This window comes from Nitrosomonas sp. HPC101 (assembly GCF_009833125.1).
In the GTDB taxonomy this organism is placed as follows: domain Bacteria; phylum Pseudomonadota; class Gammaproteobacteria; order Burkholderiales; family Nitrosomonadaceae; genus Nitrosomonas.
Genome location: NZ_QRCC01000010.1, coordinates 115,343 through 173,013 on the forward strand (window position 1 = coordinate 115,343; position 57,671 = coordinate 173,013).

The following is a 57,671-nucleotide window of genomic DNA, read 5'->3' on the forward strand; positions in this document are numbered from 1 at the left end:
GGATTACGAGTGTTGGATACTGGCCGTACGGCTCCAAAGGGCGTTCCAAAGCAGAGTCCTGGGGTGGAAATAATGCACCACACTTACGCAATGAAGCAGCTTCTTCACAACGTACATCAAGACTGATTAGTACGGGAAATGATGATGAGATTTTTTTTATCGAAATGGAGCGCAAAGGGCCAGATGGCTTTAAGGTATTGCGGGAGGTGATGCAGATAGGCGCAAAGACGTGGATTATATTTGATCATCTGCAGAATGAAATTCCACGTGAAGCGAATACTTTCTGGACGTTCTATCCGGATCTTACAGTAGTACCGGGGCTGGCTGCCGGGAGTTTTACTGTGTCTGCACCCTATTCCGCTCAAGCAATGTACTGCTCTTTTCAGACAGATCAGGGCAGAGATGTTGAGCAATTATTTGGAAGCTGGGAACCATTTGCAGGATGGGTCACGACCGGGCAAGTGCCGGTGCCTGCGGAGACAATCGCTGTTAATACTAATTCTGAACAAGGCTGGCAGTTAGCAGTTTTTTCTCTGCGTAGTCAGAGAAAGGATCTTGATGACCGTAGTGTTGATCTTGTAGCAACACTGACAAGTATTGATGGCCCGGATGACTGGGTCATCAATATTTCAGGCATTGATGAAAGTGACAGCATGACAATTAGCCGTAATCAAAACCATATCAACTTGTTAACAAATGGAAAAACTGTTTCCGAAAAAGAATTGAAGCTAACTAAACAGTCTACCCTTGAAAACGAAGCTGCCTTCGTTTCAGCAGCGATAGGGGTTGCCGCGGAAAATAGTACGAGACAGCTTCCACTCATTTCATATCGCTTAAAAGCAACCTATGTATTGCTGGCAATCCTGATAATGCAAGAAATTTTATTTTTTATATTACGTCGGCGCCTGCCTCGTCTGGCAACATTATTGCGCACAGTGAGCATATTTGCCTGGATTGGTGTCGGATTGGGTCTAACAGAATTTTATTTCGTCGTAAAAGCATAAAAAGACGATATAACGCTGCTTCTTTCTTTCTTTAAAGGAAGATTAAACAGATATTTTATACATTTCTAAATTCCATTCAATTTTTTACTAACGCCTCTAATGACAGTTTTCGCAGGAATTTTTACCCGTTACAAAGATAAAGCTATACCAGGCGCATTCATAAATGAGCTTCGGTCTGTAATATCACGTCATCCTGATGATCAAAATGCTGTAATAGAGTTTTCTGATGAGAGGATTTACCTTGCAAAAATTGATATTGGCGTACTGAAACAGTCTGGAAGTTTTTTTATTAAAGAATTGACGGCGTTGGTAGCAGGTGATCCTTTACTGCAAACCAGTCCAGATATGCCAGGGTCGCGTACGGAAAGTCTGCAGAACCTGGCGCTTGATCTGGCTGCCGGAAAACAGGATGTCCTGCAAGCATGTCGTGGAACCTATTGCGCAACTGTCTATGAACACACAACCGGAAAACTTCACTTAATAACAGATAAACTTGGCGTCCGGCCTGTTTACTATTGGATAACACCTGATTTCATTATTTTCTCGACTGCGCTGCGAATCCTCGAAGCATTATCTTTCCAGAAAAAATTGTTAGACCTTCAGGGTATAGCAGAAACAGCATGTTTCGGTTATCCGCTAGCCGATCGTACCCCTTATGAAAATATATTTACACTCTATGCCGGAGAAACAATCAGTTTCATGGATGAAACAATCGATCGGCGACGGTACTGGGAATGGGATAAGTTACCCACCAAAAAAACGAGTGATATGGGTACTTCTGCCAAACATCTTCATTCGATTTTCATTGATTCAGTCAGAATCCGGTTGCAAAAACAAAAAACCGTCTCGGCGTTTTTAAGCGGCGGCCTGGATTCTCGCGCTATTGTTGGCGCGCTGAGAAGTCTTGATGTGGAAGTAGTTACCTCCAATTTCGCCCGGACTGGCAGCCAGGATCAAATATTTGGGCAACTTGCTGCTGACAAGCTGGGGACTCATCACACTCATCTGCAGATGGGCAAACAAAACGAACAGGATGCATACCACAAGTTATCTGTAAATGAATGGATAAATTCAGCAACTTACACAGACAAAAAACTGCAAAAACCCCGCGTTATCTGGTCCGGTGATGGCGGTAGCGTAGGCCTTGGTCATGTGTATCTGAATCAAGATATTGTTCAGGCCTCGCGAACAAAAAATATGGAAGAAGCAAAGGAAAGATTCTTGATTTATAACAACTGGGGGATGAGTACCAAGCTTTTAAAACCCGAGACAGCCTCAACTTTAATTAATTTTCTGCATAAAGGAATTCAATCTGAACTGGATTCGCTTCATCCAGATGATTCTGGTCGTGTTTTTTACTTATTTCTGATGCTGAATGATCAACGCCGGCACATGTTTAATCACTTTGAGAATATCGACATGGGGCGAGTGGAATTCGAGCTCCCATTTTTTGATTCCGATTTTATTGCAGAAATAATCAAGCAACCCATTGATCTCTTTCTGCGCCACATCTTCTATATGGAATGGCTGAACTATTTTCCCAAAGAAACACTGGAAGTACCATGGCAGACCTATCCAGGTCACATACCCTGCCCACTCCCTCAGCCAGAAGGCCTTACATATCAGTGGAGTTCAAGCACCGAAGAAATCAGGCGGAATAAACTGCATGCGTTGAAATACGCAAAAAAGCTTTGTCAGGACTCGGCGTTTTCAAATGAATATCTGAATCTTTTTTACCTGAGGATATGGGTAATTCTGATGCGGTTCGGACAAAGTGATCGCTCATATCTTCTCCAGGCCCCGGGAACTTTATATCGCTACTGGTCTAAAACTTCGCTGCACAGAGAAATCCAAAGTTAATATGATTTCTATTTATAAGGTAGCTAATAATAACTTATGAGGGATTTATTCGTTACCGCTGTTATTTTCGGAGCATTACCATTTGCACTGAAATACCCTCATATCGGCATCTATCTTTGGTCGTGGATCAGTTATATGAATCCACACAGATTGGCCTGGGGATTTGCTTATAATTTCCCCTTTGCGGCATTTGTTGCTGTAGCTGTATTTATTTCATTAGTTTTTTCCCGAGAGAAAATAACCTATTTCTGGTCTCCCATATTAAGCTGGTTAGTTCTTTTAAACATTTGGTTTCTTATTACAACTTTTTTTTCTTTGCAACCGGATGATTCCTGGGTTCAATGGGAGAAGGTATTCAAAATACAGCTGTTTACTTTTCTGACAGTATGGATAATAAACGACAGAAGGAAACTACATTTTCTCGTATGGGTGATCGCGTTATCTGTCGGTTTTTATGGCATAAAAGGAGGAATATTTACATTAACCGGTGGCGGAAGTAGTCATGTTCTTGGCCCCTCAGGCGGATTTATTTCGGGTAATACAGAAATTGGATTGGCCATGGTAATGATATTGCCTCTAATCTGGTATTTATACCTAAACACAATCCACCTATGGGCTCGCAGAGGGCTGGTAGTCGCTATGCTGCTTATTCCTGTGGCTATTCTCGGTACACAATCACGTGGTGCATTATTAGCCATCGGAGCAATTGCTTTTTTTCTCTGGATAAAAAGTAGAAAAAAACTTGTTCCCCTTATTGTCATAATAATAATGGCTCCTCTGCTTTTTAATTTTATGCCTCAGTCGTGGCATGACCGGATGAGCACTATTACGAGTTCAGAAGAAGAAAGAGATACATCCGCGCAGGGCCGGCTGCTTGCCTGGGAATTCGCTACCAAGATGGCTGTTGCTCGCCCTTTAGGCGGCGGGTTTAGAAGTTTTACTCCGGAGAATTATGAGCGTTATGCACCAGGGCTAATCGCGCCAGGAGAAAAATACCAAGATTCCCATAGTATTTACTTTGGAGTGCTTGGTGAACATGGTTTCGTGGGCTTAGGAATTTTTCTCGTGCTTGGCTTTCTTGGATGGCGATCTGCCAATAAAATTATAAAACTCACCAGAAAATCAAAATCAGACAAATGGGCATATGATTTGGCAAGCATGCTCCAAGTTAGTCTTGTAGGATACGCTACGGGGGGAGCTTTCCTTGGACTGGCATATTTTGATTTACCCTATCACATCTTAATTATGATTGTCATAATACTAAGACTGATTGAGCAACAATCTCAACCCCAGCCCAAACTAAATTCGTAAGCTTCCATGTCAAATAGACAATTCATTGTAGAAAATTGGAGCTGTGGTTAACCGAGGCATAAATTGCGTTGATGGGGTGGTATTCCCGGATAGGTCACTACGCATCATTACAGCCGTCTGGCGGCCGTGATCGAGATGCCGCTCTTATGTGGACAACGTGTCAACAATAGCCGTCCGGATGTGCTGGTCAGAATCCAGCCCACCCTGAACCAGCCACATTTTCTGAAAGTATTCAATGAAGCGGCATTGGTCGAGCGGATATGCGTCAGGATTCTTGAATACCCGCGCTTTTGGATGTCCTGGCTTACTTTTCCGATCAGGGATGCCGCCGTTCCCATGCCGCGATATTGTGGATAGGTAAACAGATAGCCCAGAAAGACATTGCCGGGCGCTAAGCGAATATCCAGCTCTGTTGGTGAATCGACATGCACTACAGCGCTGCGATTGATATTCACCTGTGAAACGACACTGGTACCCTCAATCAATGCATAAACCCCCGTATCGCTGCTGATGAGCCTGGCGACACCTTGGCCGCTTTGCGAATCGAGCTGCTCAATCAGGGCATGCGGATACAGAGCGAGATCCTGGGCAGTTGTCAGGCCAATGAAATGGAAGGCATGCCGTTCACCAGTGTCCCGAACAGGTTTGGGCCTCAACACCTGCTGTTGAGCCAGATCGATCGAATAGAGAAAATGTACTTCCATCCGGAACAGCTTCTTGACAGCCCAGAATGCCGCGGCCTTGAATCCTCCCTTGGATTTCAGATGTGCCAGTTTTTCCTGCCAGCTACTCATTCCTTCAAGTTTGTCAGCCATGTTCTCAGTAAAATGCATCGATCTTGCGCATCAGATTGGCTAGTTTTTTTTGTGGCCAGCTCAACTGCTCCCAGTAGCGGGGATAAGACTGACGGCGCACCGTTTCAATTTTTTCAGACCAGTAACCTTTACGGTTCGCATGTTGATGCAAATCCAGATCGGCGATTTCATTGTTTTCAATAATGACAGGCCCGCGGTCGGTCAGGGCGATGTCCCAATGATGGAGATTCATACCCATGAGGTAATTAGCCGCTCGTTCACAGATATCGATTACCTGCGGCCAATCCGGCAGCGTGTAGTGATCGAAATGTTCTCCTGTATCCGGATGAATGCTCACTGGCTCGATCCGACTATTGATGTTACCTACCACCCGCGTAATTTGACCATTGGTCGTATCCACGCCTCCCAGCAAATTACCTGAGGCACCATGCTGAAAGTTATCTACCATACTCAATCCAGCGGGAATGCGCCAGACTGCACTGACAATAGTATTTTTGCCGCTTATCCGGGCGGAAGTAACACGTACTGTGCTGGCACGGGAGCCGCAAATGCGTGCGATTTCCGGGTGCGGCTTGAGCATTTCCTGGAACAGGATACCTTGTGAAAATTCCGGATTGAGCGATTCGAGCCAGTCGATCACTTTACGTTGTTGGCCATTGAGGAAGGCAATGCTGTCCGATTCCGGCTGATAATTCTTCAGGCCCACTGCACCCCAGCCGTAAGCACCGTGACTGGGTTTGGCAAACATCGGATAATGCTGAGGCGTACGCAGGTAGGCGGCAGCTTCTTCGATATTACTTAACGTGATGGAGTCCGGTATATTTCTGCCGCTGAGATCATAAACCGCATGAATTTTTGGCATGGGAAGGCCGGTTGCCATCATAAAGATTGTCATCGGTAATTTTTTACCCAGCATGAACCAATGAGGATCATTGCACACGTAATTAAGCCGAAATTTCCGGCCATTCCCTAGAAATCTGTGACGTTCTTCAGCACTCAGATCATCCAGCTCATGAAAACGGTAATCGATATATTCCTGGAATAACAGACGTTGTGAGCCGAAGCGCATGCGCAGGATTTCGGACAACGTCGAGAAAGGCGCCCTGCGGGCGCGTTTGCCAAGCAGGATTCGGAATATCTTCATGGGGAAATTTCACCTCTCGTTAGCGATTCATTGAGAAATACCGGTTCTATCGGTTTAATCGGGAGTCAAGCCGGGTAACGAAATCTTCCCAGATGGCATCTTCCGGCTGTATAGGGCCCTCCACCCAGACCGGTTCGGATGCATGCGTAGGCAGCTCCCAGTGGCCGGGACATTTAGTAATTGCCCATCCTTCGTAGTAATAACTAATTTCTGCAATGACAGGTTGACCGTTTCGCCGCAAAACATCAACGGCAAGTGACTGGGTTTGTAGTACGCTGGCAGTCCGGAAAGCGAGCAAAAGCGCATCTTGCGGGATTCTGGTGGGATCCCAATCTATGCGACCGCTGCCACTTGCCCGGAAATCACCGGGCCGGTTAAACCGCCTGAAGGCAAAGGCCCGCTTACCGATGACCGTGACGCGGATATCAAAATCATTGCCAGGCAGAAATTCCTGGAGCAATAAGTAGCCCTTATGAAATTCCTCATCCGTTGGTTTCGAGAGAAACACGCGCATTGCTTCACTGGTGCGCCTGACAAACCAGCGCCAGGGTAGATTGGCCGGTGGCAGTGCATACATGCCGGAATCGAACAGCGCATCCAAATGTCGGCGCGCTTTACGGCGCGTGTGTACTAGTTCGACATTCTTGGAAATAACACCGGAAGACAGCTTGAGCACCAGCGGGTAATTTGCTGATTCAATGAATTCTCCGGCCTGAGATTTTGACCAGAATACCCAAGTCGCGGGCGTTGGGATATCCGCCAGTTGCAGCAGATAGGATTGTGCGGCTTTATCATCAAAATGCCAGATGGTATTCAGATTAGGAAATGTCGGTATCTTGCCCAGATGCGCGAGGGATGTGATCAATCTGCGGCCCGGGCGGCTCACTGATAATGGCTGGGCGAACCACCACATGAATCCATCGCAATCCTTGAGTTGATCCAGCCAGTTGGCAGAATTGGAAAAAATATCAACATCCAGCGTTGTTACACCTTGCTGCGTGGCCAACTCATGCCAGCGTGTCGAGAAAGACTGCCAACGCTTGCTTGAAAGTTGCTGGTGGTCTCGTTGAATTGCGATGATCGGTTTATTCATGAGATGGCCTTGTAATGTATGTTGCTGGTATCCTTTAGTGGATCATTGTTTCAATTTCTCCAGCATGAATATGCTGGTCAATCAGCTTAACCGATTGCTCAATGGCATGATTGAGACTGAAGGCTTCTTCGGGAGTAAATCGCGTCAATACGATATCTTTCGCCTTGCGTTGATCTCCGGGCCGCCTGACCCCGACACGCACACGGTGGACGGCGTCAGTGCCCAGTGCTGTAATTACCGAACGAACTCCCCGGTGGCCAGCGTCGCCACCATCGTGCTTAAGTCTGACCTTGCCGAGCTCGAGATCCATATCATCATGAATGAGGGTGCAGTGGTCGGCAGTGCAGCCATTGTTTGCGAGGAATTGCCGCAGCACCGGGCCAATAACGTTCATATTCGCAGCCGGCTTAAACAACTTGACAGCATTGCCATCGATGTTGACTAGACTGATCAGACCTTCATCGATGGTTTCCCAGTGGCCACTGAAACGCTCGGCGATCCGGTCGAGTACTTGATAGCCCGCATTATGAGGCGTGGCTTCAAATTCTTTGCCGGGATTTCCCAGCCCAACCAGCACGAACGCACCTGGTACAGCCAATTGAGAAGACTTTGGTAAGGAAGTAGAAATCTCATCATTCACCGAAACAGTGGCCTGATCAGGTGTATGTTGCGTAGCATCATAAAGATATTTGCAATCATCACAAAATATCTCTAAACCACAACGGTCTCGCCAGCACTGAATAGGTTGGTTTCGGTCATGGATAAGCCGTATGAGATGATCGGCGGTATTCGATCCTTTAAGAAGCACCAGATCTCCCCTGCGCAATTCATTTTTGAGATAGATGGCCGCATCGTGGATATTTGAGAAGCCCTGGAGAGACTGATCATCCTGATCTTTTCTTGCACGAAGAGCGCGATGTGCATTAGATCCAACAAAAACGACCAGATCTGCATATTGTCTGATTTCTCTCGCAAATTGTTTATATTTTGCGGAAAGATCGCCCGAGAAATCGGATAGTGTTCCGATAACCGCAACCTTTCTGGGCGAAGCTGCTTGTTTGAGAAAATTTAACGGGGCTTGTAGTGACCAGTACGGCGCTTTCATATCGTCGCGGATAAACACAACCCCCTCGTCATCGGTGACAATTTGCATCCTGCCTTCTGCAGGCACTGCCTGCTGTAAAACAGGGATGGCCTTTTTCAGTGGGATATCAACAGCTACGGCAACACCTAAAGCTGCCAATACCGATAATGCCAGATGCGTGCCATGCAGCTGGGTTAGTATTTCGTATTCCTCGCCTTGAAACGCTATCCTCAGCTTTAAAGGCTCAGGCCAGCAGGACGTGGCAGAGAGTAGTCGAATAGTGGCACCTTCGGCAGCGCCGACCCAAATGACACGGCAGGGGGCGCGTTCCCCGATGGTTTTTACACGCGGGTCGTCGATATTCAGGATGGCGACCCCGTTATGGGGTAAACCCGTTATTAATTTTTCCTTTTCCGCGGCAATCCCCTCGATCCCTTTGAACGCTCTGAAGTGATCACGCCCAATAACTGTCAATATACCGATTTGGGGCTTGAACAATCGCATGGGGAGATCAAGCGCACGGGGTTTTCCGGCCGAAATTTCCAGCAGGCAGAAACGATGTTGCCTGTCTGTGCGTAATACGGTTTCCGCGACAGCCAAGGCGACGTTGAGGGATTTGAGCGTGCCGCTTACGGGATAAAAAGCGGAAAGCAGTAAATGACTGAAGTCTTTGGTAGTGGTTTTGCCAGCGCTGCCAGTGATTCCGATGAAGCAGACATTACCCAGACGCTGCCGATGTACCCAGGCACGAAAAAAAGTACGCGCTACCTTCGCCTTGTATCGGTAAGTTTCATATAAAGCCTTCATCTGAGTGTAGTGCATCCGCTTGTTTTCCTTCCTTATTACCCAGGTTTCAAAGTTGGACGAACTGATTTTTAGCTATTTGCTCAATTATTAGCGAGATTCTTGATAGTGATCTTATAGGAGAATATATCAGTACGATTTTTCTAGGGAGTTACTTTTTTGATTTGTTTGATAAAGGAACGCGCAGTTCTCGCAGAATATATTTAGTCCACAATTATCTCGCCAGCATTGTATGGGTTTGATTCTGTCAAGAAAGATTCGAGCGAAATGACTTGCCCTGCGTGAGCCCTTAAGGAGAACCAGATCACCTTTTTGTAATTCATTTTTTAGATAGGTAGATGCATCGTGAATATTCGAGAAAACTTGAAGGGATTGATCATTTATATTTATTCTTGAGCGAAGTGAGTGGTATGCATTTTGATCAACGAAAATAGCTATGTCCGTATATTTCTGAATTTCTCCGGCCAGTTGTTTGTATACATCGGAACTACTGCCAGAGAAATTGGTTATTGTGCCAATAACAGCAATTTTTCGCGTTGCGGAAGCTTGCTTAAGAAATTCTAAAGGCGCTTCTAATGACCAAAGTGGTGCTTTCATATCGTCACGGATAAACACGACCTCCTTGTTGTCGCGGACAATTTGCATTCTGCCTTCAGTTGGTACCGCTTTCTCCAAAACAGGGATGGTTTTTTCCAGTGGGATGCCGGCAGCTATGGCAACGCCCAAGGCTGCCATTATTGATAGTGCCAGATGTGTGCCATGCAGCTGAGTGAGCACTTCGTATTTCTCGCCTTCAAACGCGATCATCAGTTTTAAAGGTTCTGGCCAGCAGGACGTGGCAGAAAGCAGCTGAATGGTGGCACCTTCCGCTTTTCCTACCCAAATGATACGTGCCTGACAACGTTCGCCGATCGCTTTTACACGCGGGTCGTCGATGTTCAGAATGGCGATCCCGTCACGGGACAAATTAGTGATTAATTTGCTTTTTTCGGCTGCGATTCCTTCAATGCCAGCACCTTTGAATGCTTGAAAATGGTCGTTGCCTATAATTGTCAGCACGCCAATATCGGGCTTGAGCATACGCAGCGAAAGATCCATGTAGCCGGGCTGGTGACCAGCAACCTCTGCTATGCAATAGCGGTGGTGTCGTTTCGTTTCAAGAATGGTTCTGGCGATGAACAGATGTTCATTCTCAGTCTGGGGAGAGGCATGACTTTCAGAGAAGTGAGATAAAATGAGATGGCTCAGTTCTTTGGTGGTGGTTTTTCCTGCACTGCCCGTGATGCCGATAAAGCAGGTATTACGCATATTTCGGCGATGAAACCAGGCTTGCAGGTAAGTCATACCCCGATGAGCCGTCCAATAGTGCTCCTTGAGAACTCGGACGAGCCCTCGCTTACGGTATATCTGCAATTGGTGAAAAAGATGCATGAAGAGTCTACCCAGGTAATTTGAATGAATATATCTTTTCAGTTGAGGCTAAAATTAATATGGCTTGGAAAGTTCTTTTTAGAGTTAAAAGTTGCGCTACCTTTATCCGCTACCATACAGCAGTCTTAGTATATGACTTCTTTTCAGGCTAAGGCAGCAATCAATATCAATATCTATAAATACAAGATAAAATCTCCAGCTCAAGTTTGTCCGCAGGAGATCTTTATGGTTCAGTGCAGGATTTAATGATTGAGAAGGAGAGAGCTACAATCATGCCATGTGAAGCGCATAGAATACTATGGACAGGTGGGTGGGATTCAACATTTCGTATCTTGTATCTAGTGCTCCATGGGTCGCGTCAGATTCAGCCCTATTATCTGTATTTTGAAATGCGTCGTTCATCGGTGCTGGAGTTAGAGGCGATTGAGTTAATCCAGAAACTGTTTAGAGAACGTTTTCCGTGGGCTGCCAGACGAATAACCCGGCCCATTGTAATCAAAATAGATGATTTGCCTCAAAACGAGGAGCTACATCAAGCCTATGCTACGCTTCGTAATAGATATTATTTAGGGGATCAATACCTATCAATCGCTGATTTTGCTACACGGTTTGGTCTACGTTCACTGGAGCTTTGCATCCATAAAGATGATCGTGCGCATATGTTTATTAAGGATAGTATTAAACAGATTCAAGTAGATCGTGAAGTGTGCTATGAAATTAGGGAAGACGCAGAACCCGAAGTATTAAAAATTTTTGGACACTTTAGATTTTCTATCCTGCATCTTTCAAAAACCGATATGTCTACGATCGCAGATGTCAATGAATTTAAAGACCTGCTGGAACGAACCTGGTTTTGCCATTCGCCAACCCGTAATAATCAACCTTGTGGGATATGTAATCCGTGTGGATATGCTATTCAGGAAGGCATGGCATATCGGTTACCCATAAAAAGTCGATTTTTATATTATTTGAACCAGCTCAGCAACATTATGGCACGACCTATTCCCAAGCGAACTCGCCAACGTATTTTATTTTTATACTCAAAAATTACGAAGCACAGGGTATAAAAGGCGGGTAGGAGTTCGGTGTTTATTTGCTTTGCCCGTGTTATTGGGGCATTACACACTGTGCATCAGGTTGGGATAAGAAGTATTACTTGCGGATCAGGTTAATGGCTTCACGGTAGCTGCGTTTGTTGAAAAGCAGTGTAAGGCCGATATAAACCAGTGCGCCCGTGACAATCATAATTGCTAGCTTTATCCATTGATCAATGTTGTTTGCCAGTAGTGTGCCTGTTGCCCATACTGCCAAATACATTCCGATAGTAGCGCCCATTGCTGGCGTAATGGCAGAGAAAAAATCAGATAGTCGCAGTTCAATTACCCGGAGCATACGTACGGTATTGATAAAAAATACGAACGGATAAGCGATAATCCAGCTGAATGCAACGCCCTCTAACCCCCAGTTGCATCCGATCAGGAAGGCAACTGGCATAACGATTGAGGAAAGAAGTACATTTCTCATGGTGACGTCTGGCCTGCCTAGCGCGTCAACAGCAGAGGGCAGAAAATTGGCGATCATGCGTAAAGGCATCATCAGCGCCAACAATTGTAATGGCAGTATCGCGCTGTGCCATTTTTCCCCGAGAAACAGCGAGACTACTTCATCGGCGACACTGGAAATTCCCCATAGTACGGGGAAGCCTACCAGGCTGAGCACCCGGGCTGCCTTGAGTATGAAACTGCTAAATTGCTCACGGTTATCCTGGATTCTGGAAAATACAGGAAATGCAACCTGATTAATGATTGAAGAAATCCGTTGTACGGGTAATGAAGCAAGCTGCATTGCAATAGAGTAAAACCCAAGCGTTTCCTTGCCTAGCAGTTTACCGATAATGGCGGTGTCTGCCTGGGTATAAAAAAACCAGAGCAGGCGTGATAAGGTGACATTTCCACCAAATGACAGCAGATTACGTATGCCAGACAAGGAAAATTTTGGGAGAAAATTAAGTGGAGCTATTACATTTATTGCGATTACATTTAACACGCTCGCCACAAGATTTCCCAGGACAAGCGCCCATACACCAAATTGTGCAAATGCCAGTGCCAATGTCAATATGCTTCCGATAATCGTTGTCGAGAAAGCAATGAGTGACAGGCTTTTGAATTTCAGCTGGCGATACAACTGAACACCAGGAAGCGTGCCGAAAATGGTCAATAAAAACTGGAGTGATAAAACCCGCAAAATTGGTATCAGTCTTTCTTCATCAAAAAAGGCTGCAATGGAAGGGGCCAGCAGATTAAGCAGTAACAACAGGCCAATGTTTACAATAATTATGATGGCGAATACATTGCGTAAAGCAGTTTCATCGAGATCTTGTTTTTGAATCAGTGCAGGGCCGAGCCCAGCCTCGGACAACATCAACATGAAAGCGACAAATACTGACGCCATGGCCAGCAGGCCATAGTCTTCTGGTGTCAACAAACGCATCACAACAAGCGTGATTGCCCATGTAACGACCTGTGCTCCCAGTTTTCCGCCCGCCGTCCATTTAAGCCCCGTCAATACTTGCTCACGCACTGTTGTCATACGATGGTTCGTTGTTAGCGGTAGAATGATTGATGGATATTGTAATCCCGTGTGAATTTATATGTGTCGTCACAAAGTGGGACTGACTGTCACATCCCGCCAGATTATCAGGGTTTTTATGGGATAAGTGAGGATGAGAAATATACCATTCCTTCATGGCTTGTAGAGGCGTTTTACTCCTGAGCTTCTTTATTTAACCAGCTGTTCTGCTGTGCCTTAAACTTGAATCTACGAATGAATGAAGTTATACAAAACAATATTAAGTTTGAGTTTTTTTATGATGTTTATTTTTCTAAAGATATTTTTCATCCTGAAAATTCGGATCTAATTAATATAATTTCTAAAATTGATTCCAAGGAAATAAACACAGTAAGTATTTTTATTGATCAGGGAGTGATAGAAAATCATCTGGATTTGGTCGATAAGATCCTTTACTACTTTAAAATGCACCGTGCAAAACTAAAACTTCTCGGCAGTCCATTGTCCGTGCCGGGAGGGGAGGTTTGTAAGACAAATGTCAGTGTGCTTGAAGGTATCTATCAAAAGTTGCATGACGATAGGGCTGATCGACATACTTTCGTGCTGGCCATTGGCGGCGGGGCTATGCTGGATACAGTAGGATATGCGGCTGCAACCACTCATAGGGGTATTCGGTTGTTACGCATACCAACTACGGTTCTTGCCCAGAATGACGCCGGGATTGGCGTTAAGGCAGGAGTAAACCGGTTTGGGATAAAGAACTTTATCGGTTCCTTTATCATCCCGTGTGCGGTGGTTAACGATGCTCTTTTTTTGAGTACTTTGTCTGATCGCGATAAAAAATCTGGTATGGCGGAGGCAGTCAAGGCGGCGCTTATTCGTGATGATGTATTTTTTGAATGGCTCGAATCCAATGTGGAGGATCTGGTTTGTTTTAAAGAGGATGCAGTTAGGTACATGATTAAAAGATGTGCTGAGCTGCATTTATTGCAAATAACAACGGGGGGTGATCCGTTTGAGACAGGTTCAAACCGGCCACTGGATTTTGGCCATTGGGCGGCTCATAAGCTTGAAACAATGTCTGAATATGAGTTAAGGCACGGAGAGGCTGTGGCGATAGGCATGGCGATTGATACGCGATATTCCCTGGATACACGCAGGATAACAAGAATCGACTATGAAAGAATTATATCGCTCATGATGAAGTTGGACTTTAAGCTTGAACATCAGGCAATGAAGCAAAGAAATGAGAGTGGTGTGTTGGTTTTATTGGATGGGATTGATGAATTTCGTGAACATCTTGGAGGAGAATCTACTATAACGGTACTTGACTCCATAGGATCCGGTGTGGAGATTAATGATATTAGTATCAATATGATGGAGCAATCAATTAGCTCCTTGCTGCACGAGGTGCAGTAAGGTTGAAAATTTATCGTGGGGAAGAGCTGACTTATTGTACCAATATCCATCCAGGTGAGAGCTGGAGTGAAATTCGACAGAATCTGGATCGGTATGTTTTGCCTGTTAAAGTATCAGTTGCGAGCGATGAGAAATTCGGGATTGGGCTGCGATTATCTGCCAAGGCAGCTGCAGAACTTATGGTTCCAGAAAGGTTATGTGAGTTTAAATCCTGGCTTGCTGCCAACGATTGTTACGTTTTTACGATAAATGGTTTTCCGTATGGTAGTTTCCATGGCTTGCAGGTAAAAGAGAATGTATATCTCCCGGACTGGAGCAGCAGACTCCGGGTAGACTACACGGTACTGTTGAGTGAATTGCTTGCTGAGTTACTGCCAGAGAATGACGTCCGTTATGGCAGTATTTCCACTGTTCCTGTTGGTTTCAGGAGGCACATTTCTTCAGATAAAATCATTGAAAGTGCTGTCAGTAATCTGATGTCTGTAGTCAAGCACTTAATTAATCTGGAATATAGGACGGGAAAAAGAATTCTGCTGGCATTGGAGCCTGAACCTTGTTGTTTTCTTGAAACAATGAGTGAGACTGTTGATTTTTTTAATCAAAAGATATTTGCTGGTTCAGGGGTAAAGCAAATCAGTGAGAGCCTGAAAATAGACTATACGGATGCAGTTTCTGAAATTCGTAAGTATATTGGAATATGCCTTGACTTATGTCATGCCGCAGTTGAATTTGAAGATGCGGAGAACCTTGTTAAGCAGATCCGTTCATCAGGAATCCTGATTCCAAAGATGCAGATAAGTAGCGGGCTATGTATTGCTTCTGTTAATAACAAGGAAATTCAACAGCTACTAGAGTTTAATGATGGTGTTTATTTGCACCAGATTGTGGAAAAAATAGACCAGAATTTATATCGCTACGAGGATATTGAAGAGGCAGTATCCCAATATTATTCTGATTCCAGCAGGGGCCACCTTAGAGATCGAGAATGGAGAATACATTTTCATGTGCCTGTCTTTCTGGATTCTATGTCTTTATTCCATACTTCCCAGTCATTTTTGAAATCTATTTTGGCTGAACATTCTGCAAATAGTTTAACGCAACATTTGGAGGTAGAGACTTATACCTGGGGTATTCTGCCTGAGCGGTTCCGTAGTGAAAGTATAGTGAGATTGATTACACGTGAGTTGACTTGGGTGAAAGATCAACTTCAGCCATGAATGTAAAGGTAGCTTTGCATTTGGGGCGTGTTTCTAACCTGCCAACAATCTGGACTAACTGCTTGGTAGGGGCTTTGCTTTCAAATAATTTTATTTTCGATTACAGGATATTTTTTTTATTGTTATCGATGTCCCTGCTGTATGTTTCTGGGATGTTTCTCAATGATGCTTTTGATTATTTGGTAGATATAAAAGAATATCCCCATAGGCCCATACCAAGTGGACAAGTACCCCATACAACGGTATTTGCATGGGGAATATTGTTGATGCTTTTTGGTTTGCTGTGCTTTTTCTTGAGTTTGTTCACTGAAGAAACAGGTTTAAGAGGATTGAATGGGGTCATTTCGACATTAGCATTATGTATGCTGATTGTCTTTTATGATTGGAAACATAAGGAAAATCCATTTGGCCCTTTCTTGATGGGAGCATGTAGAGGAGGGGTCTATCTGACAGCTGGTCTGGTATATGTTTCTGCCCCGAGTAATGAGTTGATTCTGGCTGCGTTGATGGGCTTTTTGTGGATTGTCGGAATAACTTTTTTAGCTAAGCAGGAAACACAGAGGCGCACCCAACTGTGGCCTGTATTGTTTTTGATAGCTCCGTCTCTGGTTTACGGCATAACGAAAATATTAGTCGGGACAGGGCTTATGTTATTTCTTCTGCTGATTGTGATCGGGTATGCTGTCTTCTACTTCAAGAAGGGGGGTTATGGGGTGGCAATATCAACTCTGATTGCAGCAATTTCATTATTGGATGGATTGCTGCTGGCTTTCGGTGGGTTTGAGTGGGCTGCTCTACTGGCTTTATGTATGACTCCATTTACTCTGGTTTTGCAAAGACTTATTCCTGCAACATGAGTTTTATGTTGAATCCTGAAGCATATTCAATTTTGGAGTCCAGCATATTGCTTCAAATAAATGAAGGAGCAGGTGCCTGGATCAAGCAGGTTACCGGGAATATATTTGAGTATTCTGATCCGGTGAAACTGAGTTTCAATATTGCATCTGTGCCTAAACAGCTACGCGTTGAAAGCAATCTGATTCTCAATGAGGATGATGTAAGTAGGGCGCATAATATTTGTCGTGGGTGGCAGCCTGAAAAATGGTCTTTAATAGAAGCTGTCAGGATATTATTTAACCTAACGGTTATACATAAAACAGATAATGCAGAAGATATCTTGTTCCAGATATATCAACTGACTGAATTAAATGAACAAGCTGCTTTTTTAAAAGGAATTCCTCTGTACGGGAAAACAGAGTTTTTCCTAAACTGCTCGAGAGAGGCTGTTCGCTCTAATATTCGTCCATTATTTGAAGCAATTGCTCTATTCAATCCATTCCCTGCTGACAATTTTTCTGAAAACGAATGGAATAATATGATTCTTAAAGCTATTTCTTGGAATTATCAATTGCAAGATATTTATGGCGTAGCTACAAGAGACAATATTGAGCTGGCTGCAATGCTTTATGAGTATGCTAAAGAGCAGATAGGCTCTAAAAGGCCAGTATCTGGTAATTTATGGGACTACTTTAGCATTTATGCTAGTGAAAATGAGTTGCCGGATTTGGCTGCTTTAATGAAGCAATTAGGTGACCATTAAAATATGAAAGGAGATTTTATTTGCTGTTACATATGTATGTTCGCTAGCAGATAAATTTGTTTTTTTGAGGAATCTTTACTCAGATGAAATATTAATTAATTAGAAAGTGCTGAGTGCCGGAAATATTAAAAACATATTAAGTTCGTCCAAGGTAGAAGGTTTTATTATGAATTTTTTTGTAGACCCTCATATTCATATGTCATCCAGAACAACGGATGATTATGTTGCTATGTCACAGGCAGGCATTGCTGTGATAATTGAACCTGCATTTTGGTTGGGCCAACCAAGGACCAGTATTGGTACCTTTATTGACTATTATTCTTCATTGCTGGGCTGGGAGCGTTTTCGGGCATCTCAATATGGAATCAGGCATTTTTGTGCGATTGGACTCAATAGTAAGGAATCAAATAACCAGAAACTGGCTGAAGAAGTTATCGAAATTTTACCGAAATTTCTTATAAAAGAGGGTGTTGTCGCGGTGGGTGAAATCGGGTTTGATGAGCAGACGCAGCTGGAAGAAAGATTTTTGCAGGAGCAATTATCTTTAGCCAAGGAGTTTAATTTACCTGTAATGATCCATACTCCTCATAGAAATAAGCTGAAAGGAACCTTGCGTACGATGGATCTGATTCAGGAACATGGTATTGATGTTGATAAAGTTGTTATTGATCACAACACTGAACAGACAGTCGAAGCTGTTCTTGAGAGAGGGTATTGGGCTGCTTTTACCATTTACCCAGAAACAAAAATGGATAGCGAAAGAATGGCCCGTATTGTAGCGGAATATGGAGCAGATAGAGTGATTGTTGACTCTTCGGCAGATTGGGGTTATTCGGATCCATTGGCTGTTCCCAGAACGGCTATGCTGATGCAGAAAATGGGAATTTCACAGGAGCAGATTTATTTATCTTGTTGCAAGAATGCATTGATGGCTTATGGACTAAATACTTTGTTAAGTGAGATAGAAGTCAGTGGTGCATTGGCTGTGGATCAAAGGAATATGTATGAGAATAATTCAGTATTAAGAGGGCAGCAACCAAGAATTGAGGAAAGTAGATAGCTATCATATCCCGCCGGATTATCAGGATTTTTGAGCTATGATCAAATACGATGTATGAATTAGCCAGTTTTTATAGACAGTTCATTGCATCAGAAAAGTATTGCTGTTCGTGGTTTTCCGAGCGAAAGGTTCGCGGACAGGTCACAGTGTCAGGAGAAAAACTTAAAGCAGTGTCCGGAATGAGTTGACAACTACACAATGCCAGCCCTTTATTCAAGCACTGGCCCTTGTTGGTTATGAGTTGTGAATATCTACTTCTTTAGAGACAGGTTAGCTATTTCATTAAATACTAGAGGGTAAAGTAGCTCGCTACCTGTTTTTGTCAGATGATATCTATCAAAGTATAAGGGTACTCCCTCTTCAGTTTTGAATCTGCAGTCTGGATCGCAAAATATATCACCCACTCTTATACGAGAGAAGTTCTCTAATTTAATTTCGTCAAGAGAGTCAAAAATATAGTTGTTCTCAGACAGGTAGTCATCAAGGTATTTTTGGGGAAGAATATCAGAATTGTTACTTGAAACCATCTTCTACATTGATTTTGGTGTTCCTTGCTTCCAAACTGGGATTGGCTCTAAGTAAGCTACATGTATATTATTTGATTTTGCCTCTAAAACTAAAGAAATTAAAGTGTTGTAATCAAAAGACATTGCGGATTGGTGTACGAAAATAACAGATACATTATTTTCTAATGCTTGGCTTATATAAAATCCTGCTGATCTGCTTCCAGGATTCATTGTAGAGTTTGATACAAAGAAGAACAGTCTTAGATTTTTTTTCTTTGCCAATTCTATAAAGACGGGTTTGGCAGCGTCAGCATGGGAGTTTCCTGCTAGCATGATATTGCCTTTTGATTCCTGCTCTGATAGTCCTGTTAACTCACATACAGGTGAAGTTGGGTTGAGAATACGAAAAATCTTCCCGCAACGATAAGCGGATCTATCTTGCTCGGCATTAAAAATAAGCCTTTCATTTTTCTCTAAACTGTTAAGGTGGAGGTAATTAAAGGCAGTTGTGAAAGCAAGGGTAGTGGCACTAATTAAAACAACTGCAGATTGCCATTTATTGGAAATGAATGTTGGTAAGCGCTGAGCCTCTACAAACCTGTGTAATAAAAATGAGGCGACAGAAATAATAGCCACCAGTATTATGAGGTCAGTATCTTTGCTAACTCCATATATAGTTCCTCCAAAAGGCTGGCTATTGTATATTACAATAATAGGGAAGTGAGTTAGATAAATTGAGTAAGAATATTTACCTAAAACAACAAGTCCTTTCCCTATTTTTGATTTTTCTACTGAGGTTGGAATCCCAAAAGCCAGCACTAAAGCAGTAGATATCGCAATAACCAAGGCGAACACCCCAGGCGAACACCCCAGGATGACCTGTGACAAAAGATAATTCCTCTCCATCAACAGGGAATAATGGAATCATTAGCAAAGCCAGTAATCCCAATATTCCTAAGTAATTTTTATCACTTGTTACAAGGTTGCCGTTTTTGCTGAAAAATAATGCAACTCCATAGCCGATTAAAAACTCCCAAAGCCTGAATGGAGTAAGAAAAAACTTGTTTTAGGTGATATCGTTGTTACCCAAAAACAAAGTGCTAGTGAGGAAATTAAAAAAACTGGGAGCAACCATTTGTTTTTTCTGAAGAAAAATGCCAGCAGGGGAACAATAAGATAGAATTGAATCTCTACCCCTAAAGACCAGAGATGTAGAAGAGGGTTGAAGTTGCTATCCGAAAAATATGAGTTGTGACTCCAGAATCCAATATTTGAAGCAAATACGCTCCCATAGTAAACCTGCTCAAAAACCTGAGCTGATTCATTTCTTGTCGTATATATAACAGATAGTATAAGAGTTAAGAATAATACAACAAAGTAAGGGGGGAGTAAGCGGATAGCCCTACGTCTGAAAAATTTTGATTTTTCTTTGTGATCATAAAGAACAGCCATTAAGAAGCCACTAATTACAAAAAATACATCAACACCAAGAAATCCACTTTTAAAGAGATCAAATCCAAGGTGAAATAGAACAACAAGTAGTACAGATGCTCCTCTAAGTATCTGAATATCCGCTCTAAACTGCATTAAAAGCTCCTCTTATACATTGGTTTTCATGGAAATTATATTATTCCAATGGTTTGAAATTTCGGATTTAGTCTATAGCTGCATTGTAAGAACCTCAGAGCGGTCGAACGTTCTTCCAGTGTATCGGCAATATTTTGCCAATCACCTGGCGCCGTTAAATCATCCGCAAGCCTGACTTCAACCTGTTTCAGCTTTCGATACAAGGTGTCGGGGTTATCCACAATTTCGTATACGTTATCCAGTCCGGGAAATGGCTGTGTGACTTGGTGACCGGGCGCTGCGGATTATGTGGATGGTTGACAAAGAGCGCACCAGTTTCAATCCTCGCCCGATCTGGTGACCGGGCGCTGCTGCTCTTGGGTCAACATCCAAGCAATACATTAATGTTTCAATCCTCGCCCGATCTGGTGACCGGGCGCTGCCGCCTTCAATATCGATTTCCTGTCCATGGACTGCGTTTCAATCCTCGCCCGATCTGGTGACCGGGCGCTGCCAGCAGCAGGCTGCGCATTGCCGCAGGATCGGAGAGTTTCAATCCTCGCCCGATCTGGTGACCGGGCGCTGCATCATCTGTTCGATCTGACCCATGGAAAGCACTTGTTTCAATCCTCGCCCGATCTGGTGACCGGGCGCTGCCTGCTTACGTGCCAACGAATCCCACTGATCACCCTTCATGTTTCAATCCTCGCCCGATCTGGTGACCGGGCGCTGCAGTACGGTTATAACCGACTGATCTGTATTCAAAATTCGGGCGGTTTGCGCGAACCTGAAGTTTTTTCTGGTTGCATAAAGTAAACGGGAGGAGAAGAGATTCATTTCTCGTTCCAGATCATGCAGTTAGATGTCACGCGAACCGGATGGTATTGCGTCGCAGCTACTGGTTCGCGTTCGTCAGATGGTGAGAGGGCCTTCAAAATCAATTGCCTTGAAGTTTCCATATTCTTTTACGTGAAGTTCGATCGGTTCGGTCAAGCGGTACAGCCGTAAATTATCCTCTTGTTCATTGATTTCTGCTAATAATCTACGTTCCAGATCTTCGTATTGCATCAAACTGATGCGACATTCAAATACCGATTTTTGCACGCGCTGACCAACACTTTCACATAATTTTGCAACACGTCGCAATCGTCTGCGGCCTGCTTTGGTTTCTGTTGAAACGTCGTAAGTGACAATAATCAGCATGGTTACCGGATCAGGAAAGGCAGGTAGCCGTCCATTTCACCCCGGATGACACGCGCCATGAATCGGGCCTGTAGCTGGGGTAGCAAACCGACCGGTACCTTGGTTTCGAGCAGCGGATGGGTAATTTCTTCCTGCTTACGTTCCTGATATGCGACTACTACAGCTTTTCTGGCTTTGTCTTCCAGACGGACTGCACCGCCTTCCCGAATCTGCAGATCCCGTGCAGTGATTTGTCCGCGATTGATCAGCGTCAGTGCCAGCCGATCTGCCAGAAAGGAGCGGAATTCTTCCATCAGATCCAGTGCCAGTGCAGCTCTTCCAGGACGTACGGCATGCAGGAAGCCAATTTGCGGATCCAGCCCGACGCTCTCCAATGCGGAACGGCAATCATTCATGACCAGCGAATAAATAAACGAAAGCATGGCGTTGAAGCGGTCACGCGGTGGGCGGCGGGTGCGGCCGTCCATGGTGAAAAATTCGCGTATATCCTGGCGCACCAGTCGATGCAAAACAGAAAAATAGAGTTTGGCCGCATTGCCTTCTATTCCGCGCACCTGATCAAGCGTTTTTGATTGCGGTAAATTTCGGATTGAAAAAGCCAGTGTTTCTGCCGTGGTGCCAAGCGCTTTCTGATCAGCCTCATCATTACTTTCGCGGGCGCCGCGCAGCAATACCTGTCGTGCATTGCGTAATTTTCCAGCAATGATAGCCTGTGCGGTTGTCAAGGCAAATTGTGTGTCGCCTGCCTTGTAGTGTTGTGCCTGCCGCAGTAGCACATTGCCACTGATCGAACCTTCCAGCCTGGCCTTGAAACGACCATTGGTATCTGCCAGCACCAGGCTGATTCCATCTTCGGCACAGCGATGCATCAGTGCTGGAGAAACCAGCACGTTGCCAAAACACACGACCGACCCTAAATGATGCAACGGCACCTGCAGCTTCTTCTGTCGTTCCACATCAATGCGCAGTGTATCGTTTTCCAGATGCGCATAAGCGTTGGGAGTCAGGATATATAGGGTATTCAGAATCTGGCGCATGTTTCTTTGCTCCGGGTGATCAATCGTCAATAACGTACAACTTTGCCTGTTCTGCTTGATAAACGGATTTTCGTGACAGTACTTCCGGCTGGCAGATATCCTTTAATGAACATTCCTTGCAGCGTGCATCGTTTGCAGGGGGCGGCAATACATTGGAAGCCAGCAACAGCCGAATGGCAGCGACCGCTTCTTCTACCTGCAGTCGTAGTGCTGCTGTGATGGCCACTTCCCGTCGGCGACGGGAAGAATGGTGATAAATGGAGCCATGCGTCACCGGTTTACCGGTCATTTCTTCCAGGCATATTGCCTGGGCAGCAAGCTGTAGATCATCATGTGTTTTTATCCGTTTTTTGCCGTGTTTATATTCCACCGGATGAATACGCCCATCGGGATAAAATTCGACGACATCGCATTTACCGATCAATCCAAGCTGTTCTGACCATACCCGCAAAGAACGTTCGCTGCGTACCCCCTCGAACGTTTCAAAGCCGGGCTCATCCACTCGCTTGTGTACCGCATTGCCACGCATGGTATGGACGTTGTCATTAAACGCCTGTTCCAGATGAATCAGTGCATACTGGCGCGGACAGTAGCTCCAGTGCTGCAGCGCTGAAAGCATGATGGGGTCGTCGGGCTCAGCTGCGATCATTACGGATAATTTAACTGTTCAAACTGACCAATCGACTGGACTGACATATGTTCACTGTTATGCTTTTCTTTCCAGGGTCACGCCGGATGGCAGATCGGTTTCACTCACCTTGATCTGATAATCTTCGAAAGAGCGCGGGGCCGTCACGCCTTCTTTAAGTTCAGGCCGAATGCGCTCAAACAAACTGTAAGCTGGAGCATTGCCCAGTTCGCTATCATGCCTGAAGACATACAGGCCACGGGTTGCCATCTCACCGCGTGCGGCGGAACGATCATGCTCGAACATCTGCGCCAGCGCTTGCCAGAGCAGTTCCAGATCATCTTCTCCAAACCCGGTTTGTCCGGCCAGAAAGGACGACACAAAACCGTGTGCCATGTAAAGGCCGTAGGGAATCGTGAATTTGCGGCCCATCGTCCGGTTATCTCCCGATTGCTTTTCAGCTTCCGCTTCAGTTGCAACCGCCATACGGGTAATAGCATGTTCCAGTGCCACGATCGGATCAATCGAGCGAGCAAAAGTCAGTTGGACGGGGCCACGTACCTGGCCGCAGTTGATGTCGGTGGACATCACGGCACCAAACGCCCGTACATCATAAAAATTTCGACACATCCACTGGCGGGCTTCTTCGACCGCATCCCCACCTTTACGTTTTTTGCTATCTCCTTCAAGCAGCTCGGCCTTACCAATACCAACATAAGCCCGTTTGTTCTGATTGTTCAGCACGGCCTTTTCTTTGACATAGATTTCAAAAGGCGGCTGTTCTGCTTTTACCAGGCCAATAAAATTACGCACCTTACGTTTCAGGCTGACATCCGTTACTAATCCATGTCCGGTTTCCGCGTCCACACGCGGCAGATTGCCAGCATCCGGATCACCATTCGGATTGCCATCCTTCACATCAAATAGCAGAACGAAGTCATAGCGGTTTTTCAGTGTCATGATGATTACTCTCCCTTGTTGACAGATTCAGATTTAATGAAGAAAGCCTGGCGCTGGTGGTAATAACCAATGGCAAACCGTCCCTGATCCGCCAGATTCAGGTGTGCCGGAAAATCACTGACGCTGGATAGGATTTCACCAATCAGTTTTTCAAAATAGCGTTTGCGTCCTTCCTCAAGTTTGGCCAGGTGGTGATTTTTCAGCTTCATCAGATTGGCAAATACAGTGACCGGTGTACTGGCTGCGGCGCCATAAAAACGGTCGCGAATTGTCGCATTCAGACCCGGGCTGGATTCTTCCTGTATTTTTTCCAGCACGGCAAACAGACGGCCTGTGCGGTAGCCGGGATTGAGATTGGTTTCATCAAGAGACACGTTCAGCTCCTTTTCTTGGGAATGTGAGTAACGTCCCTGTCGGTTCAGACAGGCTTTGATCAGGGAAGCACGGGGATAAGTCACTTCCCGTTCGGCACGAATGCGGCGAACAGCAGCCGCCAGCAAGGTTTGTGGGTAAGGCAATCCTTCTAGAATGGCGCGCATGACATCCCCGGCAAGATTGGGTGGAATGTTTTCCGATTTGCCTAATGTGGCTGTGGAAACCAGTAAACGAAAAAGTGATAAATGCGGTTTCTCAAAACTGGCGTGGACGATTTTTAAATCTTCAAAATATTGTCGTATTCGCTGCGACATGCCGGCGACCGTACCGGTCAACCAGAAACGTACGCTGATGCGAGCCGCATTGGGCGCCAGTCCCAGTACATAAAAAGGGGTGTCGCCCCCCTCATCGACAAATGAACCGGTTTGAGGCGATTTGAATAAAGCTTCAATTGCACGAGTTTGCCTTGCCGGATCGTCTTTGGGAGGCTCGTCAAAGATGCTGGCGAATGAATCTTCCAGTGCAGAAGGTTTTTCTGACCAGAATACGGTAGAGGCATTACCCACTTGCATACGTTGATTGCTGCCTTTGCGCAGCAAATGATTGAGTGCTGTGGTGTAAGCGAAAGATGATTGTTTACTGATAGGGGCATTTTCTCCGCCTTTTTCACGTTTGCCGTAGGATTCGAAAGAGCGGGAATTGAAAGAAATAATATTTGCACCAGAGGTTTGCGAATTCCAAACTCCCTTTATAACTGTTTCGTTCTGGGCAATAGGAACTCCAATGGCTCCGGTTATCAGGCAATTACCTTTTACTTCGGTGTCTGAGCTAGAGCGTTTGTGTTCGTAGGTTTCTCTAACGAGTGGGCGGTGGTGGATAGGTATAGGACCATCTGGCTGCCAGCGGAAAGCCAGAATCGGGTCGCGTTGTTCAAATTCATCCGTCAGATCAAATCGATCTAACAGTAATTTGGTTTCTCCATTTCTGCGGATTGCTTGTAGAAATACTTTGAGATCAGTTAAGGCAGGATCATTCAGGGCAGCAAACCATTTATCTATTTCGGCAATAAAATAATCAGCTTTCAGGGTGCCTTTGTTTCCAAGGCCAAGCACAAATGCAGCATTGTCCCAAAGAAGGTTGGGATCCTTTCCGCTATTGGTATGTTTAAGTGCCTGTTTGCCAATGGCTGGGACAAGTTCATTACGGGCAATTCGTCTTCTTCCTTCCAATCGACCATTATCTTCAATCGAGACACAGTTTCCACCAGGAGCAAGAACTATGAAGTAATCTACAGGGCGATTAACCCAACCTTCCGGCGCAATAGTGCCACTACCTGATTCGGCAACACGCTGGTAATAACGAGACAGTTCCTGAAGAATCATCTGCACACCTCCACATTGCTCAAATCCAGCACACCATTTTTCATCTCGGCATGAAAAAAGCAGGGATTCGGATTGGTGGGGTTGGAATAATCCATGTCATACAGCATCCAGCCCAAATCACGGGTTTCGGCAATCGGGGGTGGTTCCGATGAAGGGTTTTCAATCAGTCGAAAGTGGGCAGCAAACTCACGGCATCCCAGATAAGGCTGATTGACGCACTGTCCTTTTGTGGCACGACGTTCAAACATATTCAAAAACTTGGCCGGTACATTTTCCGCGTTGGCAGCACGCTGTTCGTCCGGATCGTTGATAACTCGTTTCGACAGGTGCGGGTGATGTGATTTGTGTGGTGCAGCATCCCGCATTTCAAAATGCGCATAAATCCGATAGGCCACATCGCGCAGGAACAGTCCGGCGCGCTGCTGGCGTTCATCTTCGATATACAGGCCGAGATCGCCACTACCGTCCTTCATGGCAGTCTGCACGTTACGTAAAGAAATAATCGCGCCAACTTCATTACGCCGCAGATTGATCCAGCAAATCGGCTTCATTACTTCGATCCGGGTGATACGCCATTGAATGGCGGGTTTCCACAGAACAGCTTCAAATACGGCACGCGCTGCAGAAGGTGTGATGACATCGTAGCTGACGCGCTCGACTTTCATTTCCGGGCGGGTAAAGCAGGCAAAATCCCCCGAGACTTCCAGACAATAGGTTTTCATGTTTTTTCCCTGTTCAAATCGCCAAATTATCCGGGGTGATACCACCGTCTGTGATGACGCCGAGTGTGTCGTCATAAAGTGTGGTACTTCTCTGAGCGTAAATTCCCGGCCAGATCTGAAATACATCATTCTTCGCTTCAAGCTGCCTGAATACATGCCGCGGCAGATTGACGGCATAGCGCTGCAGTTTTCGCATCAGCCAGCGCTGCGGCCCTTCTTTTTTCAACTGTCCAAGCAGAGTTTCATTGCCGCCATAACACACCAGTATGGTCTGGTATGCGCTATCGTCAATCAGCCGAAAGCGGGCTGCTGCAGTGCGGAACTGAATGGCACCTTCTCCGGCATCTTGTGTCAGCAAGGCGTAAATATCATGCTTATCGAGTGTAGGCGCACGTGTATACAGATGCTCAAAAAATTGTCGGGCGAGATCACGTCCCAGCACATCCTTGTCTTTGCCAGATAACAAACTGATCGAGATTTGTGCTGCCTGGCGCAGCAACCCAGGCGGCGCAGGTTTTGGGGGGATAAAAACAACCACTTTTCCAAGGCCGTTTTGTTTGCCTTCCCGGTTGCAGCGTCCTGCAGCCTGTGCAATGGAGTCCAGCCCGGCCAGTGCGCGATATACCACAGGAAAATCGAAATCCACGCCGGCTTCTACCAGTTGCGTGCTGATCACACGTACAGGCTCATTACGCTCCAGCCTTGCTTTGATGTTCGCAATGATACGACTGCGATGCTCGCCACACATCAGCGCGGATAAGTGTACGGTGCCTTTTGGCATCAACCGGTACAGCTCACGTGCATCATCACGGCGGTTGACGATGCACAGTACGGTTGAGTGTTTTTTGAGTGCATCGGCAATATTTTGCCAATCAGTCGGTGTCGTTAAATCATCCGGAATCCTGACTTCAACCCGTTTCAGCTTTTGATACAAGGCATCCGGGTTATCTACAATTTCATATACGTTATCCAGTCCGCGAAATGGCTGTGCGCCAAAAGTATGGAAAGAGCTGAGTACCGGCTGGGTTGCTGTGGAAAGAAGAAATGTCACGCCATAGTGCTGGACGAGCAGATTCATGACATCGGTAATCGGTTGCAGAAATTCCGGCGGCAGCAGTTGTACTTCATCCAGCACAATGACGCTGTTGACGATGTTGTGCAGTTTGCGACAGCGGCTGGTCCGGGCCGCGAACAGGGATTCAAAAAACTGAACACTGGTGGTGACAATGATGGGTGCATCCCAGTTTTCCGTTGCCAGCCGGGAGCGGGCATCTTCCTGATCCGGATCAAGGTTTGCATGGTGTTCAACAATGTTATCGCCAAAAATACTGCGGAAAATATTGGCTGTCTGTTCGATGATGCTGGTATAGGGAATCACGTAGATAATGCGATGTTTCTGATGCAAAATCGCGTGTTCCAGTGCAAACGCCGTTCCAGACAGGGTTTTTCCGCCTCCGGTTGGCACAGAAAGTGAGAAAATGCCTGGCGTCATACGCGCTTTTTCACGGCATCGATTCAAAATATTGGAGCGAATGACGTTGACCGGGGTATCAGTTCTGGCTTTGCCTGCCATGTAATTGTTGAATGCATTCAGCAGTTTCGGCAAACTGGAATAGCCGGTGCGGGTAATTGCTTTTTTGCCATCCATGAACGCTTCGGTATCGAGAAAGTCAGCGTCCGTCAGACATGAGAACAGCATACGCAGCCACAAATGCAATCCCTCTACTCCACCTTTGGGGCGTGTGGAAGGTTGAGGCTGGTTGAGAATATCAGCCGGAATTGCCTGAAGTGGAATGCGGTCGAGCAGGTAATCCTGCTCCGGGCTTAAACGGGCAGAAAGCGCTCTGCCACCGGTTTCCGAAGCGGACCAATCTGGCAGGCCGGTATGATGGCCGGCAATCAAATAGGCGAGAATGTGGCCAATTTTTCCAAATTGGCGTATCGCATGAATGGCGCCTGCTGTGGAATGGTCCACTCGACCAGCCAGGCCTTCAATATGGGCCTCAGCAGCATAACCAGTTACATTTTTGATGTAGTGCTGAAATTCATTACCGTATTTCCCCAGATCATGCCAGAGTCCTGCCAATCTGGCCCAGTCAGCGCTGTCGAAAGTAGTGGCTGCTTCATCTGCACGGCGTCCGACTTCACGTAAGTGGGTATCCAGTGCATGCTCATGCCATATATTGCCCTGATCCTGGCGGACGTGCGCCAGCGCTGTATTGTTATTAGTATTCACATCTTTCATGCCTCTAATAGCTTATTGGAAATAAGATGCTGGATATTTTGCTGCGTTTGCAATCAATTCTGATCGACAAATAGGGAAAGAATTACCTGTTTATTATGGTGAGGGAGTTTATTTAACATCTTCCCGGATTATTTCAGCGTGCTATGCTTTTATCAGGTTGCTGAAATTTGTGCGCAGGTGATTGATGAGGGCAATGATGACTGATATATCCACAACTAGGATCCTGATTCTGGATGATGATCCATTCATACTGAAGTTATTGGCGCGTATGCTAGTCAATCTGGGATTTCCGTTGGTTGATTGTTGCGAAAATGGTGTGGATGCGCTGAAGTTGCTGGATGATGTCGCGACCCGGCCTGATCTGATTTTGCTGGACCTCAACATGCCGGGGATGGATGGCATTGAATTTGTGCGCCATCTGGTTGAGCGAAAATTTACGGGTAGTCTGATTCTTGTCAGTGGCGAAGATGAACGGATGCTCAAAACGACAGAAAAACTGGTGCAGGCACACAAAATTCCCATTTTGGGCTATCTGCAAAAACCGGTACAGCCTGAGGCACTGCGCATGCAGCTGATGAAGCTGGCCTCAGCATTATCCAAAGGTGAAGAGGGAATCGCCCGGAAAACCTACGATGCGGAAGCGATCAGAAATGCGATTGATGCCGGAGATATGGTGAATTACTATCAACCGAAAGTCCGAGTGGATACCGGAGCAATTGCAGGTGTTGAAACGCTGGTACGCTGGCATCATCCCGTGGACGGGGTGATTTATCCCAGTCAGTTTGTTGGTGCGGCGGAAAGATATGGTCTGATTGATCACCTCACCCAGGCGGTGCTCCGGCAGGCCTTTGCGCAGGCGGGAGCGTGGCAGAAGCTGGGTTGTGATCTGAAAGTGGCTGTCAATGTGTCTATGGATAATCTGGCATCCCTCGATTTTCAGGATACGGTAGTCATGTTGGCTGCTGAGGCTGGCGTTCATCCCAGCGGGATCGTGCTGGAGATTACTGAGAGCCAGCTGATGGAGGATGAACGGGTTTCGCTGGAAATTCTGACTCGCCTGCGCCTGAAACGCTTTCATTTATCCATAGATGATTTTGGCACGGGCCATTCCTCATTGGCACAGCTACGCGATATTCCGTTTGATGAACTCAAGATTGATCAGGGGTTTGTACATCGTGCTTCTGAGGATGAAACGCTGCGTGCCATTTATGATGCCAGTCTGGCGCTGGCGAAGCAGCTGAATATGGAAGCAGTTGCCGAGGGGGTGGAGAGCCGTGAAGATTGGGAATTGTTGCGCCAGACCGGTTGTGATCTGGCGCAGGGTAATTTCATCGCACGCCCGATGCTGGCCGGGGAACTGAATGAATGGGTGAAAAAATGGCGCGTCCGCATAGAGGCCGAAGCGCTCGTTGTCCGGATCGAGGGGCAGGCGCAGTAAATTTTTTGGGGGTGCGCTGAGTCAGGATTGCTTGCGGCTCAGCACCACAAAATGATATTCCATGCCACTGTCTTCCGCTACATGGTGGATTTCCCGGGAGATTTCCTGCCAATCGGCGCGATCGTATTCCGGGAAGAAAGTATCTCCTGCGAAATCCTGCTGAATTTCGGTCAGATACAGGTGCTGGCAGATCGGCAGCGTTTGTTGGTAGAGATCGGCCCCCCCAATGATAAAGATCTGTCTGTCATCCTGTGCGAAATGATCCAGTATTTCCTGGATTGAGTGTGCCGTGATGATTCCCGGCACATCAGGATGGTGCTGACGGGTGAGTACAACGTTGGTGCGACCGGGTAGCGGCTTGCCAATTGAATCATACGTGCGGCGCCCCATGACAACGATCTGACCAATGGTCAGCTGTTTGAAGTGTTTCAGATCTGCCGGCAAATGCCAGGGTAATGAATTATTCCGCCCGATAACGCGATTGGCTGCTACGGCTGCCAGAATCGCAAGTCGTGGAATAACAGGTTGCAGGCCAGTCATACAGCAACGGGCGCCTTGATGGGCGGGTGAGGGTTGTAGTTGTGCAAGGTGAAATCCTCGTATCTGAAATCAAAAACAGTCCTGATCGCTGGATTCAATTCCATGATGGGAAGTGCTCGCGGCTCGCGTTCCAGTTGCAGCCGGGTTTGTTCAAGGTGGTTCAGATATAAATGTGCATCACCAAAGGTATGAATAAATTCGCCAGGCTGCAGATCGCAACATTGTGCAACCATCAGTGTCAGCAATGCATAGGAAGCGATGTTGAACGGAACTCCCAGAAAAATATCCGCACTGCGCTGATAAAGCTGACAGGATAGTCTGCCGTCCACCACGTAAAACTGGAACAGGACATGGCAGGGCGCCAGTGCCATTTTGTCGAGATCACCCACATTCCAGGCAGAAACGATCATCCGGCGTGAGTCCGGTGTTTCCCTGATTTGCCGGATTACTTGTGTAATCTGGTCGATGGATTGCTTGTCAGAAACCGTCCAGGAGCGCCATTGGTGACCATAAATCGGCCCCAGATCTCCTTTTTCATCTGCCCATTCATTCCAGATGGAAACATCGTTTTCTTGCAGATAACCGATATTGGTATCGCCACGCAGAAACCACAATAATTCGTGGATGATCGATCTGACGTGACATTTCTTGGTGGTTACCAGTGGAAATCCCTGTTGCAGATCAAAGCGCATCTGATAACCGAAAACGGAAAGTGTGCCGGTACCGGTGCGATCGTTTTTTTTATGGCCGTATTGCAACACATGCCGCATCAGATCAAGGTATGGATGCATGAATAATCCTGAAAGCATGAATCAAGCAGATATAATACAACGTTATTCTGATAATAATGATGGCAGACTTCCTGAAGCCATCCAACTGGAAACCAATGCTCGCAACCCTTATACAAAACGACGACACTTTCGATGAGGCAACCCAGGCTTCTCACTTACTGATCATCTTCCCCAAAACGGACAAAATACCCGGGAAATACCCATTACCTGCCGAACAGGTGCTGAGTGACTTGCTGCAACGGCAGGGTGCTTCGCCAGGCCGGCTTGCGGAAACAGCGCTCTCTGTCAATCTGCAGAACGGTGCGCTTTATACCTGGGTGATGGTGGATACCGGTAAATCGATATTTGAACAACAAACCGGTATTCGCAAGGCAATGCAATTGTTGCTGAATGAGAGTCCGGCTGAAATTCATCTTGCGGTTCATGGGGATGCAGCACAAAAGCGCCATCTGGCCGAACTTGCGGTTTATATCGCCTGGATTAACGGCGCAATTCTACCGATACGCAAGCAGCGTAAGATAGATGACAAACCTCTGGAGAGAATTTATTTGCATGGCGTGACCGATTCTACCGGGTTTGCCATACAACGCGCACAGGCAGAGGGGAATTTTCTTGCCAGGGGGCTGACTATTCTGCCTCCCAATGAGTTAACCCCAAAAACGTATCGTGAACAGATAAAAAAGCTCGCGGCCAGTGAAAACTGGCAATACGAAGAATATGAGTTATCCCGGTTGTGCGAGATAAAAGCGGGTGCATTCACAGCGGTAGCGCAGGGCAGTCTGACGGACGATGCGGCGATTGTCTATTTGCGCAGAACAGCAAAAAACAGTGAAACCAACAGGACGATCGCCCTCGTAGGGAAAGGTATCTGCTTTGATACGGGCGGATATAACCTGAAATCGGCACGCCATATGTATGGCATGCATGAAGATATGAATGGTTCGGCGGTAGCGCTTGGAACGCTCCTGGCTGCAACCCGGGCTGATTTGCCTATCAATATAGACTGCTGGCTTGCCATTGCCCAAAATCACGTGAGTCCCGATGCATTCAAACAGAATGATGTGATCACAGCTTTGAATGGCATGACAGTGGAAATTGTGCATACGGATGCGGAAGGCCGGTTGGCGCTGGCGGATACGCTGACGCTTGCCGCCAGGGAAAAACCTGATCTGATCATCGACTATGCCACGCTGACAGGCAGCCTGATTACTGGACTGGGCACGCGCTACAGTGGCGCTTTCACCAATCGTGATTATCTGGCACAAAATGCGGTGGCTGTGGGCAGATCAAGTGGTGAGCGGGTATGCGTGTTTCCGGTGGATTCTGACTATGAAGCCGATCTCGAAAGCAAAATTGCCGACATCAAGCAATGCACCCTAGAAAATGAGGCGGATCATATTCTTGCTGCCTGTTTTTTGCGGCATTTTGTGAATGATATTCCCTGGCTACATATGGATCTTTCTGCTGCCCGTCATCCTGATGGGCTGGGTGCAGTCGGTACGGATGTTACCGGTTTTGGCGTGACCTGGTCGATTCATTTTCTGCAGGAAATGCTTAAGATTCTGCAGAAAAGAACAGGAAGAGCACGCTGATTATTAACCTTGTACAGGTTTTTTTCCATGAATGATGAAGTAAAGCAACGTTTGCGCGATACCGATACCTGGACCCGGGTGTTTTTTATATTGTTGTTTATTTTTGCCCAGGGAGGTGTGAAATTTCTGATTATGTTGTTGGCAGTATTCCAGACAGTATCAACCATACTGGCTGGATATACCAATAGCCGGTTGCTTAAGCTGGGACGCCAGCTGGCAATGTACGATTATCAGATCAATTTGTTTGTGACATTCAACAGTGAGCAGCGCCCCTTTCCATTTTCTGCCTGGCCTTCCGGTGATATAGAGAAGCGTACTCCGGATGAGCAACCGGGAAATACCAGCTGGTTTCAGTAGTTGTTCTGTCCTGGTTACCTCAGCTTCGCTGATATTTTCAGCACATCCCCAGGGGACCTCTGATCAATGTGACTGATTGATGCGCAGACAGGTGATTATGCTATAGCTCTTTACTCGAAGATGGTCACGAATGTATCGATCCGTTATGGGCGTGGTTTGGAAACAGATCAAGCCGGCGAGGTTTGACAAAGACCTGATCTCCTTTTACCAGTTGTAATTCACGAAAGCGTTCCTTGCTGATGGTGGCATGGATGGCGCCTTGAGTCAGATCATCTCCGTGTGTCAGTTCCAACCGTACGACCGGCCCGATTGAAAGAATATGAGCAACATATGCTGCCAGAGCGGGTTCACCATTTAGTGTCCGCTCCACTTCAATGTCATGCGGTCGTACATAGGCGATCGCGCTGAGATCTTCCGCCTCCGGGTATTCCGGAGCATCGATTTCGAGATCACCAATCCATGCGTGGCCCTGATGCACACGCCCGTGAAACAGATTGACGTGCCCGAGGAATTCATACACAAACGGATTGGCTGGTTTTTCATAGACTTCGTTGGGGGTACCGATTTGTTCGATACGACCGCGGTTCATGACAACAATCCGATCTGCCACTTCCAGGGCTTCTTCCTGATCATGTGTTACGAAGACACTGGTGATATGCATATCGTTGTGCAGTTTGCGCAGCCAGGCGCGCAGCTCCTTGCGTACCTTGGCATCCAGCGCGCCGAAAGGTTCGTCCAGTAACAAAACCCCAGGTTCGACTGCCAGCGCCCGTGCCAGTGCAATGCGCTGGCGTTGTCCTCCGGATAACTGGTGCGGATAACGGTCTGCCAGCCAGTCGAGTTGCACCAGTTGCAGCAGTTCGGTCACGCGCCGATTGATTTCCCGGGTGTTGGGGCGCTGTTTTCTGGGGCGTACACGCAAGCCGAAAGCTACGTTCTCGAAAATGGTCATATTGCGAAAAAGTGCGTAATGCTGAAAGACAAACCCGACATGCCGGTCACGAATGTGTTTGTCGGTTGAATTTTCCTGATTGAACAGCACCTGTCCGGAATCGGCTGTTTCAAGGCCGGCAATGATTCGCAGCAATGTGGTTTTGCCGGAGCCGGAGGGGCCCAGCAGTGCGAGCAGCTCCCCGGGGTTGACTTTCAGGTTGATGCTGTTCAGCGCAGTGAAAGAGCCGAACTGTTTAGAGAGGGCGCATATTTCGATACTCATGAATGATTTCCTCGGGTGGTTTGTTGTGCCACTTTTGCTTCGGCCAGCGTTTTTAGTACCAGTGTAACCAGTGCAAGTAACGCTAGCAGCGAGGCCACTGCAAAAGCAGCAACAAAGTTGTATTCGTTGTAGAGAATTTCAACATGCAGGGAAAGCGTGTTGGTCAGGCCGCGAATATGCCCGGAAACGACCGAGACGGCGCCGAACTCGCCCATTGCTCTGGCATTGCAGAGAATGGTGCCATACAGTAATCCCCATTTAATGTTGGGCAGGGTGATATGCCACAGTGTCTGCCAGCCACTCGCTCCCAGAATGATAGCGGCTTCTTCTTCCTCGCTGCCCTGTGCCTGCATCAGTGGAATCAGCTCACGTGCAATGAATGGCACGGTTACGAAAATCGTTGCCAGCACAATGCCGGGCACGGCAAAAATGATGGAAATATCGTGCTCCCGCAGCCATGGGCCTGCCCAACCCTGCAGTCCAAATATTAGTACATAGATTAATCCGGCGACTACGGGAGAGACGGAAAATGGCAGATCGATCAGGGAGGTGAGGATACTTTTGCCGCGGAACTCGAATTTGGCAATTGCCCAGGCGGCTGCGATACCGAATATCAGGTTGAGCGGTACGGCGATGGCGGCTGCTGTCAGGGTCAGGCGGATAGCGGCGAGTGCATCGGGTTCCGTGATGGCCGCGAGGTAAACTTCCCATCCTTTTCTCAATGCCTCAAAGAAAACCGCTACCAGGGGCAGTAAAAGAAAAAGCGACAGGAAGGAAAGTGCCAGCAGGATGAGTGTCCAGCGTGCCCACGGTGATTCCTGTGTAACCACCTTGTGCGGTGCCGGAGAGATTTGGGGTAATGGGATGGTGGTCATGACTTCCCTTTTATGCTTTGGTGCTGCGATGGCGAACCCACCATTGCAATAGGTTGATAATCAGCAGAAGAATGAATGAGATCACCAGCATCACGACAGCGATGGCTGTAGCGCCGGCGTAATCATATTGTTCGAGTTTGGTGATGATGAGTAACGGCGTGATTTCGGAAACCATCGGGATATTGCCGGCGATAAAAATGACGGAACCGTATTCTCCGATGGCGCGAGCAAAGGCCAGTGCAAAACCAGTGGTCAGTGCGGGCAGAACTGCCGGGAAAATAATGTACCGGAAAGTCTGCCAGCGCGTTGCGCCCAGCATGGCGGCAGCTTCTTCCAGTTCTTTTTCGATATCTTCCAGTACCGGCTGAACAGTACGAACGACGAACGGCAATCCAATGAATGTCAGAGCAACGAAAACACCCAGGGGAGTGAATGCAACCTTGATTCCCAAGGGCTCCAGATACTGGCCGAGCCAGCCATTACCTGCGTAGATTGCAGTGAGCGTAATGCCGGCAACGGAGGTGGGCAGTGCAAAGGGCAGATCGATCAGGGCATCGACCAGACGCTTGCCTGGAAACGGGTAACGTACCAGCACCCAGGCGACCAGCAATCCAAAAAATGCATTGACCGCTGCGGCTGCAAATGAGGCGCCGAATGTCAGCCGGTAGGATGCAACAACCCGGGGTGCTGTTACCGCGTTCCAGAATTCCGGCCAGGTCAGTTTCGCGCTGTAAATGAATGCTGCCGATAGGGGAATCAGGACAACCAGACTCAGGTAGAGCAGGGTGAATCCAAGCGCCAGATTGAATCCCGGTAATACGCTGTGCTGCTTGAAAGTGCTCAAAATTCAGACTCCTGTTATTCGATTGTAAAAATCCTGCTGGGCGGTTGCCGGAATCATGTCGTGAGTTACACTGCCATCCTTGAAATGCCCTGCCTGTTTTGCTGCTGTCAGCAAGCTTGTGTTTTGGTTTTCTGACAAGCAGGAGAGTGTTAATCATTGATTCACATAGATCTTGTCGAACAAGCCACCATCACTGAAGTGGATGCTCTGGGCTTTTTGCCAACCCCCAAATACTTCGTCTACAGTAAGCAGATTGATCTCTGGAAATTGATGCGTATATTTTCGGGCGATATCCGGATCGCTCGGTCGATAGAAGTTGCGTGCTGCAATGTCCTGCCCTTCTTTGCTGTACAGATATTCAAGATAGGCTTGAGCAATAGTATGTGTGCCGTGTTTGTCGGCATTTTTAGTGACGATGGTGACGGGAGGTTCGGCAAGAATACTGATCGAGGGAATGATGATTTCGAATTGCTCCGGACCGTATTCCTTGAGTGCCAGAAAAGCCTCGTTTTCCCAGGAAATCAGAACATCTCCCATACCATGCCGGATGAAGTTGATGGCTGATCCGCGTGCACCTGAATCGAGTATCGGGGCGTTTTTGTACAGTCTGGAGAGGAAATCCCGGGTTTTTGCTTCATCTCCGTTGTATTTTTTGAGTGCGAAACTCCATGCCGCCAGATAATTCCAGCGTGCGCCACCCGATGTTTTTGGATTGGGAGTCATAACGGTGATACCCGGTTTGATCAGATCGTCCCAGTCACTGATTCCCTTGGGGTTGTCTTTGCGCACCAACAGGACGATCGTTGAGACATAGGGTGAACTGTTGTTGGGCAGGCGGTCCTGCCACTCAGGCGGGACCAGTCCGGATTGTTTACTGATTGCATCGATGTCATAAGCAAGGGCAAGTGTTACTACATCTGCGGGCACCCCGTCGATGACTGCACGGGCCTGCTTGCCGGAGCCCCCGTGGGATTGCCTGACAGAAACTTTTTCTCCGGTTTTTTCCTGCCAGTAGCGAATAAATGCGCGGTTGAATTCCTGATACAGCTCGCGCGTCGGATCATAGGAAACATTGAGAAGAGTTTGGTCTGCAAGTGCCTGCCCGGAGCTTGCCAGAATAAATGTCAGTAATCCGGCGGATAGCCATAAATTGAATTTCATTTGATTTCCTTTTATAGATCAGTTGATGTTATTGGAATGCATTGACAGCGACTGCTACATAGAAAAAATCCGTGCCGGCAGTGGTTTCTCCCAGTTCCGCCAGTTGCTTGTTTTTACGAATCTGCCATTGAGAAGGTTGTTGAAACGATCGGTTTTACTGGTGAGCCAGAAACCGTTATAGCTGCGGTCGATTTGTAAATCCGGGTGTATGCTGTAGTTGTGTGCATGCTGGTAAAAGTTAGCGGGCACATCGCTTGCAATGAATTGCTGCTCGGCCTGTTGGTTTACCTGAAGGCGTGTCATTATTTTCTGTGCAGCTATGGATCCGAAATTGGTTGCTGTTGTCTGGTTGTTGCGGTTTTTTGGTGGCATTTCTTTTGTATGTGCCATGTTTGTCAGTGACGGGAACGTGATCAGATAAAACCATACATACCCACGTACGCGGTTTCATTGATGCCTCTGTTATTGTCATTGATCTTGTTTATGGCTCCCGACGCTGTTCGAGCGTGGCAAAGATAGCAGCAATCTGTTATTTGTAAAAGTAATAAATAATGATTTTCTTATATGTATATAGTATATAAGATCTGTTTTGACCGTGCAGTGGTGTAGAGGGGAGGTATCAGAGATTCCCTAAGTAAAGGTTTTTGGAGTGTTTTTGAAATTAGCACTCGTGAACCAAGAGTGCTAGGATATGTCTATTTGCTTTAAATTATTCAGGGTGAATTTTGAAAATTCAATGGAGAAAATCATGAATGAGGTGATGGCTTTACCGGTGATGGCAGGCGGTGATCTGGACAGCTATATTCATGCAGCCAACAGTTTTCCTGTTTTATCACGTGAAAAAGAAATCGCGCTGGCTAAACAAATGCAGGAAGATGGAAATATCAACGCGGCACACCAGCTGGTGCTTTCCCATTTACGCGTAGTGGTTACCGTTGCACGTGGTTATCTGGGATACGGGCTGCCACATGCTGATTTGATACAAGAAGGTAATATCGGCTTGATGAAGGCTGTCAGGCGGTTTGATCCGGAACGGGGTGTTCGCCTGATATCCTTTGCGATTCACTGGATCAAGGCGGAAATTCATGAATTCATCATGCGTAACTGGCGACTGGTCAAGATTGCTACGACCAAACCGCAACGGAAGCTTTTCTTTAACCTGCGCAGCATGAAAAAAGGGTTGGATACGATGAATCAGGCTGAGGTTGAGACCATGGCGGAGCAACTGGGTGTCAAGGTTGAAGAAGTTGTCGAGATGGAAACACGCTTCAGTGGCCGTGATATTTCACTTGAGCCGCCGACGGACAGTAATGAAGATGATTTCAGCCCGATTGCCTGGTTGACGGATGGATCGGATCCTTCCAGAGAGCTGGAGCAGGAGCAATTGGAGCGGCAGGCACATGCAAAGCTGAAAAATTCTCTGGGTAGTCTGGATGAGCGCAGCCGCCGCATTATCGAGGCTCGCTGGTTGCGGGAAGACAAGGCTGCAACACTGCATGAACTGGCTGCAGAATTGGGTATTTCTGCCGAGCGGGTGCGCCAGATTGAAGCAAAGGCCATGAAGAAAATGCGGGCCGAGATTGCTATCTGATAAGCAATATGAGCATGCCTTGGACTGATGGGGACGTTACTTGTGGCCGTTAGGGAACCTCTGAAAAACGTCACAGTCAGTTCAAGGCAAGAATCGGTAAGAACGCGGAGTTTATACGTAATAAATGAGCATTTTGAGCCGACTTTTGACACAAAAATGACAACACAGATAGTTTTTTAAAGGTTCCTTAGTGCTTCAATGCCTCAATCCATTTCTTATATGGGCGATCTGCGACTGATTGCAATGCAATAATGCGATTCTCCAGATTCGTCTGAATTGCTTCGCTACTGCTGACAGCGGGATTTTCCCGGTTATGTAACAAGGTGTCAGCATTGGCTTCACACCATGCTTTGACCATGTCGGCTGTCATTTCAATGTGACACTGCATGCCCAGATGCATACCCAGCGCAAAAGCCTGGTTGGGGCAATAGGGGCTGGATAGCAGCCGCACGGCATTTGCCGGTATGCTGAAGGTCTCACCGTGCCAGTGAAAAGCATCAAATGCCGTAAGATCACTGCCGAACCAGTCACGTGCGACGGGTGTATCTTCTACGCGTACCCGCCCCCAGCCAATTTCCTTAACCGGATTACTTGTTACGATGCCTCCCAGGGCCGTTGATAAAAACTGCCCACCCAGACAATGGCCCAGTACTGGGATGTCGCTAGCGATCGTTTGCCTGATGAGCGACAGTACCGGGCCAGTCCAGGGTAAATCGTCATGTACACTCATCGGCCCACCCATCAGTACCAGGCCACTGTATTTGTCCGGGTTTTCCGGAAGAGGCACGCCTTTATCCAGGCAGAGGAGCTGCCAGGGGATGTGATGGCGATCAAGAAATGTGGCAAAATAGCCGGGCCCTTCAATCGGGAAAAATCTGAGAATTGCGACGGGCTTCATTAATAATATCCTTTCTGGAGTAAATGAACGGATTTCACTGTTCCCTTTCGGGTATTCTGTTTTGTTCAGTAACGTACGAATTGTACGGTTTCCCAGGTTTTTGCGGGTAGAAGCCTGTATTACAATTATTCTGCGATGGTCGTTTCCTGTTTTTGTGTATAGGAAGTTTGTACTGTCTGATGATGAGGTTTCCAGGTTGTCCTCCGAGAATGTCGGGGCAATCCGGTTTTTATTTCCCCTGCTTTAATATCAAGAGTGATGGCTTTTAAAAACCATGATTTTAGTGATCTGGTTCGATTGGAGCAGCTGCGACATATTGAAACCGGTCAGGCACAGACGCTTTCCTATGCCGGTGTTGCAAATATGGAATCGTATCCTGTGGTTGGTTTCAGTTACGCGGCTTTTCTGGAAAGACTGCTGAACCGTGCTCATCATCTGATACATGACAATCACCTGGACGATATTCTCCAGCAGCCGGAGAAACTGTTTGTGCGCGCTGGCAGAGTCGTTCTGCTGCTGGCGGCAATTCTCGGTGGACTGGCTGCGATCAATGCAACAGGCGATTCTTCGACATTGAATATCTATTGGCTGCTGGTGGTGTTGCTTGGATTCAATTTTTTCTCGATGCTGCTGTGGGGCGCGGGGATCACACTGGGGATTCAGGGGTTAAGTTCGGGTGTAGCTGCGCAACTGGCGAGCTGGTTGCCTTTCCAGCTCAAGAAACGGGAAAAGGATTCCATTGGCACGCTTGCTGCGCGCGCCTGGTGGGAAACCTGTCTGTTTGGCAAGGTGGGTAAATGGCGGATCAGTATGCTGACCCACCAATTCTGGCTGGTTTATCTGTTTGCAGGGATGGGAACCCTGATTCTGCTGATGCTGGCAAAACAGTACGATTTTGTTTGGGGAACGACATTGTTGCCGGAAAACAGCCTGCCTGAACTGACCCGGATCCTGGCTGCTCCCATGCAATGGATCGGTCTGGTCGCTCCTGATAGCCAGCAGATCGCAGCCAGTCGAATCGGAGCAGGTGTACAGGACGCTTCGATCAGAAATGCCTGGGCAGAATTTCTGGTGGGTGTGCTGGTTGTCTATGGAATGTTGCCCCGGTTGGTCCTGATGCTGCTTGCTTTCTTCATGCTGAAGTTGTCCGAGTATCGCTACAAACTGGATTTATATCTGCCTTACTATGTCACGTTGCGGCAGAGTTTGATTGCAAATGAATTTGTCGCGAGCGTGATCGATCAGGATCCGGGAATTACAAAGGAGCAGCCGGTACCGATTGCTCGTGAGGGGCGCCGGCATTTACCTGAGAAAGCATTGGTGATCGGTATCGAATTGGACAATCACGTTATCTGGCCGGAAGGGATGGTTTGTCAGGGCAATGTGACTGATCAGGAAACGTTCGTGCGGACAGTGGAAATGATCAAAAAATCCAGACATTCCCTGCTCATTGGTGTGGCGGCACATCGGTTGCCTGATCGCGGAGTGCAACGCATCATAAAAAAACTGGCTGCATTGGTATCTGGTGAAATCTGGCTGATTTTGCTGCAAAACAATGCCGCCATTCCAATTACGGAATCCCGCAAACAGGCCTGGTTCCGACTGGCACAAGCCAGTGCGATTCCGGCTGAACATGTTCTTTCCTGATGATGGTCAGTTTTGATATGAAAACAGGCGGGGTGACTGGGGAACAGGGGAGGGCACTGCTGGAGATTGCCGTTGTCGGCCATACCAATACAGGAAAAACTTCACTGATCCGTACCTTGCTGCGCAGCACCCGTTTTGGTCAGGTGGATGACGCGGCAGGGACGACCCGTCATGTCGAGCGGGCGACTATCTTCGCCGGTGATGAAGCGGTACTCAATCTGCATGATACGCCCGGGATTGAAGATGTATATGCGCTGCAGGATGCGCTGCAGGCAATTGCTTCCAGGAATAAACGTTTGGCCCCCAATGAGCAGCTGGAGAAGTTTGTGACTGCTACCGCCCTTAATGACCCATTGGAACAGGAAGCCAAGGTAATTCGACAGGTATTGCGCAGTGATGTCCTGTTGTATGTGATCGATGTGCGTGAACCGGTACTGGAAAAATATCTCATTGAAATCGGAATACTTGGCAAGGCAATAAAGCCCATCATTCCGATATTCAATTTTACCGCCGCGCACCGGGCCGAGCTTGATTTATGGAGAAGGAAGCTGGCAGCATTCAATATTTATGCCTCACTTGAGCTGGATACCGTCGCATTTGCCTTTGAAGCAGAAAAGCGTCTGTACCAGAAGATACAAAGCCTGCTGGAGGTGCATTACACACGTTTGCAACGCCTGATCGATCATCGTGCAAGAATATGGAGCCAGCTTTGTATCTCTGCCGCCCGGCGGATTGCTGGTTTGATCATTACCACGGCGTGTTATCGAGAGCCCGCAGCAGATGATCAGAATGTAACTGATACCTCTTCGGCGGCAATAAGGCTGCAGGACTTTGTGCGTCAGGCAGAGCAGAATTGCCTGGTCGACCTGCTGAAGATGTTTAACTTCACAGACAGGGATGTCGCCCTGCAAAAAATACCAGTACAAAATGGATACTGGCAGCTTGATCTGTTTGCTCCCGGTATATTGAAGGCGTATGGCCTGGATGTAGGCAGCGCTGCGCTTAAAGGCGCTGCTGCCGGCGCCGGAATTGATCTGATGACCGGGGGATTGAGCCTTGGAGCCGCCAGTATACTAGGCGCAATTGCGGGCACCGGCTGGTCTACATTCAGGCGGTATGGCAAGGAAATTCAGGCAAAGTTCCAGGGAGTCCGGTGGTTATGTGCAGACGATAATACGCTACAGCTGCTGTATCTGCGCCAGCATCAGTTGCTGGACAAGCTCATGAACCGGGGCCATGCCGCCTGTCATGTTGATCAGGTGGGTCAGCCGTCGGAACGGGGTGATTTGCCTGAGGGATGGCGTGGAATTATTGATATTCTCAGGCAGAATCCTGCCTGGAATGCATCATCGGGCCTCCACGGCCATGATGACCAATACCGCTTGATTGAAAAAAGTCTGGTGGATGCGTTATTGAATTTAAAGTCATGAATCCTGTTGTTCAACAGGATAAAACAGATTTATTGCTTCGATCGGACGCTTGGTTCCTGGGGGGGCGTAAGCGCCATATTCTGACAATTCTGTCGGTGAGATATAGCCTACAACGGATTCAAGATCGGCCAGCCGCATTCCCTGTTTGACCAGATAAAGAATATAGGTCTGCCGCAGTGCTTCAGCAGAAATCTGACGAGTTGCCAGCAGATCGGCATCAATTTGCAGGCAGGTCAGCAAGGCCTCCAGATCTTCCTGATTCAACCGATTCCCGGCGGGATCGATCAGGCAATAGCCGTGTTTACTGTAGAGTGTGGCCAGGACAGGATGCAGCGGGATTGTTCTGGCAGCTATATTTCTGATCGTGAGCGAGTTGTTTTCAAGATCGACATCGTTATTTTGCAGGTTTGCAATCTCGTCAGGTGTCAGGCCACTCAGCAAAAAGATAAGTAGCTGCTTTTCCTTGGTATTTGCCGCATGAAACAGCCCGGCAATTTGCCGAGGAGTGAATTCGACTATTGCGGCGTGTTCCAATGCCTGTACAGGTTCCTGAAGCAGACTTGCGGAGGTTGATGGTGGCGGCATCATGTCAAGAGCATCGCGGGGCAGGTTATTCCCGTTATGCAGATGGATGTCAGACAGGTGAATGGCCAGTTTTTCCTGTTCCTTGTGCATCAGGAATTCAAAAATCCAGATCGCAGCCAGACCCAGCAGCAACGATGCCAGCGTCGCGATCATGGCGTTCCATAAATAATCCGGCCTGATCGGATGATGAGGTAGGAAAGCACGCTCAATGACATCGACATAAGGGTATTTCCCAGTGTGCTGTGCTTCAAGCTGCGCCAGTCTTGATTGTGAATTCCGGTAGAGCAGCTCCAGTTCTTCCAGATCAGATTTCAAGGCGTCATGTTCGACGAAACGGGCAGTGAACTCGGCTGCTTTTTGTCGATGCTGATCCAGCTGTTCTTGTATTGAGCGCGTGGCTTGCAGAGCAGCAGCATAGTTCTGCTCGGCTTCACTGATGACGACAGATTGTCCTTTATGGCGGATATGCTGAATTTCAGCGTCCAGTGCCCGCAGTTTTTCTGGAATTACCTTGAGATCGGGAGATAAAGCCATGTACTCACGCGTGTATTGCCGATCCAGCTCCTCCAGTTGCTCCCGTAATTCCTGGGCACGTTTTTCGAGCGTGCTCAGGGTACGGGTATCTTCGGTGGGTACGACAACCTGCCCGCGCTCGATCGATTTCCTGATAGTGTCGAGCCGCGCCTTTGCTTTGACTTCTTCTTCACTGGCTTTATTCAGTGAATCGGTCAAGCCTTTGAGGCGCGCCAGTGCTTCATTATCCTTGCGTTCGGTTGTAACAATTTTGTTATGTTTTCTGAATTGCTCAAGCTCAAGCCTTTTTTGTTCGATGTTCGTGGTCAGCGTGGCCAGTTCTTCCTGCATCATTTGTATGGTTGACCCTTTAGATCGGGCCACTTCTTCCGTCCGTGCATCCAGGTAGACATCAATCCAGGTGTTGACCAGCAGAGGGAGCAAAGCGGGATCGTCTCCTTCAGCCACCATTTCGACCAGATTGGTATCGGTTATCGGTCGAACATCCAGCATATCGCGAATGGCTGCAGGTGTCAGATCAATACCTGCTTCAGTGTCATTGCCCGCACGCAGACGGTTTGCCGTTTCAGTCAGGAGTTCCGGACCGAGGAGAACCTGTTTTTGGATGGTAACATGCTGAATATCCGCTTCCCTGCTCGCCTGATCAATGGCTGTTTTGGCAACTGTCAGCAAAGTGGCGTAACTCTGATAAATTGCTGGCTGCAAAAAAATGGTACCCAGCGAGAGCAACAGACAGGATAGAAAAACCGTAGTAAATATGGTCATCCTGGTGGGTCTGAGCCGGGCAAGGCGGTCTATAAAGGAGTGAGCCTCTGTTTCGATAGACATGGTGTTTTCCAGTTGAGGACGCTCTTGTCTCATTGTGCCTTCCGATAGTGACAATCAGATTCGGGGAAGAGCTGGTTGAAGGTATTGCTTTTCAAGCATGATCTCCGGTCTGTTTCCTGGTTCGCTTTAAACGAAATGCTAAGCATGAATGCAAGCAGCTTGCAGTTTAATGCTGATAGCCGGCTGACGTCCAATGTTTAGAAATCTCTGATTAAATCCTGCATGACCACACGCTGTGTTTTGCGGATGGAATGCAAGACGAGCGGGGTAGTGAACGGTTGATTCCCTTCACGACGAGCTCAACGTCGCAGTTTATCTGCAAAACCAGTGCCCCAAAGGGTTACGGAAAAATCATGCGCTCGCTATGTCGCATTCCCTGGCATCGTAGAATAGCTACGACCTTCGTCGCACTTCTTGCGATCATCATGATTTTCCTGCAATGTGGTTCATGGAGAATTTAATCAGTGGAGCTTCGAGTAAAGACTAGCCGCTGTTTCTCAGTCCGGTGGCCACACCATTGATGGTCAGGTGGATTGCACGGCGGATCGCATCATCATCATCCCCCGAGCGGTAGCGGTGCAATAATTCTACTTGCAGATGATTCAACGGATCGATATAGGGTGTACGAATCCGGATGCTGCGCGCCAGCGTGGGGTTGTCCTGTAGAAGCTCGGTATGTCCGGTGATGGCAAACAGCCATTTTATACAGCGTTCCCATTCCATCCGGATGGAGTTGAAGACATATTGGCGTAATTCAAGATCAGTTACCAGTTCCGCATAGCGCGAGGCAATACCCAGATCGCTCTTGGCCAGCACCATATCCATATTGGAAAGCAGGGTCTGGAAGAATGGCCAGGTGCGATACATCTCCTGTATCTGCGTCAATACGTCCTGTGTATTTCCAGCCTGTTGTACGAAATTCTCGATGGCAGTGCCAAATCCATACCAACCGGGGAGCATTGTGCGATTCAGGCTCCAGCTGAAAACCCAGGGAATCGTGCGTAAATCCTCAATTTTGTTGGAGGGTTTGCGTGAAGTCGGGCGACTGCCGATATGCAAACCAGCAATTTCACGAATAGGTGTGGATTCCTGAAAAAACTGTGTGAAGTTGGGTGTTTTGTAGACCAGGTCACGATAGGCCGTGCATGCGCTGGCAGACAGCTCTTCCATGATTTGATAGTATCGGGGAGTATGGCAATGGGTAACATCGCGATCAAGCAAAGTGGATTCAATGGTGGCTGCCACCAGTGTTTCGAGGTTGCGTCGCCCGATTTCAGGATCTGTGTATTTGCTGGCGATCACTTCTCCCTGCTCGGTCAGTCTGATCTGACCATTGACGCTGCCAGGAGGTTGCGCAAGTATTCCCTGATAGCTGGGACCGCCGCCACGTCCTACCGTACCGCCACGTCCGTGAAACAGTCTCAGCCGTACGTCGTGGCGGTTAAACACCTTGGTGAGTTCGATCTCGGCTTTGTGTATTTCCCAGTTGGAGGTTACAAATCCACCATCCTTGTTGCTGTCGGAATAACCGAGCATGACTTCTTGCAGGTTTCCTCTGGACTGCAGCATCTTGCGGTACTCGGGCAGGGAAAACAGTTCTTCCATGACATTGGCACAGCCGCGCAGATCATCGATTGTTTCAAATAATGGAATAATGTTTACAGTTGATCGCGCCGCCTCGCCGAATTGGACCAATCCGGCTTCTTTCAACAGCAACGCTGCTTCCAGTATGTGGATCACCCCGGTTGCCATGGAGATAATGTAGTTGGGCAGTGCGACAGAGCCGAAGCGGCGCTGGATTTCAGCAGCCATTCTCAAGATTCGCAATTCGCCTTGCGTGATATCGGAGTAATCGGACAAAGATGAAACCAGCGGATGCGAGCGCTTGAGTTCAGCCAAAAGCCACTTGGTACGCTCCGCCTGAGATAAATCAGGGTAATGCCGATTGTCCTGAACATTTTTTTCATATAACTCGGACACGACCTGCTCGTGGATTTTGCTGTGTTGACGCATATCCAGCGATGCAAGGTGAAACCCAAATACATCTGCCGCACGACGCAGGTCACGTATGGCACCCTGGGCCAGCTTATTTGATCGATGCTGTTTCAGGGAACGGATAACGATATCGAGATCATGTACGAATTCGGCGCTGTCGGCATAGGGTTCTGCTGTATTTTCCTGGTATTGCCGGCCAACGTGAGGGCTTAGGTACCGGCTGGTTGCAATCAGGCGTGCGTGCATGCCGAGGAAGACACGCCGGTAGGGTTCATCAATTCTGCTGGCAGGTAAGCCGGGTGCGGTTGAAGCCAGCCCTTCCAGTTCACTGGTTACCTTGATCAGGCGTTCGGTTAGACTCATGGTCTGGCCAATTCTTTCTACTTCATCGATGTAGTAGTCAAGGATTAATGCCGAGTGCCGTTCAGCGGCGTGCAGCATGATCTGATGGGTAACAAAAGGATTTCCGTCCCGGTCTCCTCCAATCCAGCTGCCAATTCGCAGAAACGAGGCAATACATGGCGCCGCCTTATCCATGTGACGCTCCAGGATATCTTCAATCTTGGCGTAAATATAGGGAATCTGTCTGAGAAAAGTATAGTGGTAATAGATCAGGCCGTTTTCGATTTCATCCTGCACCGTGAGCCTGACTGAACGCAGTACCCGGGTTTGCCACAACGTCAGGATCGCGGAACGCAAATCTTCCTCATTGTGGCGCAATTCATTGGGTGTAAGCTGGGTGCGATCCCGTTCTTTGAGCAGGCGCTGTATCTTCAGTTGATAATCCAGAATACTGCGTCGCTGTACCTCGGTGGGATGCGCTGTCAATACTGGAGAGATGAGTGCCCCGGCAAAGAAGTCTTCCAGTTGTTGCGTGTTGATTCCTTTTGCCACTACACGTTCCAGTGCTAACGTGACACTGCCATCCTGGGGAGGGGAACCTGCGCGCAGATGAGCGCGGCGACGGCGGTTATGATGCAAATCTTCGGCGATATTTGAGAGCAGTGAGAAATAGCTGAATGCCCGGACAACAGCGGTGGTTTCCTTGTGACTGAGGTGATTGAGGATGGTATCCAGTTCTTTTCCTGCTTCTTCGTCCTGTTCGCGACGAAAGCGTACGGCAGTCTGACGAATAGTTTCGACCAGATCAAATATCGGCTCTCCTTCCAGCTCCCGTATGGTGTCGCCCAGCATGCGCCCCAGCAAGCGAATATCTTCCCGTAGCGGATGATCTTTTTCTTGGGATGCGTTTTTTTCGGGAACGATATTTGCTAGGGTGTTCAGGCTCATTGTTGTGTGTCTCCTGTAATCATGGGCGCGAAATGTCATCGGGATGGAATGCAGCTGTTTGCCATCATCCATACCGGGATTGCCCGTGCTAGAATGGCGGCATTGCTTCAAAATCAGTTTCTTATTATGTCTAGTCCTGAAAAAATTGTTATTGCGTCGCGCGAGAGTCAGCTCGCTTTGTGGCAGGCAAATTTCATTCGAAGTCGTCTGAATGAATTATACCCGCAAACTGATATCACCATACTTGGCATGACGACCAGGGGGGATCAGATCCTGGATGTTTCCCTGTCAAAAATCGGTGGCAAGGGGCTTTTTATCAAGGAGCTTGAGCTGGCGCTGGAAGATGGCCGTGCGGATATCGCAGTGCATTCCATGAAAGATGTGCCCATGATTGTTCCACCCGGATTCAGGCTGGCCGCCATCACGGAGCGGGAAGATCCGCACGATGCGTTTGTTTCCAATGATTTCGCCAGTCTGGAAGAATTGCCTGCCGGCAGTGTAGTGGGGACTTCCAGCTTGCGGCGCGAATCCCAGTTACGTGCACGTTTTCCGCATCTGCAAGTACACCCATTGCGCGGTAATGTTCAAACGCGACTGCGGAAGTTGGATGAGGGGGAGTACAGCGCAATTATTCTGGCCGCAGCCGGATTGAAACGCCTGGAACTGGCCTATCGCATCAGCATGCTGCTGCCATCCGAGCTGAGTCTCCCGGCGGTTGGGCAGGGTGCACTGGGTATCGAATGTCGCGACAATGATCCTGATATGGTGGAATGGATGAGGCCATTACATCATGCCACGACTGCTTATTGTGTGGAGGCAGAGCGTGCCATGAGCCGTATGCTGGGGGGGAGCTGTCAGGTGCCGCTGGGTGGGTTTGCTGAAATTTTTGAAGATGTATTGACCTTGCGGGGTTTTGTGGCAACCCCTGATGGATCTAAAATAATTGCAGATAAATTATGCGGTAAGCCGGAATCAGGAGAGCGGGTGGGTGAGCAGCTGGCGCAGAATCTGAAAGCGCATGGTGCGGAAGAGATTCTTGCTTCATTGGCCTGAAATGTGATCGGAGTGGATAGTGTCTCCTGATCGGCTGGCAGGCAAAAGTATTTTGATTACCCGCCCATTGCATCAGTCAGGTAATCTGGCGGCGCGAATCAGAGAGCTGGATGGGGAGCCATGGCTGTTTCCTGTGCTGGAAATTTCCGATAGCGAAAACAGGCAGCCATTACTTGATCTGATTGCGCGACTCGATGATTTTGATCTGGCTGTTTTTGTCAGCCCAAATGCAGTGGAAAGAGTCATGCCATTAGTTCTCAAGGAGCACAGTTGGCCTGGGCATGTGCGTGTTGCAACCGTGGGCAAGGGGAGTGCCAAAGTGCTCGAGTGTTATGGCATATCCAATATTATTGTTCCGGAAGAGGGTTCTGACAGCGAAGCATTGTTGCGCATGCCGCAATTGCAGATCATACAGAACAGACGCATTGTCATTTTTCGCGGTAATGGAGGGCGAAAATTGCTGGGGGATACGCTGCGTGATCGTGGTGCCAATGTTGAATATGTTGAATGTTATCGTCGCCGTAAACCGGAAGTAGATCCCTTGCCGTTGTTGAAATGCTGGCGTGATAACGGGATTCAGGCAGTTATCGTAAGCAGTAGCGAAGGTCTGAATAATTTATTTGACATGATTGGCGAAACAGGCCAACAATTGCTTAGAGCTACCACCGTGTTTACGGCGCACGACCGGATCGAGTGTAGGGCAAGAGAGTTGGGTATCAGGAAAATATATCGTACTCCTCTCGGAGATGAAGGGACTGTGCAGGGTTTGCTGGAATATTTCGGAAAAATACAGTCACACTGATAGCGCCCGATCATATGAATAAATACACGCAGGTTTCGACTTCCGGATCAGCTCGCCGCCTGGCCGTTGTTGTCCTGATGATCCTGTTGATTGCAATGGCTTTCATGCTGTGGAAGTGGGCTGAAAAACAGGGACATATCTCCGCAATGGAGCATTCCCTGACAGCATATCTGGCAGATGCTGATGTTTTCAGCAGCCATTCACGTGAAATACTTGCCGAGCTCGAGCTTGAAAAAACAGAAATCGAGCAGCGTTTAAGTCGTCTGGAAGAAAGATTACAGGTTGCCCGTGAATTGCCGGTTGAGGTTGGTAAACTGCCCGATGATGGCAGTAATCGTGCTGAAGTCTGGATATTGGGTGCAGTTGAACGTCTTGTCGTTGCAGCTGATCGTGATCTGCAGCTGACAGGCGATGTGCGTTCTGCACTCGATTCATTGAAATATGCGCAGGAGCTGCTGCAATCTGCTGAAATATCGAGTTCCCCGAAATTGAACGAGATGTTGGCAGAGGATATTGAGCAGCTTGAAGCAGTGGCTGCAGTGGATATCCAGGAGATTAATCGGGATATCACAGAGCTTGCTGCCCAGATTGATAGTCTGCCTCTGATGATGGACTCCAATCTGATAGAAATTGATTGGCCGGAAAAACAGGACACGCCCAAGCCAGGTTTATGGCATCGTTATCTGCACGAAATAAAGAGAGATTTCAGCCGGTTGGTCAAAATTGAAAAAATGAGTGATTCCGGAACATCACTATTATCACCTTCCCAGATCCGCCTTCTAAAAGAAAACATCAGACTGCAGTTGATGCAGGCGCGCCTTGCCCTGTTGACTCGGGATGAGCACAATTTTCGTGCTGCTGTGAAAACTGCAACAAATTGGATTCAGAAGTATTTTAATACTGAAGCTCAGTCGGTTAAAGATGCTCTGGGGGGGCTGGAGAGATTGGCCAGTATTAACATTGGATCACAGTTACCAAATCTGGGAGAAATGCTGGGGATTGTGTATCACGATCAACTCATGCTGAAAGGAGAAAGTGAATGAAACTGGTGTTATGGGTACTGGTATTGTTTGCGTCAGCAACAGCTATCGTATTGGCTGCGTATTACAATACAGGCTCGGTTTTGTTTACCGTGCCACCTTACAAAATTGAGCTTGCATTCAACACATTCGTCATAATGGTGCTGTCAGTTTTTACTGTGTTTTATATGCTGCTGCGGATACTGTCCGGATTATCTGGCATTAATAAGCGATTGCGGGCCAAAAAAGCCGAGCAGCTGACATGGTCTGGTGTGAAAGCGTTTTTTGAGGCACGTTATGATCGTGCGATGAAATTTTCAGAAAAGGCTTTCAAGCTTACTGATACACAAGCGGCCAAAGCTTTGAATGCTGTAGTAGCAGCTCGATCAGCCCACCAGCAGAAAAACTATTCACAGCGTGATCATTTCTTGGCGGCTGCCAGGGAACAGGCACCTGCAGGCAGAGTGCTGACACTGATTGCCGAAACGGAATTGTTTCTGGATGAAGGACGTTATGACGATGCTCTGGCAGCTCTGCAATCAATTTATTCGTTTGGCGGCCTGCAAAATACTGCTGTGCTTTTACTGGAGCTGAAAGCACAGCAGATGGCTGGAAACTGGGATGCCGTACTGGAATTGACCCAAGTGTTATCAAATCGTGCGTTTGTTGATCGAGATCTTGTGGAGGAATTGCGGCACCGGGCACATTTGGAGAATATCAAGAAAAATACAAAAGATATTGTTTTGTTGAAAAAATATTGGGGGACCTTGTCGTGGCACGAAAAAACCGATGGCAGGATTGCAGTTGCAGCTGCTCGTGCGTTAATGGCTCAAGGAGATAATGCCGCTGCACAAAAGATCATTGAGAATGGTCTGGATGCTGGGCTATATCCAGAGCTGGTGACTTTATATGCTGATTGTCAAAGTGGTATAGTCAGCTGGCAGATACAGCGGGCAGAAAACTGGCTTACAAAATATCCAAACAACGCCGATTTATTATTGACGCTGGGAAGGCTCTGTACTTACGGGGAATTATGGGGCAAAGCGCAAAGCTACCTTGAGGCAAGCTTGTCAATCGAACCAGGATATCCGGCACATCTTGCATTAGCTCAACTATTCGAAAAACTGGGCAAACAGGAAGCAGCCAGCGAACATTACCGCAAGGGGCTGGATTTTGTACTCAAGCAGATCGGTTCAACCTGATTTATCAGGTTGTTGCCAGCTTTGAGGGGATGAAGGCGTCAGAGAAGAAATTCGCGCTCTGCAAACTCCGCTGACTGGTGAAATGGTCGAAAGCTGCTTTTACCATGGCCGGCGCGCCACAGGCATAAACCTGACAATCCAGCAATGTATCTGTATCGTCCATGACGGCTTGGTGTACCAGGCCGGTTCTTCCCTGCCAGTTATCGGTTAGAAGCGGTTCGGATAGTACCGGGATGTAACTGAAATTCTCGTTTTCTTTTTCCCATTGTAGGGCCAGGTCATTCAGATAAAGACCATCTCTGGTTCGTGCTCCCCAGTATAGTTTTATTTTGTTGTGTGTAAAGCAAGTATTCTCCGTGTGAAAAAGATGTTCCAACATACTTTTTACAGGTGCAAAACCGGTGCCGCCAGCAAGAAAAATAATGGGTGTGTCTTTCTTGGGCGTGTTGTGCAGAAAAAATGACCCCAAAGGACCTTCGAACCGGAGAATATCTTTTTCTTTCATGTGAGAAAAAACATAATCCGAAAATACTCCGCCTGCGTAATTGCGGGTATGTAACTGCAGAAATTCATCATTACCGGGTGCATTAGCCAGAGAAAAGCTGCGGCGTTGACCATCCTTCATCAGAATATCGATATACTGCCCCGGCAGGAATTGCAAGCGTTCGTTTGTGGGCAATTTCAGGTAAATGATCATGACATCGGATGCGACATGTTCCAGCTTGTATACCCGGCAGGGCATGGTACGAACCTTGATATCCTTGACTGCTTCGATTTCCTGGCATTCAATTTCCAGATCAGAAAGAGGTTTGGCACAGCAAAAAAGTGCCAGCTGTTGTTCTTTCTCCTGTTCTGTTAATGCTTCTTCGCTATAAGCGCCGTAATCAACGATCCCTTGTATAATTTTTCCCTTGCATGTGCCGCACGATCCATTGCGACAGCCATAAGGTAAGGATAGTCCATGGCGCAAAGCCGCCCCGAGAATCGTTTCGGTCGGCTCGGTAGTGATGATATGGCCGCTTGGCCTGAAAGTGATACGGTAAGACTCCATTGGGGAGGTATGACTGACAAATAAATTGGATTATGAAAAATAAGCTGCTGATTGTGGGGTGCGGTGATATTGCTTCAAGAGCAGCTTGTTTGCTCGGACAGCGTTATCGATTGTTTGGTTTATGTCGCAAGGTTGAAAATTTTGATAATTTGCGTTCACTGGGTATCAGGCCGATAGCGGGCGATCTGGATCAACCTGCAAGCCTTGAGAGAATAGCGGGAATTGCAGCTCATTCGATCTTGCACCTCGCTCCGCCTCCTGGTCATGGCAAGCGCGATACACGCACATTACACTTGTTGTCGGCACTTTCCCGGCGGCCATCAAATGTAAAAGAAAGAATACTACCACAACAGCTGATCTATATCAGTACCAGCGGGGTTTACGGAGATTGTGGCGGTGACCGGATTCATGAAGGCCGCCCGGTGAATCCAGGCAGTGATCGTGCCTGTCGTCGGCTGGATGCAGAACAGCAGATCAAAAGCTGGGGGAGGCGTAATGGAGTGCGCGTATCTATTTTGCGCGTGCCAGGGATCTATGCGCACAACCGGCTCCCGCTTGAACGTTTGCGACAGGGTACACCTGCTTTGTTGCCGGCTGAGGATAGTTACACGAATCATATCCATGCTGACGATCTGGCTCGTATTATCGTGGCTGTGCTGCGTTTTGGTAAACCGGGCAGAATTTATCACGCAAGTGATGATTCCTGTCTGAAAATGGGGGAATATTTCGATCTGGTAGCAGACCATTTTGCTTTGTCCCATACAAGAAAAATTACCCGTCAGGATGCCCGGAAAACACTCTCTCCCAGCCTGTTGTCCTTCATGCTGGAATCGAGACGTTTAATTAATGATCGTATGAAACGCGAGTTAAAAGTCCGGTTACGTTACCCGACTGTGGAGGCCTGTCTGACAGAGATGAAAAAAATACCGTTCAAACCCGAAAATCCTGATGGATAGTGCGCCTGCTGCTTGCATATATGCTGATTTGGCGGGTGAAACCGGGACACAGCTTAGTGTGTGCCCAGCTGTGATTTCCAAGTTAAATAATTTTGTACTTCCTGCCGTATAACCATGATCCAAATCAGCAAGATAAAAGGGAATTGGCATGGTAACGATTGCAACATCAGAAAAGAAGATCAAGGAATTCAATTTTCTGTGGGAAGGAAAAGATAGAACGGGGAAGATGATTAAAGGGGAGTTGCGCGCGGCGGGTGCGGTTGTAGTTACTTCTAGATTACGCCGACAGGGTATCAGGGTAACAAAAATTACCAAGGCGAGACCTGGTGGAAAAATTACCGATAAAGATATTACATTGTTTACGCGTCAGCTTGCGACGATGATGAAATCAGGTATACCTTTGCTGCAGGCCTTTGATATTGTAGGAAAAGGTCACAGCAACCGTGCAGCGGGCAAACTGTTGATGGATATCAAATCGGAGGTGGAAACAGGCAGCAGTCTGGCCAATGCGTTCAAAAGACACCCACTTTATTTCGACTCCCTGTTTTGCAATCTGGTAGCGGCAGGAGAAGCTGCTGGTATTCTGGACAGCCTGCTTGACAGACTGGCCACCTATAAGGAAAAAATTCAGGCGATCAAAGGGAAGATCAAATCGGCCCTGTTCTATCCCATTTCAATCATCGTAGTTGCATTTATCATTACTACGGTAATCATGATATTCGTCATCCCGGCCTTTAAGGAACTTTTCCATGGATTTGGTGCAGATCTGCCTGCCCCGACCCTGTTGGTCATGACGATTTCTGATTTCTTTGTAGGTTACTGGTGGGCGATCTTTGGAGGCATCGGCGGCGGATTGTATGCATTTTTCTATACATGGAAACGTTCTGCCGCAATGCAGCGTGGTATGGATCGACTGGCACTGCGGTTGCCGATTTTTGGGGAAGTAATCCGTAAAGCCACGATTGCCCGCTGGTCCCGTACGCTTTCAACCATGTTTGCTGCTGGCGTCCCTCTGGTTGAAGCACTGAATTCAGTAGCGGGTGCGGCTGGAAACCAAGTGTACTTTGAGGCCGCCAAAAATATACAGAACGAGGTCCGCACCGGTAGCAGTCTGGTGGATGCGATGACGGCCACCAGCGTTTTTCCATCCATGGTGCTACAGATGGTTTCTATCGGGGAAGAATCGGGTTCGCTCGATGCCATGCTTAGTAAGGTTGCCGATTTTTTTGAGGCAGAAGTGGATGATGCGGTGGAAGCACTTTCCAGTTTGATGGAGCCACTTATCATGGTGGTGCTGGGTACGCTTATTGGCGGAATGGTCATTGCCATGTACCTGCCCATTTTTAAAATGGGTCAGGTTGTCGGATAGCCTGATGCTGTTTTTGCAACCGAACCAGGACAGGTAGTGCATGAATATTTTGAATGCCTTGCAAGTTTCGCCTGCTTTTTTTATCGCGTTTATTTCACTGGCTGGACTGATTTCAGGTAGTTTTCTAAATGTAGTGATTCACCGGCTGCCCGAGATGCTGAAACGAGAGTGGCTGCTACAATGCGCAGAGCTGCGCGGCGAACCGGTAAAAGTGCTGCCGGCATACAATCTCGCCATACCTGGATCGGGTTGTCCGCAGTGTGGCCGTAAAATTTCTGCTCTCGAAAATATCCCGATTATCAGCTACCTTTTTTTGCGGGGCCAATGTTCCGGCTGTCATACCCGTATTCCGTTCAGCTATCCGCTGGTTGAGGTTTTGACCGCTACTTTGAGTGGTTTGGCCGCCTGGCACTTTGGCTTTGATGGAATCCTGCTTGCTGTTTTGATCTTTATCTGGGCAATGATTACCCTGACATTTATTGATTTGAATACTCAACTTTTGCCGGACCGTATTACCCAGCCATTGTTGTGGGCAGGGTTGATTGTTAACCTGCACAATGGTTTTACCGATATCCATTCAGCCGTTATCGGCGCGGTTGCAGGTTATCTCACACTCTGGAGTGTGTATTGGCTGTTCAAGCTGGTGAGTGGTAAAGAGGGCATGGGGTATGGTGATTTCAAATTGCTGGCTGCAATCGGTGCCTGGCTGGGATGGCAATTGCTGCCACTGGTAATCCTGTTTTCTTCTGTGGTGGGCGCTTTTGTTGGAACCATCCTGATTCTGGCCGCGAATCGTTCACAAGGAACTACACTTCCCTTTGGTCCTTATCTGGCGGGAGGAGGATTGATTGCTCTATTCTGGGGTAACCAGATCAACCAGGCATACCTGACCCTGTTTTAACGCATGGCGTTCATTATTGGACTAACGGGTGGTATCGGCAGCGGTAAGACCAGCGTGGCCAATCTGTTCCAGGCGCTGGGTGTTGAAATTATTGATACTGACCATGTTGCGCACGAGCTGACCCGAACAGGTGGCAACGCCATTGATCCGATTCGTATCGCATTCGGCAATGATTTCATACTGGCAGACGATTCACTGAATCGAGCAGCCATGCGTGAGCTCGTATTTTCCGACGAAGCAGCAAGGCGTAAGCTCGAAGATATACTTCACCCGCTGATTTATCAGGAAACCTTGCGGCGCCTTCCGTTGATCCAATCCAGGTACGGTATTCTGGTTGTGCCCTTGTTGTTGGAAACAGAAGATTATCTCAAGTTGATCGATCGTGTGCTGGTGATTGATTGTCCGGAGTCCCTGCAAATTTCCCGCACCATGCAGCGCAGTAAACTGAAGGAACAGGAGGTGCGTGAAGTAATGGCTGCACAGTGCTCACGTGACGAGCGTCTTGCGCAGGCCGATGATGTGATTGTCAACGATTCCGATAGTCAACATTTGCAGCGACAGGTGCGCATACTGCACCGGAAGTATCTTGTATTTGCTGGCAGATACAGCCCCTGAGTGATTCTGGTAATATGCATGCAACTGCTGTTTTCTGCTATGCTTTGCAATTCCACC

The 57,671-nt window shown here is 47.6% G+C and carries 50 protein-coding genes and 1 CRISPR repeat array (2 of these 51 running past the window's edge); of the genes, 24 read left to right on the plus strand and 26 right to left on the minus strand.

Features of this window, described 5'->3' with window-relative positions; all coding sequences use genetic code 11:
• From ABO04_RS07560 to ABO04_RS07570, 3 genes are all read left to right on the plus strand, one after another.
• Positions 1-1,004, plus strand: the 3' portion of a protein-coding gene (locus ABO04_RS07560; RefSeq protein ID WP_160810066.1) for a heparinase II/III family protein. 1,219 nt of this gene lie to the left of the window's left edge; 1,004 of the gene's 2,223 nt are visible here — the last part of the coding sequence; the start codon falls outside the window, past its left edge; it ends in the stop codon at positions 1,002-1,004.
• Positions 1,005-1,772: 768 nt separating this feature from the next.
• Positions 1,773-2,864 carry an asparagine synthase C-terminal domain-containing protein gene (locus ABO04_RS12115; RefSeq protein ID WP_240141473.1) on the plus strand — a complete coding sequence of 364 codons (1,092 nt, stop codon included), beginning with the start codon at positions 1,773-1,775 and terminating at the stop codon, positions 2,862-2,864.
• Positions 2,865-2,900: 36 nt separating this feature from the next.
• Entirely contained in the window at positions 2,901-4,175 is a 1,275-nt protein-coding gene (locus ABO04_RS07570) for a putative O-glycosylation ligase, exosortase A system-associated (protein ID WP_160810068.1), read from the plus strand.
• Positions 4,176-4,282: 107 nt separating this feature from the next.
• Here ABO04_RS07570 and ABO04_RS07575 read toward each other — a convergent pair whose 3' ends face one another.
• The 5 genes from ABO04_RS07575 to ABO04_RS07595 form a co-directional block, all read right to left on the minus strand.
• Positions 4,283-4,990, minus strand: coding sequence for a GNAT family N-acetyltransferase (locus ABO04_RS07575; RefSeq protein WP_160810069.1), 708 nt, complete (start codon positions 4,988-4,990; stop codon positions 4,283-4,285).
• A 4-nt stretch (positions 4,991-4,994) separates the two neighbouring features.
• Positions 4,995-6,134, minus strand: coding sequence for a sugar-transfer associated ATP-grasp domain-containing protein (locus ABO04_RS07580; RefSeq protein ID WP_160810070.1), 1,140 nt, complete (start codon positions 6,132-6,134; stop codon positions 4,995-4,997).
• Between the two features lie 46 nt (positions 6,135-6,180).
• Complete coding sequence (locus ABO04_RS07585) at positions 6,181-7,227, minus strand: hypothetical protein (protein ID WP_160810071.1); 1,047 nt, start codon at positions 7,225-7,227, stop codon at positions 6,181-6,183.
• 34 nt (positions 7,228-7,261) lie between these two features.
• Positions 7,262-9,133, minus strand: coding sequence for an aminoacyl-tRNA hydrolase (gene pth / locus ABO04_RS07590; RefSeq protein WP_160810072.1), 1,872 nt, complete (start codon positions 9,131-9,133; stop codon positions 7,262-7,264).
• 111 nt (positions 9,134-9,244) lie between these two features.
• Entirely contained in the window at positions 9,245-10,459 is a 1,215-nt protein-coding gene (locus tag ABO04_RS07595) for a Mur ligase family protein (RefSeq protein WP_160810073.1), read from the minus strand.
• 332 nt (positions 10,460-10,791) lie between these two features.
• Here ABO04_RS07595 and ABO04_RS07600 point away from each other — a divergent pair, with 332 nt between their 5' ends.
• Entirely contained in the window at positions 10,792-11,613 is an 822-nt protein-coding gene (locus tag ABO04_RS07600) for a hypothetical protein (protein WP_160810074.1), read from the plus strand.
• A gap of 85 nt (positions 11,614-11,698) precedes the next feature.
• Here ABO04_RS07600 and ABO04_RS07605 read toward each other — a convergent pair whose 3' ends face one another.
• Positions 11,699-13,135, minus strand: coding sequence for a lipopolysaccharide biosynthesis protein (locus ABO04_RS07605; RefSeq protein ID WP_160810075.1), 1,437 nt, complete (start codon positions 13,133-13,135; stop codon positions 11,699-11,701).
• Positions 13,136-13,369: 234 nt separating this feature from the next.
• Between ABO04_RS07605 and ABO04_RS07610 the strand changes: the two genes are divergently transcribed.
• The 5 genes from ABO04_RS07610 to ABO04_RS07630 all read left to right on the plus strand — a co-directional run bounded on the left by ABO04_RS07610 (position 13,370) and on the right by ABO04_RS07630 (position 18,410).
• Positions 13,370-14,533 carry a 3-dehydroquinate synthase gene (locus tag ABO04_RS07610; RefSeq protein WP_160810076.1) on the plus strand — a complete coding sequence of 388 codons (1,164 nt, stop codon included), beginning with the start codon at positions 13,370-13,372 and terminating at the stop codon, positions 14,531-14,533.
• Positions 14,534-14,535: 2 nt separating this feature from the next.
• The gene (gene eboE / locus ABO04_RS07615; RefSeq protein ID WP_160810077.1) at positions 14,536-15,750 is read left to right on the plus strand and encodes a metabolite traffic protein EboE; all 1,215 of its coding nucleotides are present in this window, start codon (positions 14,536-14,538) and stop codon (positions 15,748-15,750) included.
• Positions 15,747-16,607 carry a UbiA family prenyltransferase gene (locus ABO04_RS07620; protein WP_160810078.1) on the plus strand — a complete coding sequence of 287 codons (861 nt, stop codon included), beginning with the start codon at positions 15,747-15,749 and terminating at the stop codon, positions 16,605-16,607. Before eboE ends, ABO04_RS07620 begins: the two co-directional genes overlap by 4 nt.
• Before the next feature lie 5 nt (positions 16,608-16,612).
• Positions 16,613-17,350, plus strand: coding sequence for an EboA domain-containing protein (locus ABO04_RS07625; RefSeq protein WP_160810079.1), 738 nt, complete (start codon positions 16,613-16,615; stop codon positions 17,348-17,350).
• A gap of 166 nt (positions 17,351-17,516) precedes the next feature.
• Positions 17,517-18,410 (plus strand): TatD family hydrolase, encoded by an 894-nt coding sequence (locus ABO04_RS07630; RefSeq protein ID WP_160810080.1) that lies wholly within the window; start codon positions 17,517-17,519, stop codon positions 18,408-18,410.
• A 530-nt stretch (positions 18,411-18,940) separates the two neighbouring features.
• Here ABO04_RS07630 and ABO04_RS07635 read toward each other — a convergent pair.
• The 9 genes from ABO04_RS07635 to cas3 form a co-directional block, all read right to left on the minus strand.
• Entirely contained in the window at positions 18,941-19,804 is an 864-nt protein-coding gene (locus ABO04_RS07635; protein WP_160810081.1) for an acyltransferase, read from the minus strand.
• 135 nt (positions 19,805-19,939) lie between these two features.
• A complete protein-coding gene (locus tag ABO04_RS07640; RefSeq protein WP_160810082.1) occupies positions 19,940-20,503 on the minus strand; it encodes an acyltransferase in 564 nt (187 codons plus the stop codon).
• A 244-nt stretch (positions 20,504-20,747) separates the two neighbouring features.
• Positions 20,748-21,215: direct repeats of the CRISPR family, unit length 37 nt; unit sequence GTTTCAATCCTCGCCCGATCTGGTGACCGGGCGCTGC.
• Between the two features lie 179 nt (positions 21,216-21,394).
• A complete protein-coding gene (gene cas2 / locus ABO04_RS07645; RefSeq protein WP_160810083.1) occupies positions 21,395-21,685 on the minus strand; it encodes a CRISPR-associated endonuclease Cas2 in 291 nt (96 codons plus the stop codon).
• 2 nt (positions 21,686-21,687) lie between these two features.
• Complete coding sequence (gene cas1c, locus ABO04_RS07650) at positions 21,688-22,722, minus strand: type I-C CRISPR-associated endonuclease Cas1c (RefSeq protein WP_160810084.1); 1,035 nt, start codon at positions 22,720-22,722, stop codon at positions 21,688-21,690.
• Positions 22,723-22,741: 19 nt separating this feature from the next.
• Complete coding sequence (gene cas4 / locus ABO04_RS07655; protein WP_160810085.1) at positions 22,742-23,371, minus strand: CRISPR-associated protein Cas4; 630 nt, start codon at positions 23,369-23,371, stop codon at positions 22,742-22,744.
• Positions 23,372-23,428: 57 nt separating this feature from the next.
• Positions 23,429-24,313, minus strand: a complete 885-nt coding sequence (cas7c, locus tag ABO04_RS07660; protein WP_345853272.1) for a type I-C CRISPR-associated protein Cas7/Csd2 — start codon at positions 24,311-24,313, stop codon at positions 23,429-23,431.
• Between the two features lie 2 nt (positions 24,314-24,315).
• A complete protein-coding gene (gene cas8c, locus ABO04_RS07665) occupies positions 24,316-26,067 on the minus strand; it encodes a type I-C CRISPR-associated protein Cas8c/Csd1 (protein WP_160810087.1) in 1,752 nt (583 codons plus the stop codon).
• Positions 26,064-26,789, minus strand: a complete 726-nt coding sequence (cas5c, locus tag ABO04_RS07670) for a type I-C CRISPR-associated protein Cas5c (RefSeq protein WP_160810088.1) — start codon at positions 26,787-26,789, stop codon at positions 26,064-26,066. Before cas5c ends, cas8c begins: the two co-directional genes overlap by 4 nt.
• 13 nt (positions 26,790-26,802) lie before the next feature.
• Positions 26,803-29,025, minus strand: a complete 2,223-nt coding sequence (cas3, locus tag ABO04_RS07675) for a CRISPR-associated helicase Cas3' (RefSeq protein WP_205012766.1) — start codon at positions 29,023-29,025, stop codon at positions 26,803-26,805.
• 202 nt (positions 29,026-29,227) lie between these two features.
• On the opposite strand from cas3, the gene ABO04_RS07680 reads away from it, so the two are divergent.
• The gene (locus ABO04_RS07680) at positions 29,228-30,472 is read left to right on the plus strand and encodes an EAL domain-containing response regulator (RefSeq protein WP_160810090.1); all 1,245 of its coding nucleotides are present in this window, start codon (positions 29,228-29,230) and stop codon (positions 30,470-30,472) included.
• A 21-nt stretch (positions 30,473-30,493) separates the two neighbouring features.
• Here the strand turns inward: ABO04_RS07680 and ABO04_RS07685 are convergent, their stop codons facing one another.
• Together ABO04_RS07685 and ABO04_RS07690 are read right to left on the minus strand one after the other, a co-directional pair.
• Complete coding sequence (locus ABO04_RS07685; RefSeq protein ID WP_160810091.1) at positions 30,494-31,012, minus strand: dihydrofolate reductase; 519 nt, start codon at positions 31,010-31,012, stop codon at positions 30,494-30,496.
• Entirely contained in the window at positions 31,009-31,803 is a 795-nt protein-coding gene (locus ABO04_RS07690) for a thymidylate synthase (protein ID WP_160810092.1), read from the minus strand. Before ABO04_RS07690 ends, ABO04_RS07685 begins: the two co-directional genes overlap by 4 nt.
• Positions 31,804-31,898: 95 nt before the next feature.
• Here ABO04_RS07690 and ABO04_RS07695 point away from each other — a divergent pair, with 95 nt between their 5' ends.
• Both ABO04_RS07695 and ABO04_RS07700 read left to right on the plus strand, forming a co-directional pair.
• Positions 31,899-33,395: a leucyl aminopeptidase family protein gene (locus tag ABO04_RS07695; RefSeq protein WP_160810093.1), complete on the plus strand. Its 1,497-nt coding sequence runs from the start codon at positions 31,899-31,901 to the stop codon at positions 33,393-33,395.
• A gap of 27 nt (positions 33,396-33,422) precedes the next feature.
• Positions 33,423-33,752, plus strand: a complete 330-nt coding sequence (locus ABO04_RS07700) for a DUF4389 domain-containing protein (RefSeq protein WP_160810094.1) — start codon at positions 33,423-33,425, stop codon at positions 33,750-33,752.
• 124 nt (positions 33,753-33,876) lie between these two features.
• Here ABO04_RS07700 and ABO04_RS07705 read toward each other — a convergent pair whose 3' ends face one another.
• From ABO04_RS07705 to ABO04_RS07725, 5 genes are all read right to left on the minus strand, one after another.
• Positions 33,877-34,968, minus strand: coding sequence for a sulfate ABC transporter ATP-binding protein (locus ABO04_RS07705; protein WP_160810095.1), 1,092 nt, complete (start codon positions 34,966-34,968; stop codon positions 33,877-33,879).
• Positions 34,965-35,843: a sulfate ABC transporter permease subunit CysW gene (gene cysW, locus ABO04_RS07710; protein ID WP_160810096.1), complete on the minus strand. Its 879-nt coding sequence runs from the start codon at positions 35,841-35,843 to the stop codon at positions 34,965-34,967. The genes ABO04_RS07705 and cysW overlap by 4 nt, the downstream gene beginning before the upstream one ends.
• A 10-nt stretch (positions 35,844-35,853) precedes the next feature.
• Positions 35,854-36,687 (minus strand): sulfate ABC transporter permease subunit CysT, encoded by an 834-nt coding sequence (gene cysT / locus ABO04_RS07715; protein WP_160810097.1) that lies wholly within the window; start codon positions 36,685-36,687, stop codon positions 35,854-35,856.
• A gap of 153 nt (positions 36,688-36,840) precedes the next feature.
• Complete coding sequence (locus ABO04_RS07720) at positions 36,841-37,848, minus strand: sulfate ABC transporter substrate-binding protein (protein WP_160810098.1); 1,008 nt, start codon at positions 37,846-37,848, stop codon at positions 36,841-36,843.
• 54 nt (positions 37,849-37,902) lie between these two features.
• Positions 37,903-38,238 carry a hypothetical protein gene (locus ABO04_RS07725; RefSeq protein WP_160810099.1) on the minus strand — a complete coding sequence of 112 codons (336 nt, stop codon included), beginning with the start codon at positions 38,236-38,238 and terminating at the stop codon, positions 37,903-37,905.
• A gap of 358 nt (positions 38,239-38,596) precedes the next feature.
• Between ABO04_RS07725 and rpoH the strand changes: the two genes are divergently transcribed.
• On the plus strand, positions 38,597-39,439 hold the full coding sequence (gene rpoH / locus ABO04_RS07730) for an RNA polymerase sigma factor RpoH (RefSeq protein ID WP_160810100.1): 843 nt from the start codon (positions 38,597-38,599) through the stop codon (positions 39,437-39,439).
• A 187-nt stretch (positions 39,440-39,626) separates the two neighbouring features.
• Here rpoH and ABO04_RS07735 read toward each other — a convergent pair whose 3' ends face one another.
• Entirely contained in the window at positions 39,627-40,337 is a 711-nt protein-coding gene (locus ABO04_RS07735) for a type 1 glutamine amidotransferase (protein WP_160810101.1), read from the minus strand.
• Between the two features lie 258 nt (positions 40,338-40,595).
• Between ABO04_RS07735 and ABO04_RS07740 the strand changes: the two genes are divergently transcribed.
• Positions 40,596-41,984 carry a DUF2868 domain-containing protein gene (locus tag ABO04_RS07740; RefSeq protein WP_160810102.1) on the plus strand — a complete coding sequence of 463 codons (1,389 nt, stop codon included), beginning with the start codon at positions 40,596-40,598 and terminating at the stop codon, positions 41,982-41,984.
• Positions 41,984-43,414 (plus strand): DUF3482 domain-containing protein, encoded by a 1,431-nt coding sequence (locus tag ABO04_RS07745; protein WP_240141474.1) that lies wholly within the window; start codon positions 41,984-41,986, stop codon positions 43,412-43,414. The genes ABO04_RS07740 and ABO04_RS07745 overlap by 1 nt, the downstream gene beginning before the upstream one ends.
• Here ABO04_RS07745 and ABO04_RS07750 read toward each other — a convergent pair.
• Together ABO04_RS07750 and ppc are read right to left on the minus strand one after the other, a co-directional pair.
• Positions 43,409-45,361 (minus strand): integrase, encoded by a 1,953-nt coding sequence (locus tag ABO04_RS07750; RefSeq protein WP_240141475.1) that lies wholly within the window; start codon positions 45,359-45,361, stop codon positions 43,409-43,411. The two genes, ABO04_RS07745 and ABO04_RS07750, sit on opposite strands and share 6 nt — an antisense overlap.
• Positions 45,362-45,844: 483 nt before the next feature.
• Positions 45,845-48,646 carry a phosphoenolpyruvate carboxylase gene (gene ppc, locus ABO04_RS07755; protein WP_160810104.1) on the minus strand — a complete coding sequence of 934 codons (2,802 nt, stop codon included), beginning with the start codon at positions 48,644-48,646 and terminating at the stop codon, positions 45,845-45,847.
• A 126-nt stretch (positions 48,647-48,772) separates the two neighbouring features.
• Here ppc and hemC point away from each other — a divergent pair, with 126 nt between their 5' ends.
• The 4 genes from hemC to ABO04_RS07775 are packed head-to-tail and all read left to right on the plus strand — an operon-like array spanning position 48,773 to position 52,722.
• A complete protein-coding gene (hemC, locus tag ABO04_RS07760; RefSeq protein WP_160810296.1) occupies positions 48,773-49,699 on the plus strand; it encodes a hydroxymethylbilane synthase in 927 nt (308 codons plus the stop codon).
• A gap of 19 nt (positions 49,700-49,718) precedes the next feature.
• On the plus strand, positions 49,719-50,501 hold the full coding sequence (locus tag ABO04_RS07765) for a uroporphyrinogen-III synthase (RefSeq protein WP_160810105.1): 783 nt from the start codon (positions 49,719-49,721) through the stop codon (positions 50,499-50,501).
• 14 nt (positions 50,502-50,515) lie between these two features.
• A complete protein-coding gene (locus ABO04_RS07770; RefSeq protein ID WP_160810106.1) occupies positions 50,516-51,544 on the plus strand; it encodes a uroporphyrinogen-III C-methyltransferase in 1,029 nt (342 codons plus the stop codon).
• Entirely contained in the window at positions 51,541-52,722 is a 1,182-nt protein-coding gene (locus tag ABO04_RS07775; RefSeq protein WP_160810107.1) for a heme biosynthesis protein HemY, read from the plus strand. The genes ABO04_RS07770 and ABO04_RS07775 overlap by 4 nt, the downstream gene beginning before the upstream one ends.
• Before the next feature lie 4 nt (positions 52,723-52,726).
• Here the strand turns inward: ABO04_RS07775 and ABO04_RS07780 are convergent, their stop codons facing one another.
• Entirely contained in the window at positions 52,727-53,773 is a 1,047-nt protein-coding gene (locus ABO04_RS07780) for a CDP-6-deoxy-delta-3,4-glucoseen reductase (protein WP_160810108.1), read from the minus strand.
• A gap of 32 nt (positions 53,774-53,805) precedes the next feature.
• On the opposite strand from ABO04_RS07780, the gene ABO04_RS07785 reads away from it, so the two are divergent.
• The 5 genes from ABO04_RS07785 to zapD form a co-directional block, all read left to right on the plus strand.
• Complete coding sequence (locus ABO04_RS07785) at positions 53,806-54,729, plus strand: SDR family oxidoreductase (RefSeq protein ID WP_160810109.1); 924 nt, start codon at positions 53,806-53,808, stop codon at positions 54,727-54,729.
• 148 nt (positions 54,730-54,877) lie between these two features.
• Positions 54,878-56,098, plus strand: coding sequence for a type II secretion system F family protein (locus tag ABO04_RS07790; RefSeq protein ID WP_160810110.1), 1,221 nt, complete (start codon positions 54,878-54,880; stop codon positions 56,096-56,098).
• Between the two features lie 40 nt (positions 56,099-56,138).
• On the plus strand, positions 56,139-56,999 hold the full coding sequence (locus ABO04_RS07795) for an A24 family peptidase (RefSeq protein WP_160810111.1): 861 nt from the start codon (positions 56,139-56,141) through the stop codon (positions 56,997-56,999).
• Between the two features lie 3 nt (positions 57,000-57,002).
• Complete coding sequence (gene coaE, locus ABO04_RS07800) at positions 57,003-57,614, plus strand: dephospho-CoA kinase (RefSeq protein ID WP_160810112.1); 612 nt, start codon at positions 57,003-57,005, stop codon at positions 57,612-57,614.
• Positions 57,615-57,632: 18 nt separating this feature from the next.
• Positions 57,633-57,671, plus strand: the 5' end (the start) of a protein-coding gene (gene zapD, locus ABO04_RS07805) for a cell division protein ZapD (RefSeq protein WP_240141476.1). It continues 771 nt past the right edge of the window; only the first 39 of its 810 coding nucleotides appear in the window; it begins with the start codon at positions 57,633-57,635; the stop codon falls past the right edge of the window.

Excerpts from the sequence above, each read along its gene's own strand:
- ABO04_RS12115 (WP_240141473.1), top strand. The coding sequence starts at position 1,773 with ATGGGTACTTCTGCCAAACATCTTCATTCGATTTTCATTGATTCAGTC.
- ABO04_RS07570 (WP_160810068.1), top strand. The coding sequence starts at position 2,901 with ATGAGGGATTTATTCGTTACCGCTGTTATTTTCGGAGCATTACCATTT.
- ABO04_RS07575 (WP_160810069.1), bottom strand. The coding sequence starts at position 4,990 with ATGGCTGACAAACTTGAAGGAATGAGTAGCTGGCAGGAAAAACTGGCA.
- ABO04_RS07580 (WP_160810070.1), bottom strand. The coding sequence starts at position 6,134 with ATGAAGATATTCCGAATCCTGCTTGGCAAACGCGCCCGCAGGGCGCCT.
- ABO04_RS07585 (WP_160810071.1), bottom strand. The coding sequence starts at position 7,227 with ATGAATAAACCGATCATCGCAATTCAACGAGACCACCAGCAACTTTCA.
- pth (WP_160810072.1), bottom strand. The coding sequence starts at position 9,133 with ATGCACTACACTCAGATGAAGGCTTTATATGAAACTTACCGATACAAG.
- ABO04_RS07595 (WP_160810073.1), bottom strand. The coding sequence starts at position 10,459 with ATGACTTACCTGCAAGCCTGGTTTCATCGCCGAAATATGCGTAATACC.
- ABO04_RS07600 (WP_160810074.1), top strand. The coding sequence starts at position 10,792 with ATGATTGAGAAGGAGAGAGCTACAATCATGCCATGTGAAGCGCATAGA.
- ABO04_RS07605 (WP_160810075.1), bottom strand. The coding sequence starts at position 13,135 with ATGACAACAGTGCGTGAGCAAGTATTGACGGGGCTTAAATGGACGGCG.
- ABO04_RS07610 (WP_160810076.1), top strand. The coding sequence starts at position 13,370 with ATGAATGAAGTTATACAAAACAATATTAAGTTTGAGTTTTTTTATGAT.
- ABO04_RS07620 (WP_160810078.1), top strand. The coding sequence starts at position 15,747 with ATGAATGTAAAGGTAGCTTTGCATTTGGGGCGTGTTTCTAACCTGCCA.
- ABO04_RS07625 (WP_160810079.1), top strand. The coding sequence starts at position 16,613 with ATGTTGAATCCTGAAGCATATTCAATTTTGGAGTCCAGCATATTGCTT.
- ABO04_RS07630 (WP_160810080.1), top strand. The coding sequence starts at position 17,517 with ATGAATTTTTTTGTAGACCCTCATATTCATATGTCATCCAGAACAACG.
- ABO04_RS07640 (WP_160810082.1), bottom strand. The coding sequence starts at position 20,503 with ATGCAGTTTAGAGCGGATATTCAGATACTTAGAGGAGCATCTGTACTA.
- cas2 (WP_160810083.1), bottom strand. The coding sequence starts at position 21,685 with ATGCTGATTATTGTCACTTACGACGTTTCAACAGAAACCAAAGCAGGC.
- cas1c (WP_160810084.1), bottom strand. The coding sequence starts at position 22,722 with ATGCGCCAGATTCTGAATACCCTATATATCCTGACTCCCAACGCTTAT.
- cas4 (WP_160810085.1), bottom strand. The coding sequence starts at position 23,371 with ATGATCGCAGCTGAGCCCGACGACCCCATCATGCTTTCAGCGCTGCAG.
- cas8c (WP_160810087.1), bottom strand. The coding sequence starts at position 26,067 with ATGATTCTTCAGGAACTGTCTCGTTATTACCAGCGTGTTGCCGAATCA.
- cas5c (WP_160810088.1), bottom strand. The coding sequence starts at position 26,789 with ATGAAAACCTATTGTCTGGAAGTCTCGGGGGATTTTGCCTGCTTTACC.
- ABO04_RS07680 (WP_160810090.1), top strand. The coding sequence starts at position 29,228 with ATGATGACTGATATATCCACAACTAGGATCCTGATTCTGGATGATGAT.
- ABO04_RS07685 (WP_160810091.1), bottom strand. The coding sequence starts at position 31,012 with ATGACTGGCCTGCAACCTGTTATTCCACGACTTGCGATTCTGGCAGCC.
- ABO04_RS07690 (WP_160810092.1), bottom strand. The coding sequence starts at position 31,803 with ATGCATCCATACCTTGATCTGATGCGGCATGTGTTGCAATACGGCCAT.
- ABO04_RS07695 (WP_160810093.1), top strand. The coding sequence starts at position 31,899 with ATGCTCGCAACCCTTATACAAAACGACGACACTTTCGATGAGGCAACC.
- ABO04_RS07700 (WP_160810094.1), top strand. The coding sequence starts at position 33,423 with ATGAATGATGAAGTAAAGCAACGTTTGCGCGATACCGATACCTGGACC.
- ABO04_RS07705 (WP_160810095.1), bottom strand. The coding sequence starts at position 34,968 with ATGAGTATCGAAATATGCGCCCTCTCTAAACAGTTCGGCTCTTTCACT.
- cysW (WP_160810096.1), bottom strand. The coding sequence starts at position 35,843 with ATGACCACCATCCCATTACCCCAAATCTCTCCGGCACCGCACAAGGTG.
- ABO04_RS07720 (WP_160810098.1), bottom strand. The coding sequence starts at position 37,848 with ATGAAATTCAATTTATGGCTATCCGCCGGATTACTGACATTTATTCTG.
- ABO04_RS07725 (WP_160810099.1), bottom strand. The coding sequence starts at position 38,238 with ATGGCACATACAAAAGAAATGCCACCAAAAAACCGCAACAACCAGACA.
- rpoH (WP_160810100.1), top strand. The coding sequence starts at position 38,597 with ATGAATGAGGTGATGGCTTTACCGGTGATGGCAGGCGGTGATCTGGAC.
- ABO04_RS07735 (WP_160810101.1), bottom strand. The coding sequence starts at position 40,337 with ATGAAGCCCGTCGCAATTCTCAGATTTTTCCCGATTGAAGGGCCCGGC.
- ABO04_RS07740 (WP_160810102.1), top strand. The coding sequence starts at position 40,596 with ATGGCTTTTAAAAACCATGATTTTAGTGATCTGGTTCGATTGGAGCAG.
- ABO04_RS07745 (WP_240141474.1), top strand. The coding sequence starts at position 41,984 with ATGATGGTCAGTTTTGATATGAAAACAGGCGGGGTGACTGGGGAACAG.
- ABO04_RS07750 (WP_240141475.1), bottom strand. The coding sequence starts at position 45,361 with ATGTCTATCGAAACAGAGGCTCACTCCTTTATAGACCGCCTTGCCCGG.
- ppc (WP_160810104.1), bottom strand. The coding sequence starts at position 48,646 with ATGAGCCTGAACACCCTAGCAAATATCGTTCCCGAAAAAAACGCATCC.
- hemC (WP_160810296.1), top strand. The coding sequence starts at position 48,773 with ATGTCTAGTCCTGAAAAAATTGTTATTGCGTCGCGCGAGAGTCAGCTC.
- ABO04_RS07770 (WP_160810106.1), top strand. The coding sequence starts at position 50,516 with ATGAATAAATACACGCAGGTTTCGACTTCCGGATCAGCTCGCCGCCTG.
- ABO04_RS07775 (WP_160810107.1), top strand. The coding sequence starts at position 51,541 with ATGAAACTGGTGTTATGGGTACTGGTATTGTTTGCGTCAGCAACAGCT.
- ABO04_RS07780 (WP_160810108.1), bottom strand. The coding sequence starts at position 53,773 with ATGGAGTCTTACCGTATCACTTTCAGGCCAAGCGGCCATATCATCACT.
- ABO04_RS07785 (WP_160810109.1), top strand. The coding sequence starts at position 53,806 with ATGAAAAATAAGCTGCTGATTGTGGGGTGCGGTGATATTGCTTCAAGA.
- ABO04_RS07790 (WP_160810110.1), top strand. The coding sequence starts at position 54,878 with ATGGTAACGATTGCAACATCAGAAAAGAAGATCAAGGAATTCAATTTT.
- ABO04_RS07795 (WP_160810111.1), top strand. The coding sequence starts at position 56,139 with ATGAATATTTTGAATGCCTTGCAAGTTTCGCCTGCTTTTTTTATCGCG.
- coaE (WP_160810112.1), top strand. The coding sequence starts at position 57,003 with ATGGCGTTCATTATTGGACTAACGGGTGGTATCGGCAGCGGTAAGACC.